Annotated in this window: 43 protein-coding genes and 1 tRNA gene; 22 read left to right on the top strand and 22 right to left on the bottom strand. The window is 63.9% G+C overall.

Annotated elements, in window-relative coordinates:
* The coding region (locus tag VFZ66_24715) for a DEAD/DEAH box helicase (protein HEX6292412.1) at positions 1-1,188 on the bottom strand (1,188 nt) is incomplete at its 3' end.
* A gap of 128 nt (positions 1,189-1,316) precedes the next feature.
* Complete coding sequence (locus VFZ66_24710; GenBank protein HEX6292411.1) at positions 1,317-1,688, bottom strand: zinc-ribbon domain containing protein; 372 nt, start codon at positions 1,686-1,688, stop codon at positions 1,317-1,319.
* A gap of 460 nt (positions 1,689-2,148) precedes the next feature.
* Here VFZ66_24710 and VFZ66_24705 point away from each other — a divergent pair, with 460 nt between their 5' ends.
* Positions 2,149-2,577 (top strand): response regulator, encoded by a 429-nt coding sequence (locus VFZ66_24705; protein ID HEX6292410.1) that lies wholly within the window; start codon positions 2,149-2,151, stop codon positions 2,575-2,577.
* A gap of 141 nt (positions 2,578-2,718) precedes the next feature.
* On the opposite strand, the gene gnd is transcribed toward VFZ66_24705, so the two are convergent.
* Positions 2,719-3,621 (bottom strand): decarboxylating 6-phosphogluconate dehydrogenase, encoded by a 903-nt coding sequence (gene gnd, locus VFZ66_24700; protein HEX6292409.1) that lies wholly within the window; start codon positions 3,619-3,621, stop codon positions 2,719-2,721.
* Between the two features lie 143 nt (positions 3,622-3,764).
* Positions 3,765-5,156, bottom strand: a complete 1,392-nt coding sequence (locus VFZ66_24695) for a mercuric reductase (GenBank protein HEX6292408.1) — start codon at positions 5,154-5,156, stop codon at positions 3,765-3,767.
* 315 nt (positions 5,157-5,471) lie between these two features.
* Between VFZ66_24695 and VFZ66_24690 the strand changes: the two genes are divergently transcribed.
* Positions 5,472-6,233 (top strand): class I SAM-dependent methyltransferase, encoded by a 762-nt coding sequence (locus VFZ66_24690; protein ID HEX6292407.1) that lies wholly within the window; start codon positions 5,472-5,474, stop codon positions 6,231-6,233.
* A gap of 33 nt (positions 6,234-6,266) precedes the next feature.
* Here VFZ66_24690 and VFZ66_24685 read toward each other — a convergent pair whose 3' ends face one another.
* From VFZ66_24685 to VFZ66_24655, 7 genes are all read right to left on the bottom strand, one after another.
* Positions 6,267-7,082 (bottom strand): methyltransferase domain-containing protein, encoded by an 816-nt coding sequence (locus VFZ66_24685; GenBank protein HEX6292406.1) that lies wholly within the window; start codon positions 7,080-7,082, stop codon positions 6,267-6,269.
* 503 nt (positions 7,083-7,585) lie between these two features.
* Positions 7,586-8,422 carry a PIG-L family deacetylase gene (locus VFZ66_24680; GenBank protein HEX6292405.1) on the bottom strand — a complete coding sequence of 279 codons (837 nt, stop codon included), beginning with the start codon at positions 8,420-8,422 and terminating at the stop codon, positions 7,586-7,588.
* Between the two features lie 52 nt (positions 8,423-8,474).
* Complete coding sequence (locus VFZ66_24675; protein ID HEX6292404.1) at positions 8,475-9,383, bottom strand: SDR family oxidoreductase; 909 nt, start codon at positions 9,381-9,383, stop codon at positions 8,475-8,477.
* Between the two features lie 174 nt (positions 9,384-9,557).
* Positions 9,558-10,220: a TetR/AcrR family transcriptional regulator gene (locus tag VFZ66_24670; GenBank protein HEX6292403.1), complete on the bottom strand. Its 663-nt coding sequence runs from the start codon at positions 10,218-10,220 to the stop codon at positions 9,558-9,560.
* Between the two features lie 15 nt (positions 10,221-10,235).
* Positions 10,236-10,379, bottom strand: a complete 144-nt coding sequence (locus VFZ66_24665; GenBank protein HEX6292402.1) for a hypothetical protein — start codon at positions 10,377-10,379, stop codon at positions 10,236-10,238.
* A 24-nt stretch (positions 10,380-10,403) separates the two neighbouring features.
* Entirely contained in the window at positions 10,404-10,772 is a 369-nt protein-coding gene (locus VFZ66_24660; GenBank protein ID HEX6292401.1) for a hypothetical protein, read from the bottom strand.
* Complete coding sequence (locus VFZ66_24655; GenBank protein HEX6292400.1) at positions 10,765-10,899, bottom strand: hypothetical protein; 135 nt, start codon at positions 10,897-10,899, stop codon at positions 10,765-10,767. The genes VFZ66_24660 and VFZ66_24655 overlap by 8 nt, the downstream gene beginning before the upstream one ends.
* Positions 10,900-11,356: 457 nt before the next feature.
* Here VFZ66_24655 and VFZ66_24650 point away from each other — a divergent pair, with 457 nt between their 5' ends.
* Positions 11,357-12,418: a YbaY family lipoprotein gene (locus tag VFZ66_24650; GenBank protein HEX6292399.1), complete on the top strand. Its 1,062-nt coding sequence runs from the start codon at positions 11,357-11,359 to the stop codon at positions 12,416-12,418.
* Between the two features lie 89 nt (positions 12,419-12,507).
* Here the strand turns inward: VFZ66_24650 and VFZ66_24645 are convergent, their stop codons facing one another.
* Both VFZ66_24645 and VFZ66_24640 read right to left on the bottom strand, forming a co-directional pair.
* A complete protein-coding gene (locus VFZ66_24645) occupies positions 12,508-14,376 on the bottom strand; it encodes a glycoside hydrolase family 3 N-terminal domain-containing protein (protein ID HEX6292398.1) in 1,869 nt (622 codons plus the stop codon).
* A gap of 128 nt (positions 14,377-14,504) precedes the next feature.
* On the bottom strand, positions 14,505-15,305 hold the full coding sequence (locus tag VFZ66_24640) for a DUF2071 domain-containing protein (GenBank protein HEX6292397.1): 801 nt from the start codon (positions 15,303-15,305) through the stop codon (positions 14,505-14,507).
* 375 nt (positions 15,306-15,680) lie between these two features.
* Here VFZ66_24640 and VFZ66_24635 point away from each other — a divergent pair, with 375 nt between their 5' ends.
* Positions 15,681-17,507 carry a GAF domain-containing sensor histidine kinase gene (locus tag VFZ66_24635; GenBank protein ID HEX6292396.1) on the top strand — a complete coding sequence of 609 codons (1,827 nt, stop codon included), beginning with the start codon at positions 15,681-15,683 and terminating at the stop codon, positions 17,505-17,507.
* On the opposite strand, the gene VFZ66_24630 is transcribed toward VFZ66_24635, so the two are convergent.
* Positions 17,474-17,881 (bottom strand): hypothetical protein, encoded by a 408-nt coding sequence (locus VFZ66_24630; protein ID HEX6292395.1) that lies wholly within the window; start codon positions 17,879-17,881, stop codon positions 17,474-17,476. The genes VFZ66_24635 and VFZ66_24630 overlap by 34 nt on opposite strands.
* A gap of 158 nt (positions 17,882-18,039) precedes the next feature.
* Between VFZ66_24630 and VFZ66_24625 the strand changes: the two genes are divergently transcribed.
* The 9 genes from VFZ66_24625 to VFZ66_24585 all read left to right on the top strand — a co-directional run bounded on the left by VFZ66_24625 (position 18,040) and on the right by VFZ66_24585 (position 29,714).
* Positions 18,040-20,034 (top strand): hypothetical protein, encoded by a 1,995-nt coding sequence (locus tag VFZ66_24625; protein ID HEX6292394.1) that lies wholly within the window; start codon positions 18,040-18,042, stop codon positions 20,032-20,034.
* Positions 20,035-20,146: 112 nt separating this feature from the next.
* Positions 20,147-21,319, top strand: coding sequence for a glycosyltransferase (locus tag VFZ66_24620; protein HEX6292393.1), 1,173 nt, complete (start codon positions 20,147-20,149; stop codon positions 21,317-21,319).
* 52 nt (positions 21,320-21,371) lie between these two features.
* Positions 21,372-21,896, top strand: coding sequence for an acyl-CoA thioesterase (locus VFZ66_24615; protein HEX6292392.1), 525 nt, complete (start codon positions 21,372-21,374; stop codon positions 21,894-21,896).
* 277 nt (positions 21,897-22,173) lie between these two features.
* Positions 22,174-23,091, top strand: a complete 918-nt coding sequence (locus tag VFZ66_24610; protein HEX6292391.1) for a delta(1)-pyrroline-2-carboxylate reductase family protein — start codon at positions 22,174-22,176, stop codon at positions 23,089-23,091.
* Between the two features lie 223 nt (positions 23,092-23,314).
* Positions 23,315-24,007, top strand: coding sequence for a response regulator transcription factor (locus VFZ66_24605; protein HEX6292390.1), 693 nt, complete (start codon positions 23,315-23,317; stop codon positions 24,005-24,007).
* Positions 24,008-24,531: 524 nt separating this feature from the next.
* Entirely contained in the window at positions 24,532-26,169 is a 1,638-nt protein-coding gene (locus VFZ66_24600; GenBank protein ID HEX6292389.1) for an alpha/beta fold hydrolase, read from the top strand.
* Positions 26,170-26,299: 130 nt separating this feature from the next.
* On the top strand, positions 26,300-26,929 hold the full coding sequence (locus tag VFZ66_24595; GenBank protein ID HEX6292388.1) for a class I SAM-dependent methyltransferase: 630 nt from the start codon (positions 26,300-26,302) through the stop codon (positions 26,927-26,929).
* A 16-nt stretch (positions 26,930-26,945) separates the two neighbouring features.
* Positions 26,946-27,974 (top strand): zinc-binding dehydrogenase, encoded by a 1,029-nt coding sequence (locus tag VFZ66_24590; protein ID HEX6292387.1) that lies wholly within the window; start codon positions 26,946-26,948, stop codon positions 27,972-27,974.
* A 357-nt stretch (positions 27,975-28,331) separates the two neighbouring features.
* Complete coding sequence (locus VFZ66_24585) at positions 28,332-29,714, top strand: hypothetical protein (protein ID HEX6292386.1); 1,383 nt, start codon at positions 28,332-28,334, stop codon at positions 29,712-29,714.
* Positions 29,715-29,846: 132 nt separating this feature from the next.
* Here VFZ66_24585 and VFZ66_24580 read toward each other — a convergent pair whose 3' ends face one another.
* Entirely contained in the window at positions 29,847-31,328 is a 1,482-nt protein-coding gene (locus tag VFZ66_24580) for a hemolysin family protein (GenBank protein HEX6292385.1), read from the bottom strand.
* Positions 31,329-31,630: 302 nt separating this feature from the next.
* Here VFZ66_24580 and VFZ66_24575 point away from each other — a divergent pair, with 302 nt between their 5' ends.
* The 3 genes from VFZ66_24575 (at position 31,631) to ruvX (ending at position 35,005) form a co-directional block, all read left to right on the top strand.
* A complete protein-coding gene (locus VFZ66_24575) occupies positions 31,631-32,041 on the top strand; it encodes a hypothetical protein (GenBank protein HEX6292384.1) in 411 nt (136 codons plus the stop codon).
* A gap of 304 nt (positions 32,042-32,345) precedes the next feature.
* Positions 32,346-34,529, top strand: coding sequence for a baseplate J/gp47 family protein (locus tag VFZ66_24570; protein ID HEX6292383.1), 2,184 nt, complete (start codon positions 32,346-32,348; stop codon positions 34,527-34,529).
* Complete coding sequence (gene ruvX / locus VFZ66_24565) at positions 34,529-35,005, top strand: Holliday junction resolvase RuvX (GenBank protein ID HEX6292382.1); 477 nt, start codon at positions 34,529-34,531, stop codon at positions 35,003-35,005. Before VFZ66_24570 ends, ruvX begins: the two co-directional genes overlap by 1 nt.
* An 85-nt stretch (positions 35,006-35,090) precedes the next feature.
* Here ruvX and VFZ66_24560 read toward each other — a convergent pair whose 3' ends face one another.
* Positions 35,091-35,759: an AIM24 family protein gene (locus VFZ66_24560; protein ID HEX6292381.1), complete on the bottom strand. Its 669-nt coding sequence runs from the start codon at positions 35,757-35,759 to the stop codon at positions 35,091-35,093.
* Positions 35,760-35,885: 126 nt separating this feature from the next.
* Positions 35,886-37,502: a 3-dehydroquinate synthase gene (gene aroB, locus VFZ66_24555; protein HEX6292380.1), complete on the bottom strand. Its 1,617-nt coding sequence runs from the start codon at positions 37,500-37,502 to the stop codon at positions 35,886-35,888.
* Between the two features lie 67 nt (positions 37,503-37,569).
* Here aroB and VFZ66_24550 point away from each other — a divergent pair.
* Together VFZ66_24550 and VFZ66_24545 are read left to right on the top strand one after the other, a co-directional pair.
* Positions 37,570-37,644: transfer RNA gene (locus tag VFZ66_24550), tRNA-Met, on the top strand.
* A 105-nt stretch (positions 37,645-37,749) separates the two neighbouring features.
* The gene (locus VFZ66_24545) at positions 37,750-38,472 is read left to right on the top strand and encodes a nucleotidyltransferase family protein (GenBank protein ID HEX6292379.1); all 723 of its coding nucleotides are present in this window, start codon (positions 37,750-37,752) and stop codon (positions 38,470-38,472) included.
* A 130-nt stretch (positions 38,473-38,602) separates the two neighbouring features.
* Here the strand turns inward: VFZ66_24545 and VFZ66_24540 are convergent, their stop codons facing one another.
* On the bottom strand, positions 38,603-39,742 hold the full coding sequence (locus VFZ66_24540) for an alpha/beta hydrolase-fold protein (protein HEX6292378.1): 1,140 nt from the start codon (positions 39,740-39,742) through the stop codon (positions 38,603-38,605).
* 223 nt (positions 39,743-39,965) lie between these two features.
* Between VFZ66_24540 and VFZ66_24535 the strand changes: the two genes are divergently transcribed.
* The 3 genes from VFZ66_24535 to VFZ66_24525 all read left to right on the top strand — a co-directional run bounded on the left by VFZ66_24535 (position 39,966) and on the right by VFZ66_24525 (position 41,080).
* Positions 39,966-40,163, top strand: a complete 198-nt coding sequence (locus tag VFZ66_24535; GenBank protein HEX6292377.1) for a hypothetical protein — start codon at positions 39,966-39,968, stop codon at positions 40,161-40,163.
* Between the two features lie 37 nt (positions 40,164-40,200).
* On the top strand, positions 40,201-40,524 hold the full coding sequence (locus tag VFZ66_24530; protein ID HEX6292376.1) for a hypothetical protein: 324 nt from the start codon (positions 40,201-40,203) through the stop codon (positions 40,522-40,524).
* Positions 40,525-40,645: 121 nt separating this feature from the next.
* Positions 40,646-41,080 (top strand): nuclear transport factor 2 family protein, encoded by a 435-nt coding sequence (locus tag VFZ66_24525; protein HEX6292375.1) that lies wholly within the window; start codon positions 40,646-40,648, stop codon positions 41,078-41,080.
* A gap of 133 nt (positions 41,081-41,213) precedes the next feature.
* Here the strand turns inward: VFZ66_24525 and hemL are convergent, their stop codons facing one another.
* The 4 genes from hemL to VFZ66_24505 all read right to left on the bottom strand — a co-directional run bounded on the left by hemL (position 41,214) and on the right by VFZ66_24505 (position 49,746).
* Positions 41,214-42,500 carry a glutamate-1-semialdehyde 2,1-aminomutase gene (gene hemL, locus VFZ66_24520; protein ID HEX6292374.1) on the bottom strand — a complete coding sequence of 429 codons (1,287 nt, stop codon included), beginning with the start codon at positions 42,498-42,500 and terminating at the stop codon, positions 41,214-41,216.
* A 198-nt stretch (positions 42,501-42,698) separates the two neighbouring features.
* The gene (locus tag VFZ66_24515) at positions 42,699-47,267 is read right to left on the bottom strand and encodes an amino acid adenylation domain-containing protein (GenBank protein HEX6292373.1); all 4,569 of its coding nucleotides are present in this window, start codon (positions 47,265-47,267) and stop codon (positions 42,699-42,701) included.
* A 67-nt stretch (positions 47,268-47,334) separates the two neighbouring features.
* Entirely contained in the window at positions 47,335-48,162 is an 828-nt protein-coding gene (locus tag VFZ66_24510; protein HEX6292372.1) for a phytanoyl-CoA dioxygenase family protein, read from the bottom strand.
* Between the two features lie 927 nt (positions 48,163-49,089).
* Positions 49,090-49,746, bottom strand: a complete 657-nt coding sequence (locus tag VFZ66_24505) for a JAB domain-containing protein (GenBank protein ID HEX6292371.1) — start codon at positions 49,744-49,746, stop codon at positions 49,090-49,092.
* Between the two features lie 917 nt (positions 49,747-50,663).
* Here VFZ66_24505 and VFZ66_24500 point away from each other — a divergent pair.
* Positions 50,664-50,994, top strand: a 331-nt coding sequence (locus VFZ66_24500; protein ID HEX6292370.1) for a hypothetical protein, incomplete at its 3' end; no start/stop codon positions are given.

The following is a 50,994-nucleotide window of genomic DNA, read 5'->3' as shown; positions in this document are numbered from 1 at the left end:
GCTCCGCTGCGGCTGCTGGCGCGGCGACCGCGCCGCGCTCTGGTCGAGCACCGGCGCGGGCACGCTGTAGTCAAAGTCCGGCAGCGTGCGTCGCTCGATCGGCGCTTTGAGCGCGCGCTCGATCTCGCGGCAGGTCACGGCGTCTTCGCTGGTCATCAGCGTGAGCGCGTCGCCCTCGCGCTCGGCGCGGCCCGTGCGACCGATGCGGTGGATGTAGGTGTCAGCCGTATCGGGCATGTCGTAGTTGATCACGTGCGAGATCGTGGCGATGTCGAGGCCGCGCGCCGCGATGTCGGTAGCGACGAGAATCTGCGCCTTGCCGCTGCGGAAGCTATCGAGCGCGAACTGCCGCTGGTTCTGCGACTTGTTCGAGTGGAGCACCGCTGTGGCGTAGCCCGCCCGCTGAATCTGCTCGGCCAGCCGATTGGCGCGATGCTTGGTGCGAGTGAAGATCAGCACCGAGTTCGTGTCGGTTTCGCGCAGCAGGTGCAGCAGCAGCACAGTCTTTAGATGCTGCGGCACAGGATACAGGGCATGCGCCACCGTTTTGGTCGGCGTGTTAATCCCCGCGTCCACGCGCGCGGGATTGCGCAATGCCTGGGCCGTGAGCTGGTTCAGCTCAGGCGCGAACGTCGCCGAGAAGAGCATCGTCTGGCGCTCGCGCGGCAGGTGGCTCAAGATCCGCCTGACGGCAGGCAGAAAGCCCATGTCCAGCAGCCGGTCTGCCTCATCCAGCACCAGCATCTCGACGCCCTGCAACGCTGCCGCCCCACGATCGATATGATCGAGCAGGCGACCGGGACAGGCGACGATGATCTCAACGCCCGTACGCAGCGCCCGATCCTGGGGATTCATGCCGACGCCGCCGTAGACCGTGGCCGACCGGATCTTGGTGCCCTGGCTGAAGAGGCGGATCGTGGTATAGATCTGCTCCGCCAGCTCGCGGGTTGGCGTCACAATCAGCGCGCGGGTCCGGCCCAGCTTGCGCGGATCGTCCAGCAGGCGCTGCAAGATCGGCAGCACAAACGCGGCAGTCTTGCCGGTGCCCGTCTGCGCCGTGCCGATCAGGTCCCGACCGGCAAGGCCGACGGGAATAGCGCGCGCCTGGATCGGCGTAGGCGTGACAAAGCCTGCGCTCTGAATAGCGTGCTGGAGGCGTGGATGGAGTGTAAAATCTGAAAAGGTCATATCTTCCTTATGCGCCCCAGCCGATAGTCTTGAGCATATCGAAGCGTCCGGCGCGGCTGGTGCGATACAGACAGCAAAGCTTGCCGAATTCGGCAAGCTTTGCTATTCGCCGGAAGCAGATTATTAATTTACCAGCGGTCGTTCCGCTGATTCGAGCGCTGGCTCTGGAAACAATCCGAGCAGTACACGGGCTTGTCGCCGCGCGGCACGAACGGCACTTGCGCGTCGCGTCCGCAGGATGAGCACGTTGTCGTGTGCATCTCGCGCTGCTCGCGGCCACCACCATAGCTGTCGCGGCTGCTGTAGCCACCGCCATAGCTGTCACGGCTGTTGTAGCCGCCACCGCCGTTGCGGCTCTGCTTGTGCGTCTGGCGGCAGTTTGCGCACCGGGTTGGCTCGTTGTCGAAGCCCTTCTGCGCGTAAAACTCCTGCTCGCCGGTCGTAAAGGTGAATCCCATGCCACAGTCGCGGCAGGTCAACGTCTTGTCTGCAAAGCTCATTGCTTGCTACTCCAAAACTAAAGATACTCAAATTGTCTCAGGGATTGGAGTCAACGAGCGCGGGAGAAGGATCACAGATACGATCGATCCGAGGCAACGTGAGGAGCCAAACCATTTCAACAACTCGCGCATTATACCAGATGCAGCGGCTGGGCGCAAATGAGGACTCGTTATTGTTTCTATAGCCCCGCTGTAAAAGAGAACCAGGCTCACGTGCGAGGTCTAGGCCACACATGGTACTTCGATACCGATCGCATCAATGTCTGATTGAAGTGTGTGTGGTAGCCTGTTATAACAGCGCTTACCGGTATAATTGCTGACACACGCGCGCGCACGATGGAACTGGTAAGAACGTGGTAGCGTCGAGCGTGGCGAGCCACAGCGTGCCAGTCGGCCTCGTTGGCTCGACGATGTACCTTCCGGCTGCGCTCCAGGCGGGCGATGTACAAGGAAGATAGGTATGACGGCGCGAATTCTTGTGATCGAGGATAGTCCTCCGCTCCTGGCGTTATATCAGGCGCTTTTTCAAGACGAAGGCTACGAGGTTATTCTTCAGTCTACCCCTCGGTTCGACCCACTCACGATTGCCCGCATTGCCCCTGATCTGATCGTTCTCGATCTGCTCTTCGACGGCCATCTGATCGGCTGGGACGCGCTGCAAGCGCTGCGGCTGCAACCCGTCACGGCGACGATCCCGATCGTGATCTGTAGCGCCGCGCTCCGGCACGTCGATGTGCTGCAATCGGCGTTTGCGATGCTGGATGTGCATGTGCTGACCAAGCCGTTCGATCTCGAAACGCTGCTGAAGCTGGTCGATCATCTGCTCACCCAGCATGGAACGCACCCCGATCGGCTGGTTCCTGCGCCGCCCCTCGACGATCAGGAGTAGGATCTTGCCGCCCGAAGCGAACCGCTGCCGGTCGTCTCTCCCGCGACTGGAGCCACTCGCTTCCTAATTGGGCCAGCGCATCGCTGCTCGCCTCAACGCTGATGTGCGACAGCGCCGCGCTGCATGTGCGTCTCGTCGCCGCTACGTCTCGCGCTTAACGTCGTGTCCGCCAAACTGGTGGCGCAGCCCCGCGACGACCTTCGCCGCGAACGACTCGTCCTGCCGTGACGCGAAGCGCTGCATCAGCGCCAGGGTGATCACCGGCGCGGGCACCGCCTGCTCGATCGCCGCCTGGACCGTCCAGCGCCCCTCGCCCGAATCCGCGACCCAGCCTTTGATCGAGGCGAGGTCGGGCTCGTCGGCAAACATCCGCTCGGCCAGCTCCAGCAGCCAGGAGCGAATCACGCTGCCGTGGTTCCACAGCGCCGCGATCTGGTGCAGATCAAGGCCCAGCTCGCTTTTTGCCTGTAAGATCTCGAAGCCTTCGGCGTAGGCCTGCATCAGGCCGTACTCGATGCCGTTGTGGACCATCTTGGTGAAATGCCCAGCGCCGCTCGGCCCGACGTGTGCGTAGCCGCCCTCAGGCGCGAGCGTGCGCATGATTGGCTCGACGTGCGCGACGGCTGCGCGGGGGCCGCCGACCATCAGGCAGTAGCCCTCGCGCAGACCCCAGATACCGCCGCTCGTTCCCGCGTCGATGTAGGCGATGCCGTGCTGCTCAAGCTGCGCCGCGCGGGCCTGGGTTTCTTTGTACAGCGAGTTGCCGCCGTCGATCAGGATGTCGCCCGGTTGCAGCAGCGGTTGCAGCGCCGCGATCGTCGCGTCCACGGGAGCGCCCGCCGGAACCATCATCCAGATCACGCGCGGGCTGCCGAGCTGTCGCACCAGCTCCTCAAGCGAGGCCACGCCAACTGCTCCGGCGGCGACCGCCGCCTGCACCGCCTCAGGGTTGCGATCGTAGGCGACCACGCGATGCCCACCCCGCAGCAACCGCTCGGTCATATTTCCGCCCATCTTGCCCAAACCGATCATCGCTAGTTCCACACATGTCCTCCATCTATGCGCCTGCGCTCGAATGATTGCGATGGTAGTACAGCATTTGTTATTCCCTGCGCGATCGGCGGGGCGGCGTGCTCCGGGGCGTGTCGCAATACGCCCCGGACGGTGTCAATCAATCGACAAGCGGCCTACTCGTCCATTGACATAAACAAATTGTTGAGCGACTCGGCCAGGGTTGGATGAGCAAAGATGGCGTCGCGCAGCATGGTGTACGGAAGTCGGCCCATCATCGCGATCTGCGCCTGAGCCATCACCTCGCCGCCATCGACGCCCAGGATCGTAACGCCAAGGATCTGATCGGTTTCGGCGTCGACGATCGCCTTCATAAAGCCGCGAGTCTCGTCGACCTCAAGCGCGCGGGCGACGTGGCTCATCGGCATTTTGGCGACGCGGATCGTGCGGCCCTGCTTGCGGGCCTCGTCTTCACTCAGCCCAACGCGGCCCAGTTGAGGATCGATGAAGACGGTGTAGGGCACGTATCGCCCGTTGGTCGTGGCCTTGCCGCCCTCGATCAGGTTGGTGCGAATGATGCGGAAGTCGTCGTATGAGATGTGTGTGAAGGCCGGGCCACCTTTGACATCGCCCAGCGCGTAGATCCCCGGCACGTTCGTCTCCAGCCGCTCATCGACCTGGATCAGGCCGTGCTGGTCGGCGGCAATGCCCGCCGCTTGCAGGTTGAGCCGCTCCGTGTTCGGCGTGCGGCCCGTGGCGACCAGCAAGTGCGATCCTGCCAGCGCGCGCTCGCCGTCGGGCGTGCGGACCATCAGCCGAATCTGTTCGTCGGCCTGCTCCACGCGCAGGGCCTCGGTGTCGAGGAATACCTCAATGCCGTCTTCGCGCAGAATGTCGGCGACCGCCTCGGCCACGTCGTCGTCTTCGCGCGCGAGCAGCTTCGGCCCGCGCTGCACGATCGTGACGCGGCTGCCGAAGCGCCGGAACATCTGGCCGAACTCCAGGCCGATGTAGCCGCCGCCCAGCACCAGCAGATGATCGGGCACCGCGTCCAGCTCCATGATCGATGTCGAGTCGAGCGTCGGCACCTGCTCCAGCCCCGGCAGCGATGGCTGCGCCGGACGCGCGCCGGTGTTGATAAACACCAGATCGGCGGTCAGCGCGCGCTCCTCGCCATCCGCCAGCCGCACCGTGATCGCTTTGGGAGCGGTGAAGCTGGCCTCGCCCGCCAGCAGATCCACGCCGTCGGTGCTCTCGATGCGGCGCTGGCTGCCCGATCGGAAGCTTTCGACGATGTCGCGCTTGCGCTGCCTGACCCTCCTCAGATCGATTGCCACCGGGCCGGTCTGGACGCCATAGTCGGCGGCGCGACGGGCCAGGTAGGCCACGCGCGCGCTCGCGACCATCGTCTTGGTTGGCGTGCAGCCCTCGTTGATGCAGGTGCCGCCCACATGCTCGCGCTCGATCAGCGCGGTCTTCCTGCCTGAACGCGCCAGCGCGGTCGAGAGCGGCCCGCCCGCCTGTCCAGCCCCGATCACGATCGCGTCGTAGTGTTGCGCTGATGGCATAGCCGTTCGCCTCCTCTGCTTCGAGCAATAGCCTGCCCGACGATCCTTGACACGATTCCTCTGTTAATCATAAACTCAAACAACGGAACAAGGGAACAAGAGAACAACGGAACAAGGGGAGAGACAAACAAAGAACAAAGGGGAGGAACCAAGAAATGGGTCGAGATTCTTCCCCACTCCTCTGCCGCAGGCCGCGAACGCGGAGGCCCGCCTCAGCGTGGGGCACGGGTGGCCGGGTGCCCTTTGGGCGGCGATTGGATGAGGGCCACAACGCGAACCTTTGAACTTGAAACTTTGAACTTGGAACTCGAAACGATGAGCGACTCGACCAAGCGTTTCTCCAGCCGGGTGGAGGACTACATCAAATATCGTCCGACGTATCCTGAGGCGGTGATCGACCTGCTCAAGGCGGAGTGTCGCCTGACCAGCAGCTCGATCGTCGCGGATATTGGCTCCGGCACCGGCATTCTGGCCGAGCTATTTCTGAAGCACGGCAATCGCGTCTTTGGCGTCGAGCCCAATGCCGAGATGCGCGCGGCGGGCGAGCGTCTGCTCCAGGGCTATCCGCGCTTCACCAGCGTAGCTGCCACCGCCGAGGCAACGACGCTCGCCGATCGCAGCGTGGACTTTGTCGCGGCGGGCCAGGCGTTCCACTGGTTCGATCGCGACCGCTTCCGCGCCGAGTGCCAGCGCATGCTGCGGCCCGACGGCTGGATCGTGCTGATCTGGAACGATCGTCGGACCGACAGCACGCCGTTTCTTCAGTCGTACGAGCGCCTGCTGTTGACGTATGGCACCGATTATACGACGGTCGATCACAAGCGGATCGATCACGATGTGCTCGCCGCGTTCTTCGCCGCAGGTCGCTTCCAGCAGGCGCGCTTCGAGAACACGCAGGTCTTCGACTTCGCGGGCGTGCAGGGGCGGCTGCTCTCGTCCTCCTACACACCCGACGCCGATCATCCCAGCTACCAGCCGATGCTGGCCGAGCTGCGCGTGATCTTCGAGGCGCATCAGGTCAATCGCCAGGTCGCGTTCGAGTACGATACGCTAGTCTACTACGGCCAGCTCTCCTGAGTGTTTGGCGCGACCTGACGCTCTCGCACAGGGTTAGACGGTGGTGTCCGGCTTGTGCCCATACACGACGAAGCCAAGCAGGCCGACGAAGAAATGCCCGGCCTGCTCGGCCTGCTCCAGCGAGCTCCACCAGTCGGCAAGCTCCGCCGCGTCGAGCTGGCCGGTCTGCACCGCCTGCTCCAGCGTGCCGCCGAAGACCATCTTGTAGCCGGCAAAGTTGGAAGTCAGCAGTTGCGGAATGACCGTGACCTCCTGCAAGCCGCGCTCCTTGAAGAGGCGCTGCGCCTGCCGCCCGATCGAGCTGCTTGCCACGGAGTCGCTGATGATCCGCACGATCCGGCGCGTCAGCTCCCGATTCGGCGCGTCGATCATCGTTCCGTCATAGTCGAACTCGAAGATGACGATCTGGCCGCCTGGCCGCAGCACGCGCATCATCTCGTCCAGCGCACGCTCTGGCTGGTCCAGATACATCAGCGTTCGCTCGGTGCGGACGACATCAAAGCTCTGATCGGGAAGCTCCAGCCGCGCCGCATCGCCGACCTGAAACGCGACCGGCAGGCTGCGCTCTACCGCCCGGCGCTGCGCCTCGCGAATGAAGACCTCGTTTTTGTCGACGCCGACGACCTGGCCGGACGAGCCGACGGCCTCCGCGAGCTGCATCGCGACGGTCCCAATCCCGCAGCCAACATCGAGGATGCGCTGCCCAGGCGCGGTCGGAGTCAGGTCGAGCATCCGCTGACGGTACCCACGGACGGACTCGGTGGCGTCCGCGACATCCAGGAAGCGGAAGAGAAAATCGACATCGGTGGTCTGGTCGACGGTGCGGAATCCCTGATGAATATCTTGCATGGTATCCTCTGTAAACAGCCCGTACTGTCCAGTCGGCGCTGGTGCTGAATCGACGAGATGTATGGTGCTCCTGTAGGCAGCGCTGCGCATCAGCCTTTTAACGTACCGCTGCTTCCGCAAAATGGCTCAAACGAAGGATCGACGCAGGGTGATTGCTGAGGGGCGTGCTGAAGAAGATCGAAGGTCGAGCGGGCGCTGCTCGATAAACAGGCCGAACGATGAATGTACGAGCTGATGAGGCGGTTTGCGGGCGGATGACTATCGATAGGGAGTAGTTTGTCGGATGCAATATTTTACGCTTTTGCTATGGTAGCGCAAAACATTGCTTGTTACAGATGATCTTCTTCATCTGGTGCTACATCAGGCACCTTGGCGATTGCGGCACGAAACTTTATCGGAGGGCAGGCCACCACAACCAAGACACCGGACTCATGGGCATCGATCACGCCAACAGCACAAAGGGCACGCCAGAGCGTGCCCCGATCGATCGTCGATCGCCGTCCTCACAGACCGGCGAACAGATCCGGCAGCGTGAGATCGTCCGAGGGCGGCGGCCAGGCCAGCGCGAAATGCTCAAGGCTGAGAAGCTGCTGCACGATCTGCTCCGGCATCTGTCGAAAGAAATTCTCAGGGCCGAACTGCGTCCGATGCGCGTGCAGCGCGTCCCACTTCGCCGCCACTGTCTCCGACACGTCGAGCACCGCGTGGATCTGATCGTCGGGCCAGCCCATGCCGCTCTCCTCGAAGCGATCGAACTGGCTGGTGTCGATCCCAGCCGCCGCAAGCTGCTGGCGCATGACGCGAAACGCCCCGCGTGGAATCACGGTGTAAAACAGCCGCGCGGGCTGCCACGCCGGTCCAGGGTAGCGCGCGGTATCTGCGGCGATATGAAACGCCGCGACGGTATGCTGGTGGATCGCGATATGATCGGGATGTCCGTAGCCGCCGCGCGGATCGAAGGTGATCACCACCTGCGGCTGGACCTGCCGCATAATCTGGACCACCTGCTCGACGACGGTTTCGGCGGGCACGTTGACAAAGGCGCGCGGATCGTTGTTGTCAGCCGTCCCGGCCATGCCCGAGTCGCGATGATCCAGAAAGCGCACGTCGTCGATGCCAAGCGCCAGAGCCGCGCTGCGCAGCTCCATCTCACGCACCGCGCCGAGCGTTTCGGGGTTGGCAAGCGCCGGATCGGAGATCTCGCCGACCTCGCCGCGCGTGGCACAGACCAGCGTCACGCGGGCGCCCTGGCGGGCGTAATAGGCCAGCGTGCCGCCCGAGCCAAAGGCTTCGTCGTCGGGGTGGGCGAAGATTGCGAGTAATGATCGTTGCTGGGTCATGCTATGCACTCCTGGTGCCGATCAAGGCGCATGCCTGGGAAACATTCGCGCCCTACACATGCGCTGCGCTGGTGGCCGTGGCGGTGCTGGACGATTCGACGCCCGCCAGATCTTCGCTGATCTGCCACAGCCGCGCGGCGGCAGCGGTGTCGTACGAGGCGGGCGACGAGCGCACGGCCTTGCATTTGACGTAGTAGTTGCCGGTGATGCCCTCCATCTTGGGCGACGAGGCCAGGTAGATCGAGGTCTGCGCACCCTGGACGGGCGTTAGACCGAAGCGCAGCGCCAGCTTGAAGAATGCCGCTCCCCACCCCGGCTGATTGCGCGCGAAGTTGGAGGCGACAGCGCCCGGATGCAGCGCGTTGGATGTGATGCCGCGACCGCGCATCCGACGCGCCAGCTCGTAGGTAAACAGCAGATTGGCAAGCTTCGACTGAGCGTAGGCGCGCATGCCGCTGAAGCGCTTGCGGCCCTGAAGATCGTCGAAGTTCATCTTGCCCAGCATGTGCGCCGCCGACGAGACGTTGACGATCCGGGCCGATCCGCTGCGATGCGCGCCGGTCTTGAGCGCATCGAGCAGCAGATGTGTCAGCAGAAACGGTGCCAGATGATTGATGCCAAAGCTCTGCTCGAAGCCGTCGGCGGTTTCCTTGTAGGTGTTGAAGAACCCGCCCGCGTTATTGACCAGCACGTCCAGGCGATCGTAGCGCTGCATGAACGCCGCCGCCAGCGCGCGCACCTCGTCCAGCGCGGCGAAATCGGCCCGGAGGCCGTCGATCTGCCGGTTGCCGCTCTGCGCCTGGATCTCATCGATCGTCGCCTCAATCTTGGCGGGATTGCGCCCCACGACGATCACCTGTGCGCCCATCTGAGCCAGCGCTCGCGCCGTTTCCTTCCCGATTCCGTCGGTCGCGCCTGTCACCATTACCAGCTTGCCCTGCATCATGGTCGATGTTGTCATCGGTAGCATTCCAATCATAAGGTGTTGTAGCGATTAACTACATCGTACCCTAAATTGCGTTGCGCGTCCGGTGACAAGAGTCATCAAAAGAGGGCGGGGAGCAGGGAATAAGGCAACAAGCGAACAAGGGAACAAGGAAATCAAGCCTTTGTTCTTTTGTTCTTTTGTTCAGTTCTAGGGCGTGCGAAACAGCGCGTGGTAGATCACCTGCACCAGCGCCTCCTGCTGCCGGTCGATCTCCGCCTCCGACGCCTCTTTCGGCCCCGGCAGCGTATGCCAGACCTGATCGAGCAAAAGCGTGATCGCCCAGCAGGTCGGCTCGATGTCCAGATCGGGCCAGGTCAATCCCTGCGCGACGATCTTGTGCGCCGCGACGATCATCTGCTGGCAGACCAGCCGATTCATCTGCTCGTTATATCCGGCGATCTCAGGATCGCGCGGCAGCAGCTCGGACCAGGCCCGGCGCAGGCCGTAGAAGAGCTGATCGCGCTGAAGTGCGCGGCGGACGGTTTCGCGAATCGCCTGAAGCGGATGCGTCGAGAAGTCGATCTCGGTGATGCGCAGCGCCAGAAAATCCTCGACCGACGCGGCATACAGCGTCAGAAAGACCTGGCGCTTATTGCGGAAGTAGCTGTAGAAGGTGCCAATGCTCACGCCGGCGGCGTCGGCGATGTCGTCCGCAGTGGTCGCATCGTAGCCGCGCTCCTCGAACAGGCGCGCGGCAGCCGCCAGAAGCGCGTCGCGTTTTTGGCGGCTGCGAGTCTGCTGAGGCACTCGTGGCAGATCGAGAGCGGCAAGAATATCGGGAAATACAGTCTCGTCGCGTTGCTCTTCCACGGTACCTCCTTTGGCTTATCGTGTTGCCGGAATATGACGCCGCACGCGGGCGCTGGCCCAGGCCCGCCAGCCGATATATCCCAGAATTGCCCAGACGGGCACCAGGCCGATCAGCCAGCCGAGCCACAGCGGCATCGTCGGCGGCGGTCCTGCCAGCACCGGCACATCCTCATAGCTTGAGCCTTACGGCCCATTAACTTGAACGCTCAGCAGCCACTGTCCGGTTACGGGCAGGTCGACCCTGCCGCTCACGCCGCTGGGACGGTCGGGATCGGGCTCCAGGGTAGCCCTGACCGGCACCGCGTCGACGGTTGCTCCCGGCACTGCCGTGACCTGATAGCTGATCGCGTCGGCTGCTGTTTCCTGCGGCGCAATGCTGAACACGAGCGCCTCACCGCCGCGCGGCGCGTTGTAATAGTTGATGGTTAGCGGATATTGCCCGCTGCGCACGTCGATCGTCCGCAGCGGCTGCTCCTCGTGGGCCGAGGCACGGCCTACCAGCACCACGCCAAGTAGTGTACCGCAAATGATCCAGAAGTGAAAGCTACGCATCGCTGCCTCCTGGCGACGATACGGCCAGCGCGCGGCTGACCACAAGCGCCATGCCGACGCCCAGCAGCGCCGCGCCGATCGCGAGCGGCAATGAGGTGTTGCTGTTGGCCGATGGGCCGGATAACATTGAGGTGGCGCGATCCTGCGGCTGGAACGCCGAGCTGTTCATTCGAGGCGTTCGCGGCCATGCTCGACGGCTATCTTGCCCCGGAGCGCGGCTGAGGATGGCATGCGCTGAGCTTGCGACGCTCTGCATGCACGTTTTGTGTCACGGTTCTATCACGCTTCTTCTCGCTATCTGCTACAGTTCCATCACACCCAATGCATTGAGGGCTGCCCGGCCCATTGATACGATCGCTGGTAGTCTTCCACCAGCTCAGGAGGAGATCATGAACCATCGCTTCTTGTGTATGCTCATCCTGGCGGGCGCTCTGGTCGGCTGTGAAAGTCCACCAGGCGCGGCCTCGACCGTGGCACGGCTCCCCGCTACTCAAACACCTACTCGCTCATCGACCGCCACCTCAACCATCGTGTCTACTCCAGCCAGCGTCGACACACCAACAGCAGCGCCAGGTGCTACACGTGTGCCAACAGTTGCGCCGCCCGGCCATACCGCTACGACGACGGCGGCACCACAGCCAACGCCCGCATCGCAGGTCAGAGCCAGCGGCAAGGTCAGCGGCTCAATGACCTATCCGATGGACCGAAAACTTCCGCCCGGCGCGACCCTCACGATTCGGTTCTCGACGGTTATCTCAGATTTTGGACACGAGCGTGTCATCGAGGAGCAAGCGATCACCTCCATTCCGCCTTCTCCGGTCGGCTTTGAGCTCGCGTACGATCCCGCGACGATCGGCCCGGACGGAATCTATACCATTCGAGCGCTGATGCATGCTCCCGGCAGGCTGGCATGGCGCAGCGAGACTCACGACGTGATCACGCAGGGCGCTCCCAGCACGGTCGAGATGGCGCTGAAGGCTCCCGATGCGATTGGCACGGTGACAGGCACGCTCACCTATCCCGGCGACAGCCCGCTCCCGCCCGATGCCGCTCTCACGATGCGGCTGATCGGCGCGGCTCAAGTAGCAAATCTGGATCGAGAGGTGGAGCTGAGTCGTTTTGAGCTGCGCCCGGTTCCAGCAGAGCCGATTCCCTTCTTGGTCGAATATGACCCGGCGGCGGTACGGGCGGACGAAACCTACACGCTCTATGCCGAGATCCGCGCGGGCGGCAGGCTGCTCTTCTTTACCACCGAGCTGCATCCGGTGATCACACAGGGCGCTCCCGCTAGTGTTGAGGTTACGCTTGAGCGGCCTGAGACGATCCCGGCGGTGACGGGCGTTGTCACCTATCCCGGCGACCCGAAACTCCCGCCCGACGCCATGCTTGCGGTGCAGCTTTATGATCTACGGTACCTCCTCGGAGATGGAGAGCCGATCCTGGTTGCGGAGCAGACGATCGCGCCGATTGGTCTCGCGCCGATTCCCTTCACGATCGAGTGCGATCCCGCAACCATCAGCCCAAGCGGCGAGTATGTAATCCAGGCCGAGATTCGTGCCGACGATCGGACGATCTTCAGCAGCCAAGGGACCTATCCGGTCATCATGAGCGATCATCCTTCGGAAGTCGAGATCGTCCTGAAGTAGGGAGCATCCTAAAGTTATTGATGGCCTCTGAATCAACAGGACGGGAAGCGCTCCCGTCCTGTTTGTGTGATCGCAGTGTGTAGAAGGCGCTACGGATAGGTCAGCCCAAAGCCGTACGGGAAGAGCGGATCGTAGGGCGTGTCGCCGGTGTTGATCGGGATCTGCGTTTCGGCGCGAGGCCAGGAGTGCGGCAGCTTGCCCGTGGGCTTGTAATCGCCAAAGAGCACATCGGCAACGCCCTGACCCTCGGTGCCGGGCAGCCACGCGGCGATCAGACCGCGCCAGTCGGGCAGCTCATTGGTGACGATCATCGGCCTGCCGGAGACGAGCACAACGACCATCGGCACGCCTGTGCGCTTGACCGTCGTGAGCGTATTCTTGTCTTCCTGGTCGAGGCCCAGATACGACGGCTTATCGCCCTGGCCCTCGGCGTAGGGCTTCTCGCCGATCACCACAACCGCGACATCATGGCCCGCCGCGCCGCGCCCGCTCTTGCTGTAGGTGACAGTCGTGCCGGGCGCGACCGTATTGCGGATGCCTTGCAGGATCGTGGTGCCGGGCGTGATCGCGCCGCTGCTGCCCTGCCAGGAGATCGTCCAGCCGCCGCTCTGGTTGCCGATGTCGTCGGCGTTCTTGCCCGCGACGAAGATCCGGGCGTTCTTGGCAAGCGGCAAAATATTGTTGGTGTTCTTCAAAAGCACCAGTGATTGCCGGACGGCGTCGCGGGCGATGGCGCGGTGAGCCGCCGAGCCGATCGTCGCGGTGTAGGCGCGGTCGGTGTAGGGCCGCTCGAAGAGGCCAAGCTCGAATTTCTTGGTCAGAATCCGGCGAACCGCGTCGTCGATGCGCGCCTGCGGAATGCTGCCGGCGTTGATCTCGTTGCGCAGCGTGCTGGTGAAGAGCGTATAGTTGTGCGGCACCATCACCATATCGATCCCGGCGTTGATCGCGGTCCGCACATCGCTGGGATAGTCGCCCGGCAACTGATCGATCCCGGCCCAGTCGGAGACGACAAAGCCGCTGAAGCCAAGCTCGCCCTTGAGCACGTCGGTGATCAGGTACCGGTGGCCGTGCAGCTTTTGCCCGTTCCAACTGCTGTAGGAGATCATCACCGAGCCGACGCCCTTCTGGATCGCGTCGACGTAGGGCACAACATGCAGGCGACGTAGCTCGGCTTCGCTGATCTGGGTATTGCCCTGATCATCGCCGCCGGTCGTGCCGCCATCGCCAACCCAATGCTTGGCGGTCGCGAGGATCGACGCCGGGCCGCTCAGGCTAGTCCCCTGAAGCCCCGTTACGATCGTCGTCATGGCGCTGGCGATCTCAGGATCTTCGCCATAGCTCTCGTAGGTGCGGCCCCAGCGCTCGTTGCGCGCCACACACAGACACGGCGCGAAGGTCCAGTCGATGCCGGTGCCCGCCACCTCCTCGGCGGTCGCCCGCCCGATCTGCTGGATCAGCGCGGGATTGCGGGTTGCGCCCAGGCCGATATTGTGCGGGAAGATCGTCGCGCCATAGACGTTGTTATGCCCGTGGACCGCGTCGATGCCGTAGATGATCGGAATGCCCAGCCGGGTCGAGAGCGCGATGCCCTGGTAGCGATCGTACATGTCGGCCCAGGCGGTGGGCGTGTTGGGCGTGGGCGCTGAGCCGCCGCCGCTGAGGATCGAGCCAAGGTAGTACGTCGCAATATCCGCCTCGGTCGCCAGCGAGCCGCGATCGACCTGCGTCATCTGGCCGATCTTTTCGTCGAGCGTCATGCGCGTCAGCAGATCGGCCACCCGATCGGGGATCGGCGCGCTCGGATCTTTGTAGATCGGCGTGACGCTCTGGGCTGTCACTGCTGGCAGACGTGGTTGCAGGAGCATGCCCATCGTGAGCAGCAGCGCGGCGAGGCTGAGCATGGTCTTTCGGCGGGGGGTAGGGCCGCTTCGTTGACGATCCTGTTTCGGGGACATCGGCGCCTCCTTTGGCTTGACGCGCGCCACCTGTGCGGCGCGCTGGCACGTCGAAGCGATGATATACAACGATCGTCGGATTGGTCAATTTCATCTTAACAATCAGCCAGTAGCGCGGCTGGCTCAGGTTACAGGCGCACTTTCCTGGGCGGCAGGTAGATGCTAAACTCGGTTTCCTGCTGAAGCAAGACACTGTGCGGATACACCTGGTCGGCGAGGCTGACCAGACCCAGGCGATCCAGCAGCGGAAAGCGGGCATGCCTGCATCTGCCACGGGTTGGAGCCAGCCGATCGTGCCAGATCGAGTAGCTGCCGAGCGCGCCGTCGCGCCGGTAAAAAAATCCACGCAGTGGATGCGTCAGCAGGACCATACCGCGCTCCAGGTCGTCGAAGCCGTCCAGCGTGGTGATGCGCTCTCCCGTATCTTCAACCTCAAGATCCGCCGGTGCCCAGGCGCTCTCGGTCTGCATGCGGTACGCGGCGTACGCGCCCCTGCTGGCATCGAAGCGACAGTCGAAGCGGATGCGGCCCCGGTGCCAGGGAAGCTTCCACAGGTAGCGCGGGATCAGCACGCTCGCCGAATCGAGCGCCGTGCCGAAAAACCAGACAGCGCGCTCGCCCGTCAGACGATCCCGAACGTAGGCGCGGTAGTTGGTCTGCCCGAAGCAGAAGCGCAGGAGCGGCAGGCCAACAAAATGAAAATCCTCGTCCTGAAACGGCACAACCGAGACGAGCGCCCGCTCGCGTCCATCGGCGAGCCGGATGCAATCAGGCTCGAAGCGCGGATGAAGCTGTCGCGCTAGCGCCTGCGGCTCGACGGTGTAGGTCAGGATCGCAAAGTGTCTGAGCCTGGTGACAACATCCAGCGGCCCGTGCGTGGGGCGTGCCAGCAGGTCAGGCGTGAAGCGAAGCTGGTCGTTGGTGTTCATATGCGGCGTGTCCAAATCATGCAATACCACGGAAGCATGGTGTGGCCCCGGCAGGTCGTGGCGGTGCCGGACCTGCGATAGGCTGGGATTGTACCATGAACGAAGCACCAAGAACCGAGTGCCATGCCGGGGTACCCTTTGGGTCTGGCACCCGGCGCACCAAGAACAAAGGGACCAGCGAACAAGCGAACAAGGACAAGAGCCAAGAACTCAAAACGTGGAACTCGAATCCCTGACGATCACCGTGAGCCGTGATGTGCTACAATGCAATGCGATGCCATTGTATACCATCTTAACGGGTGCATCCGCCGCATGTTGCCCGCTGCTCCCCCAACGTGAGGTCGCCGACCTGCTTTCTGCCGTGAGAACATCGGGATGGATGAACTACCAGAGCTACCTCCCCCCATCGACACCACCGCACAGGACATCGTCCGCAACGCGGCCAGACTGGCCGCCCTCCGCCGGACAGCGCTGCTGGACAGCCCTGCCGAGGCTGCCTTCGATCGCCTGACGCGCCTGGCGACAAGGATACTCGACGCGCCCACAGCGCTCGTCTCGCTCGTCGATGAGAATCGCCAGTTTTTCAAAAGCTGCATCGGCCTGCCGGAGCCGTGGGCCTCACGGCGCGAAACACCCTTATCGCACTCGTTCTGCCAGCACACGATCGCCACGGCGGAGCCGCTGGTGATCGGCGATGCGCGCATGCATCCGCTGGTCAGCACCAATCTTGCGATCCCCGACCTGAATGTTGTGGCCTACGCGGGCATTCCGCTGGTGACAGCCGACGGCCAGGCGCTCGGCTCCTTCTGTGTGATCGACTCGCAGCCGCGCGACTGGACCACAGACGAGGTCGAGATCTTGAACGAGCTGGCGGCGTCGGTCGTCGCCGAGATCGAGCTGCGGAGCGCGACGCGGGAAGCGCAGCATCAGGCGGAGATTCAGCACTTCCTGGCGCAGGTCAGCCGCGTGCTGGTCGACTCGTTCGACGCCGAGACGAGCTTGCAGAGCGTCGCGCGGCTGGCGGTGCCGCTGCTGGCCGATGGCTGTGTGATCGATATTATCGAGGAGGACGGCAGCCGTCGCCGGGTGGCGGCGACCGCTCTGGACGCGCCGACAGAGGCGCTGATCGCCGAGCTGCTTCAGTACTCGTCCTTGCACGACATGCCCCGCCCGCTGGCCGAGGCCACCCGCACAGGACAGGCGCGGCTGATCCCAGCAGCGGCCGACGATCGATCGACGGGCGCGACGCAGCACAGCGAGTACCTGCGCGTCGCCCACGCGCTCAACCTCCAATCCGGCTGGGTCATCCCGATGGTCGCGCGCGAGCATACCGTCGGCGTGATTACCCTGATCTCAACCCATGCTGACTACCCCTACGCGGGCTATGACCTGATCGTCGCGCAGGATCTTGCGCAGCGTGCGGCGCTGGCCGTGGACAACGCCCGGCTGTATCAGGTGGCGCGGCAGGCGATCCAGGCCCGCGACGAGATGCTGGCGATGGTTTCGCATGACTTTAGAACGCCGCTCGGCGTGGTCAAGGGCTTTACCCATCTGCTCCAGCGGCGCGTTCAGGCTTCGACGATGCCGGACAAAGAGACGCTCGGCGATATGTTCACCAAGATCGATAGCGCGATCCAGCGGATGGTCTATCTGCTCGACGAGCTGGTAGAGGTGACACATCTTCAGGCGGGCCAGAAGCTCGCGCTCCCTCACGAGCCGACCGATCTGGTGCGGCTGGTGCGGCGCGCGGCGGATGAGCAGCAGGAGAGCGCGCGCCGCCATCGCCTGCACGTCCAGTCCGAGCTGCCGGAGCTGATCGGCCTCTACGATGTCGTGCGCGTGGAGCGAGCCTTGATCAATCTGCTGACCAACGCGATCAAATATAGTCCGGCTGGCGGCGAGATCCATATCACGGTAGCAGCCGAGAGCGACACATCCGGCACATGGGCCACGATCCGCGTGCAGGATCAGGGCATCGGCATTCCCGCCGCCGATCTGCCGCGTATTTTCCAGCGCTTCTACCGCGCCGGGAACGTCGGCAGCATCAGGGGCACCGGCATCGGCCTGGCGACCGTCGAGTGGATCGTGACGCAGCACGGCGGGACGGTTACGCTCGAAAGCACCGAGGGCGTCGGCACGACCGTCGTGCTGCGATTGCCGCACATGCCCTACGACGGCGACGATCTCACCTGGGATAGATAGGTCGTCGCGCCTGAGCGGAGGTCTGAAAGCAGGCGCTCAGGCCGCGATCTCGGCGCGAGGCGGACGAGGTAGAGCGGTATGTTGATGGCCGTCGCCTGAAGCTTAGCCTTTGCGTGCCGTGGCGCGCCGATGGGCAGTAGGAGATCGCGCATCACGACCTCTCCTACCCGCAGATCGTCGATATGGCCGAGGCGGGGCCGTGTTTCGGGCTGCCGCAAGAATGCGGCACAGGCGGCGCTGCTCACGATCAGCAGCACTGCCGGGCTATCATGCAGAGGTAGGCCGATCGTTCGCGCAGGCGCGTGGACGACATCACCGCGTCGATCACCGGGATGCTCCTTCGCTTGGGGAGGTGGAATCCCAGCATACTCCACCACAATCCGCCGGACTATCCGGTCGAGAGCGCATCTGCGGCTCGGTCGAGCATACGCATTTCCTGCTGCGCCCTAAGGCCGCTGCCCGATTCACACGAGTTCTATACTGATAGATAAGGCCACCTGTCATCGACGCATCCAAGAATGAGGTGATCCACATGCCCGATTGGTCCTATCTGCCGCTCTTTCGTCCAGCGCTCTTTCGGCTGCCGCCGGAGCGCGCGCGCGATCTCACGCTGGGCGCGATCGGCTGGCTGGCATCACGATCGATCGGGCCGTGGATCATCGAGTTGGCCGGGCATATGCGCTCGGCGGATGCGCTGAAGCGCCGCGCGTGGTGCCTCACCTTCGCCAGTCCTGTCGGCATTGGCGCGGGACTCGACCCGCAGGCGATGGCAAGTCATGCCCTGGCGCGCTTCGGTGTGGGCTTTGTCGAGGTCGGGCCGGTTACGCTAGCGCCGGTTGCCGCGACGGCTCCGATCGTGCGCGACGTAGCGCATCAGGCGCTACGCTATCCCGATCTGCCGGTCAACGATGGAGTACGGGCGCTGACCGCGCAGCTTGCCAGGATTACCCCGCTTCCCGTGCCGCTCGGTGTGCGCCTCGCGCACCGGCCCGCAGCCGATCCTGAGTCGGCAGCGCGCGAACAATCGGCCATGATGCGGGATCTCGCTCCATACACCAGCTTTTTTACCCTCGACTGTGCCGGAGGATGCGACGCTGGCTGGACCGCCGGGGAGTGGGCGTTGTATCTGCGCCTGATAGCACAGGCGGCGCGCACGATCGCTCCAGCCCAGGCGGTGCTGCTCTGCCTGAGGCCCGACGTACATGTCGCGCGCGTCGATCACCTGCTGGATACGGCGATCCCGCTCGGCATCAGCGGATTGGTGATCGGCGGCGGTGTGCGCGACTCGCGCCACACGCGGCTGATCGGCAGACCGGCAGCGCGGGCCAGCCTTGAGCTTGTGCGGCAGATCCATGCGCGCTGGGGCGAGCGCATCACGATTATTGGCTCAGGCGGCGTGCATGAGCCGGGCGATGCGCTGGCGCTGCTGGCGGCTGGCGCATCGCTGGTGCAGCTTTGTAGCGGCCTGATCTACGCCGGGCCTGGGCTGCCCAAGCGGATCAACGAGGCGCTCCTGGCGCGTGAGAAAGCCAATCAGCCGGAACGTCAGCCCGTTCGCCGTTGGGGATGGAGGCCGTGGCTGGCGATTCTGCTTCTGGGCTATGGCATGATCTTCGGCGGCGGCCTGGCCTGGCTGATCGCGGCGACGCGCGTGGTGCTGCCCTATGACGAGGCGTTTGTCCAACTATCGCGGCGAGAGCTGGCCGCGCTCAACCCGCGCCTGCTGCCCTTCATGGCCCACGATCGCATCACGTTGGCCGGAACGATGATCTCGATCGGCGTGCTCTACGCCCAGCTGGCGCTTCACGCGCTGCGCTACGGCGTCCATTGGGCGCAGCGCGCGGTCAGGGCGTCGGCATCGGTCGGCTTCGCCAGCTTCTTCCTTTTTCTGGGCTTTGGCTACTTCGATCCGCTCCATGCGTTCGTTAGCCTGCTGCTGCTACCGCTCTTTCTGCTTGGTATGCGCCAGCCTGCCAGCGCTACTCCCATAATCCCGCAGCCGGATCTCGCCAACGATGTCACCTGGCGCTCCGCGCTCTGGGGCCAGTTGCTGTTCGTCGGTCTGGGGATCGGCCTAGTGCTGGCCGGGAGCGCAATCGCGGTGATCGGCGTGACGAGCGTCTTCGTGCCCGAAGATCTTGCCTTCCTCCAGACAACGCGGGCTGAGCTGCACGCAATCAACCCGCGTCTGGTGGCGCTCGTCGCGCATGACCGGGCGGGCTTTGGCGGCGCGCTCGTCTCCAATGGTCTGGCCGTGCTGCTCACGGCGCTGTGGGGCATCCGGCGCGGTGCCTGCTGGGTCTGGTGGACGCTTTGCCTGGCTGGCCTGCCCGGATTTATCGGCGCGCTCGGTGTTCATCTCACCGTTGGCTACACCGATCTCTGGCATGTCAGCCCGGCGCTGGCGGCGCTCGGCGTCTATCTGCTGGGCCTTGCGCTGCTCTACCCCTATCTCGCGGGAAATCGTGCGGCTCGGAGCTGCGACCACCTGCGTGACGGCGTATGTCCTGTTCCTGATCATCGATGAAGCATGGTCGTTGACGGCAAGCAAATTGCTTATGGCTAGTCCCGCATTTGCGCGCATGCTGATCGGCTCGATCTGGCTGCCCTCGCGCCGTAACACAAGAAAGAGACATCCTATGTCCGACCAACCATTGACGCTGCTCTGCCTGTCACACCTGAAGTGGGACCATGTGTGGCAGCGGCCCCAGCAGTTGACGACGCGCTTTGCGCAGTATTGCCGCGTGATCTATGTCGATCCGCCGGAGATTATGTCCGGGTACGAGCATCCGCAGCTACGGGCGCAGCCGGGCGCAGCCGGTGTGCGGGTGCTCCAGCCGATCTTTCCGATGGCGCTGATCGACACGCCCGGCCACAGCTATCAAGAGCTGTGGGTTGCGTTGCTGCCAGCCGTGCTCGATCTGGCCGGGCCAAACACGATCCTGTGGGTCTTCTCGCCGCTGGCCGACTATCTGGTCGCCGCTGCGCAGCCCTCGATTAAGCTTGCCGTCTACGACTGTATGGACGATCTCGCCAGCTTCAAGGGCGGTACGCCTGAGATGCGGCTGCACGAATCGCGGCTGCTGAGTCTGGTCGATCTCGTTTTCACCGGCGGACGCTCGATGTACGAGGCGCGCAAGACGTGTCATGCGCATGTTCACTGCTTCCCCAGCGGCGTCGATGTGCAGCATTACCGCGCGGCCCAGGAGCAGGCTACGGCTGACGTGCCCGCGCTGTCCGCCATACCGCAGCCCCGCCTCGGCTACTTCGGCGTGCTCGACGAGCGCATCGACTGGTCGCTGATCGCAAGCATCGCCGAGCGACGACCGATGTGGCACTGGCTGTTGATCGGCCCCACGGCGAAAGTCGACCCGGCTGAGCTGCCGGTCGCGCCGAATCTGCACTACCTGGGCCAGCAAGCCTACGCCGACCTGCCCCGCTACCTGAAAAGCTTTGATCTGGCGACGATGCCGTTTGCGCTCAACGAGGCCACTCGGTTTATCAGCCCAACCAAGACCCTCGAATACCTGGCCGGTGGCAAGGATGTGATCAGCACCTCGGTGCCCGATGTCGTCGCTACCTACCAGGGGATCGTCACGGTGGCCGATGGCGTCGACGCCTGGATCGCCGCGATCGAGCGGCTGCTGGCCGCGTCGCCCGCCGAGCGCCAGGAGCGACAGCAGCGCGCAGAGCCGCTGCTTGAGCAGGCCACCTGGGATGGCATCGCAGCTAGGATGTGGGCGCTGATGATCGAGCGGCTGGAAGCGACCGAGCGGACGCGGTTGAAATCCATTGCTCTTGGCAGCGGCTAGCGCTCGGCTTCGTGTACAATCATCCTGTTACCGATTAGCAGGACGAAGAAGTATGGAAGCTGCTCATCCTCACCGCGACATCACGCTGCGCTTTCTGGCCGAGCCGACCGAGGTCAACTTTGGCGGCAAAGTTCATGGCGGCACCGTGATGAAGTGGATCGACCACGCGGGCTATACCTGCGCCGTCGGCTGGAGCGGGCGCTACTGCGTCACGGTCTACGTCGGCGGCATTCGCTTTTACCAGCCGATCCACATCGGCGATCTGGTTGAGGTCCATGCCAGGCTGATCTACACCGGCACCACCAGCATGCACATTGCGGTGGACGTGAGCGCGGGAGCGCCCACCGATCGCGAGATGCGTAAAACGACGCACTGCATCATTATTTTTGTCGCCGTGGACCAGGACGGCAAGCCGGTAGCCGTGCCAGCCTGGCAGCCCCAATCGGATGCCGATCGCGTTCTGCACGACTACGCCCAGAAGCTCATGGCGCTGCGCGAAGGCATCGAGGAGCAGATGCGCCAGTATCGCGAACAGCCCGCTGAGCGGGGGACGCAAGAACCAAGGACCACGAGCTAAGAACCGGGTGCCATGCGGGTGTATGGTTTACCATCATCATACCCCCGGAGCGTCCGCACATCGTGTCCGTGCATGCGCTAGGGAGTCGCATTCCAGCAGCGCGGGAGAGGACACGATGCCAGGAACCAGGATCGGTGCCGATGTGGCGTAAATCATACATGCGGGTGCCAGACCGGGCCAAGCAACAAGCGAGCCAGGATCAAGAGAACAAAGAACAAACAAAAAACAACGGAGAGCTTGGAACTTGGAACTTGGAACTTTGAGCAGAGAGGCAATCATGCATACGCTCGACGAGGCGGAGACACAAGCGCTGCTGCCGTATCCTGCGCTGGCTCACGCAATCCGCGAGATCTTGCTCGCCCGGCAGACCCAGCCGATCACTGCGCCGCCGCGCATGGCTGTGCCGCTGGCCGCCGATGGAACGCTGCTGCTGATGCCAGCTGCAACCGCGACTCTCGCGATCACCAAGCTGGTCACGGTCCATCCGCACAACGCAGCGCGGCAGTTGCCGAGCGTGCAGGCGGATATTCTGGTGCTGGAGGCGGCTACCGGACGAAGGCTCTACATGTTGCCGGGTGAGATCGTGACGGCTCGCCGCACCGCCGCGCTCTCGCTGCTGGCGGCGCAGACCCTGGCACCGCGTCCCGACGGGCCGCTGCTGATCGTCGGCGCGGGAACGCAGGGCCGGGCACATCTCGAAGCCTTCGCCGAGGGCCTGGGCGTGCGGCAGATCTCCATCGCGTCGCGGACCTTTGCCCATGCCGAGCGTCTTGCCGACGCTGCGCAGCAGCGTGGGTTGAGCGCGCACGCCGTGACCGATCCGCTGGTTGCGCTGAAGGAGGCCACGCTGATCGTCACCGCTACTACCAGCGCCCGCCCGGTGCTGCCTGCCCAGGTCCGGCCCGATGCGCTGATCTGCGCGGTCGGAGCCTATGTGCCGAGTATGGCCGAGCTGCCCCCGGCGCTGGTGCAGCAGGCGCGCGTATATGTCGACACGCTCGAAGGCGCGCAGGCCGAGGCTGGCGATCTGATCCAGGCTCATGTCGATTGGAGCCAGGTCACGCCCCTGGAGCAGGCGCTCACGCAGCCGCGCCCGCCCGCAGGCCCGATCATCTTCAAGAGCGTAGGACATGCCCTGTGGGATCTGGCCGCCGCATCCCTGGTGCATGCGCGCAATTCCAAGCCTGCCGGGTGACGATTGCCGAGCCGAATTGCTTGCAGCGCTTCGGGCTGCCATGCTCTCGACGCGGCTGCGGCGATTCCCCGACGCCGCGCCTGCCGGTCGCTGGCCTGCGATGGTACCCAGGCAGGCCCCGGTCTGCCAACCGCGATGATAGAGGACCGGAGGTGCAGCCCTGTCATTGAGCTTTGGATGGGGTTTGGTATACTTTTACGTGCATAAAGGAGCACACATAGCGATGGGACAAGAGATCTTAGTCGTAGATGATGACCCGAAAACAGTAGATTTAATCAGGCTCTACTTAGAACAGGCAGGCTACGGCGTGCTGGTAGCGTACGATGGCAAACAGGCGCTGGATCTGGTGCGGCAAAAGCATCTCGATCTCGTGGTGCTGGACGTGATGCTGCCGATGGTCGAGGGGCTGGAGGTGTGTCGCATGCTGCGCACGCAATCGAAAATCCCGATCATCATGCTCACGGCCAAAACGACGGAATCGGATAAGCTGCTGGGCCTTGAGCTGGGCGCTGATGACTATATCACCAAGCCATTCAGCCCCCGCGAGGTCGTCGCCAGAGTGCGAGCGGTGCTGCGACGGTCCAACGACGAGCAGGATCTGCAAGAGATGCGCTTCGGCGATCTGGTGCTGGACGTGGCGAGCCATGAGGTTCGGGTGCGCGGCGTTCCCCAGCATCTCACGCCCAAAGAGTTTAAGCTGCTCGAAACGTTAGCCAAGGAGCCTGGCCGAGCGTTCTCGCGGACAGAGCTGTTGGAGCGGGTGTTTGGCTTCGACTACGAGGGGCTTGAGCGGACGGTGGATGTGCATGTCATGAACGTGCGCAAAAAAATCGAGCCTGATCCGGCGCGTCCTACCTATATTTTGACGGTGTATGGCATGGGCTATAAGTTCGCCGAGGGTGAAGCTAGCGCATAGCCTGCGGTCTTGTCCACGCGATGACGCATACCCCAGCAGGCGGCGAGACGATCGTCACTGCCTGTCTTGTAGCCTCTGCTGAGCCAACCGAGTCGATCCTGTTCAAGCGCCACAGCGGCGCTTGAATGTTCTCCCCGCCCGATCCTCCATCGGTCAGACCTGAGGCCAGCTTGAGCCGCTATGCCGCATAGGTGCCACACGTGTCCTGCAACATCGGCGCACGCGACACGTGCCTGTGCAGGCAGGGCATTGGGTGATTCAAAAAATCGAGCGGGATCACTATCGCTACCGTACGTGGCCGAATTAATACCGATCTGGGTTGATTGACGGGCGTATTCTGTACTAGAATGGTCGCGACAAACACCCCGCGTCCTGCATATCAGGGCAGATGCTTCCATCACCAATCTTGCTGCGCATGCTGCTTTGACCGCCCAATCCCCAAGGCCCACCGTCGCGGCACACGACGGTACAGCCATGAGGCTCCAGTAGATGTGTGCCCGGAGCCAACCACACGGGAGGATCGTATGCGGCATCTAATCTCGCCAGTAAGATCTCGCCCACACCTTTCGCGCCTCGGTACGCTGCTGATGATCGGCGTTCTGCTCGTGGTGCTGTTCCCGGCAGCGCCGACCACCCGGGCAGTTGTTCCGTTTGTGCCCGAACCCTGTCCAATTCCAGCCATCCCAGGCGTACAGGTCGATTGCGGCTACCTGACCGTGCCCGAGTCGCGTAGCCAGTTTACCGGCAAGACCATTCGGCTGGCGGTGGCGATCGTGCGCTCGCCCAATCCCAACAAAGCGCCCGATCCCTTCCTCTTTCTCCAGGGCGGTCCCGGCGGCGCAACCGTGGTGCTTGCCCCGATTCTGGCGGAGCTGTACGCCCCCATCCTGGCGCAGCGCGACCTGATCCTGATGGATCAGCGCGGCACCGGCTTCTCGCAGCCGCATCTCAGCTGCGATCTTGGCCTGCAGCAGATCGGCAGGCAGGCGCTCCCGACGAAGCTCAAGCGGGCACATCTGCCTGACTTCATTCAGTTTCAGGTCGATCAGCTAGTCAGTTGCGGCCAGGAGCTGCGCGCCGCCGGCAACGATCTTTCGGCCTACAACTCGGCTGAGAACGCGGCGGACTTCGAGGATCTGCGGCTGGCGCTTGGCTACGGGCCGTGGAATGTGCTCGGCGGCTCCTACGGCACGCGGCTGGCGCTCTCGATGCTCCAGTTCCGCCAGGAGACGCTGCGCAGCGTCGTGCTCGACTCGACCTACCCGCCGCAGGCCAACTTCCACTACGAGGTCTTCGGCTCGTACAACCGCACGCTGAACGTGCTCGCTGACGAGTGCGCCGCAGATGCCGCCTGCAACAGGGCCTATCCCAACCTGCTGCAAACATTCGACCAGCTCTACGATCGCCTGAACGCGAGCGCCGCGCAGGTGCCGATTATCGATCCGAATACGCAGCAGATCGTGACCTATCTGCCGGTCAGCGGTGTGACGTTCTCGACGATCGTGTTCCAGCTCTTCTACTCTACCGGGGCGATCCCGATTATGCCGCTGCTCATCGGCGAGACTTCCAAAGGCAACTACATTCCGCTTGGCATTATCCTGGGCGCGCTGCTGACCGCGCAAGAGGAGCAGCCCGGCGGCGCGCAGGCGCTGGGTATGCTCATGGCTGTGCAGTGCAACGAGGACGCGCCGTTCGCGTCACGCGGCGATTTCGTATCCGCGCGCCATCGCTACCGCCGCGCGAGCGCCCTGGCGTTCCAGGTCTTCTTCAACGAAGGCATGCTGGATGTGTGCGAAGGTATCGGCCTGAACGATCCCGATCCGGCACTGAATCGCGCTATCACCAGCGATCGTCCGATCATGATCATCAGCGGTATCAACGATCCGATCACGTCGCCGGAGTACGCCGAAACGACGGCCTCGACGCTGCCGAACAGCTTTATCGTCTTCTATCCGCGCGGCGGGCATGTGCCGAGCATCGGCAGCCCGTGCCTGACGGGCGCGATTGCGGCGTTTATGACCTCGCCGGGCGAGCGCCCCGATACCTCGTGCGTTGCGCGCGAAGCGCCGCTGCCGTTCGTCACGCCGCCCGCAGCGACCGGCAAGAAGTTGACCCGCGCGGTCAACAAGCTCTCGCGCACGCTTCCGATGCACGTCAGGTAGGCGTCGGCGACGATCGATGGGAAGCGCCCCAGGTCATGAAGTGGCAGGGCCTGGGGTGTTTCATCGCGGCGGCGCTCCGCAGAGTCGCATGATTGGCTGGAAATGGCGCGGATCGCATACAATAGCCGCCATGAGCACGTTGAATCGACACGAGCAGGATACGCCAGACTCCCGCTTCGCGCCGCATCCGCACCGGCAGTTCTGGGATACTCGCTACCGCGATTCGTTCTATCCGCGCTGGCCGTCGGCGCTGCTTGAGCGCTGGCTGACGCGCCTGACTCCCGGCTACGCGCTCGATGTCGCGTGTGGCGCTGGCCGTCATACGCTGCTGCTGGCGCAGTACGGCTGGCGGGCGCTCGGCGTCGATATTTCTCCGGTCGCGCTCCACCTTGCCCGCGCCGAGGCCCGCATGCGCGCGCTGACGGTCGATCTGCTGGCGGCCAATCTTGAGGACTATCCGCTGCCGCCCGCGCACTTCGATCTGGTCTGCGTCTTTCGCTTTCTGGAGCGCGCGCTGTGTCCCAGGCTGGCGACAAGCCTCAAGCCGGGCGGCGTGCTGATCTACGAAACCTTTACGATCGAGCAGCGCAGCTACGAGGGCGGGCCGCGCACCGACGATCGGCTGTTGCAGCCCGGCGAGCTGCCCCGGCTCTTTCCGGCGCTCGACGTGCTCGAATACCGCGAGGGTGTGACCGAAGAGGATGGCAGGCCGCGTGCGCTGGCTGGCCTGGTGGCACGCCGACCAACCGACTCGCTATAACGATGGAGCTACGATTATGAAAGCTGCGATCTTCCGTGAGCATGGCCCGATCGAAAACCTGGAATACGCCGACGTGCCGACGCCAGCGCCCGGCCCACACGAGGTGCTGGTGCGCGTGCGCGCGTGCGCGCTCAATCATCTCGATCTCTTTGTGCGTGAGGGCATTCCCGGCATCAACCTGGAGTTTCCGCACATCGGCAGCTCGGACATCGCTGGTGAGATCGAGGCGCTCGGCGTGGCGGTGGAGGGCTGGCGCGAAGGCGAGCATGTGGTGATCAATCCCTCGCTCTCATGCGGCACGTGCGAGTTTTGCATCATGGGCGAGGAGAGCCTGTGCGGGCGCTACCGGATCATCGGCGAGCATCTGCGGGGCGGCGCGGCTGAGTATATCGTCGTGCCCAGCGCCAACCTGTTCCGCATCCCCGACGATTATCCCTTCGAGCAGGCCGCCGCCGCGCCGCTGGTCTATATGACCGCCTGGCGTGCATTGATCAGCCAGGGCCAGCTACGTGCGGGGCAATCGATCCTGATCCTGGGCGCGGGCGGCGGCGTCGCGACGGCGGCGATCCAGATCGCGAAGCTCGCGGGCGCGTACGTGTATGCCGCGTCGCGCGACGAGACGAAGCGCCAGCAGGCGCTCAAGCTCGGCGCGGATGAGGTGCTGGATACCAACGCCGATTTTTCTAAGGAGCTTTGGAAGCGCACCAGTAAGCGCGGCGTCGACGTGGTGCTCGAAAATGTCGGCGCGGCAACCTGGGAGCGCGCGCTGCGCTCGGTGGTTAAAGGCGGGCGTGTGGTGGTCTATGGCGCGACGAGTGGGCCGCAGGTGCAGATCGATCTACGCCAGCTTTTCTGGAAGCAGTACGCGATCATCGGCTCGACCATGGCGAACAGCCGCGAGTTCAACACCGTGATGCGGCTGGTCTTCTGGGAGCGGCGGCTTCAGCCGGTTGTGGATCGTGTCCTGCCCTTGTCGCAGATGCGCGAGGCGCAGCGGGCGCTCGAAAGCGGCGAGCAGTTCGGTAAGATCGTGCTGAGGCCGTAGCGTCTTTTTTTAATGATCTTCGGTATTCGTAGGGACGACATGCCGGATCGTCCCTACAGTAGTTTCTATCGCATCTGGTTTGATTCCTTCATCTCCTGTAAAGATTTTGTCACCTTCGGCACTCCACCCCGTGCATAAAATGGTACACTCTCTTCGGGTTAGCGCTTTCATTGATGTTCTAGCCTCGCTCGCCATTTATACACACGGTGGAAACGATCAGCGTCGATCAGGAAACGATTCTTACCTGCGCCAACATTCACCCGTCTCTGACATCGTTTATAAGCAAGGCGTCATCTCGGCGTGCTTGTCTTTCTGATCCGCGCTGATACGATGATTCTGCACTGAAAGGAATACACGATGCGCCGCCTTCTGGTTTGTTTGCTGCTGATCGTTCTGCTCACGTCGCTCGCGTCCTCGCCTGCGGTGCGCGCTGAAGATCCGCCTGCTCAGCCGCTCGGCAACATGATGGGCATGGTCGTTCGCGATCCGCACTACGAGTGGAACACCAATCCAAACTATCCGAACGATGTTAACCGCGCGTTCTACGACGCGATGGGCCTGAAGCTGGCCGAGGCCGGTGTCAAATGGGCGCGGATCGAAATCTTCGCCGCAGATTCCGGCCCGAACGCCGGGCGCGTCGACGTGGAGAAGTATCGCTACTTTATCAACGAGGTCGCGCCGCGCCACGGCATCAAAGTCTTGGCACTGCTGGCAACGCCACTGGTGCGGCAACGCCCCGAAGGTAGTCCGATCCGCTTTCCGGGCGACGAGTATCCTTCTGGGGAGTATATCCCGCCGGAGCGGATCGAAGATCCGCTGACCATCGACGCGGGGCCAGCCTACCGCTACGTTAATCCGTACATGCACATCTGGCTCGACAACGCCTTCCAGGTCGCTAAGGCCTTTCCGTATAACAAAACCACCGGCGCGGGCATCGCCGCGTACGAGGTGCTCAACGAAGAAAATCGCTACCTCAACGGCGGCGGTAAAGGGATGAGTCCGGTGTCGGTGGCGACGCTGCTCACGAAGTTCCACCGCGTCTTCAAGCAGCTTGGCGGTCCTGACGGCTCCCTTGGCCCGTGGCGCAACGATGTCAAAATCATCCTCGGCGGCCTGCACCCCGACCGCTGCGATGATTGCGGGACCGGCGGCATGAACGATCGCCAGTACCTCGATGCGCTGTACAAGACCTCGGCGTTCCAGGGTAATCGCAACACCTACGGCAGCTATCCGCTGGACGGCGTGGGTTATCACCCGTATCCGATGGAGATGCGCAGCGGCCTGGTGCCAGAGCCGACCGGCTCGCTGGATCTGTTCCGTGTTCCCACGCGGATGGACGCGATGCGCGCGATTATGGTGCAGAACGGCGATACCGCCAACAAGTTCTGGATTACTGAGGTAGGCGATCGTGGCGCGCCGATCACCGTCGATCCGGAGGGCGATAACGAGCAGCGTCAGGCCCAGTTCATGCGCACGATCTACTGGTTCCTGTGGCGTGACCGCGCCTTTGTCGAGAATGTCTTCTGGTTCAAGTACGAGGATTTTGCCGTTCCGTCCAATCAAGCGGCAGTTGGCCCCGAAAACTGGGGCGTGGTGCGGCTGAAGCCCGGAACCACGACTGAGTACGACAATAGCGGCGCGATCGACCGGGTCAAGCTCTCGTTTGCGACGTACAAAGACATGGCGTTCAATGGCCTGCGCGAGTACCAGACCTATCTGCCGCTGTCGCAGAAGGAATAGCGCTGAGGCTGATCGTCGGGATGTGAGCGTAGGAGTGGAGGCGATGTGTAGGGGCGTATACGATACGCCCTTACGCACGTATCTGCAACCATTCTCCAAACACCATCAATCCGCTCCGACCAAAGGAGATGATCACATGCGACGATCCTGTCCCGTATCATTTCCGTCAGCGCTGCGAGGCGATTCTGGCGGCTGCGTACGGGCATCGGACGCGCCTGGATCGTCGGGGTGTGCGGCGGAGTGCGGCGGGGTGGGCCCTGGGAGCACCGCGCGGAGCGCCAGCGCAGCCTCGTTCTGCTCGCGCTCGACCTGCGGCCCCTGGCTGCGGATCAGCACCTTATCGATCCGCACGCCGTCCATATCCACGACCTCGAAGTACCAATCGCCGAGCGTCACCGTCTCGCCGGTCGTCGGAATATGCTCGAAGAGCGACAGCAGCAGCCCCGCAATGGTGTCGAAGGGCGGCAGCTCTGCCAGGTCCTCGCGCGGCGGCAGCCCCAGGCGGTGCTCGGCGTCGGCGTACGAGAGCAGCCCATCGACCAGGAAGGAGCCGTCGGCGCGGCGCACAACCATCGTATCGGCCTCGTCGTACTCGTCGGCAATATCGCCCATCAGCTCTTCCAGCACATCTTCCAAGGTGATCAAGCCCTCGATCTGCCCGTACTCGTCGATCACCAGCGCCAGGTGATGGCGCGTCTGCTTGAACTGCTGAAGCACCGCCGAGATGCGCTGGTGCTCCAGCACAAAGACGGGCGGGCGGATCAGCTCGGCAAGCTGCGGTGGCGGATCGGCATGGCCCTGCGTGGCGCGCAGGATATCCTTGGCGTAGAGCACCCCCTCGATTGTGTCGGGCGTGCCACGGTAGACCGGAATGCGCGAGTACTCCGACTCGATCACCCGCGCGACGATCTGATCGAACGGCAGCTCATAGGGCACGGCGAAGATCTCCGTGCGCGGCGTCATGATCGAGCGGGCGGTCGCGTCGGTAAAATCAAAGACGCGCTCGATCAGATCGCGCTCTGCCGCCTCCAGCGTACCGCCTTCTGTGCCCTCGCGGACCAGCGACAGGACATCTTCTTCGGTAACGTGCTCGGCCTCCTGCTGGTGACGGCCAAGCAGCCGCAGCACAGCCTCGGTGGAGATCGTGAGAAACCAGACCACCGGCGCGGCGATTCGTGAGATCAGGCGCATCGTCGGCGCGACCGCCGTGGCGATGTGCTCGGCCTGCTGGAGCGCGATGCGCTTCGGCACCAGCTCGCCCAGGATCAGCGAGAGATAGGTCAGCAGCAGCACCACCAGCGTCAGCGCGATCGGATGAGCGTACGCTCCGGCGAAAGGTTCAAGCGCCTCAGACAGCGGATCGGATAGGACATCGCCGCCGAATGCCGCCGCGAACGTTCCGATCAGCGTGATGCCAACCTGCACCGTCGCCAGAAAGCGGTTCGGCTCGTGCGCCAGATCGAGCGCCGTCTGCGCGCCCGTGCTGCCCTCCTCCGCGCGCTGCTGGAGCCGCCCGCGCCGCGCAGAAACCACGGCGATCTCAGAGGCGGCAAAAAAGCCATTGGCGATCATCAGCAGTACGATCAGCCCGAACTCCAGCCACACGATATCCATCAATACCTTCCTCCCACACCCGCCATGCCGACAGCATAGCGCTGCGCAACACGGTTGCCGCTATGTTCCTGTGGCAGGGCTGCGCCGTCCGTGGTGCCTCATGCTACAATGATAGCAGAGACGCACGGCACGTGCGCCTTTTACGTGCTGGCACGTCGGCAGGCCGGGGAATGAGAGCACAAAGGAACAAAGGCTTAAACCCTGTTCCTTGTTCCCATGCTCCCCGACCCCTGATCCCTCGCTTTGGGAGCGAGCGCCTGACGGAGAACCACAACAACCTTTATGAAAGGATGAGACAACGCATGGATGGACTTTACAGCGTGATCGTAACGATTCACAACATCTTTGGTGGCCTGACGCTGCTGCTGACGCTTGTCGCCGCCGTGATGCTCTTTGTCACCGCCCGCACCACGGCGCAGGGATCGGCGCTGGTGCTGCGCGCCGATCTGATCAGCGCATCGATTCAGGCAACGCTGGGTATCTTGCTGATCATTCTGGGCCTCATCATGGGCAATGGAGCTTATATCGGCGGTCTGTGGCTGCATTATATTTTCGGTATCGCAGCGGTTGGCGTCGTCTCGGCGATGGCCGCGCGGGCGCGGCGCGCTCCCGACAGCGAGGCGCGGCGCTATGGCGGTATTCTGCTGGGCGTGCTGCTGCTGGTGCTCGTCACCTTTATGATCGGCCAGTTCAAGTACAATCCATTGGTCTAGTCGCTGCCCATAGCCGATCGGCAGCGCCCTCTATCCTGGTATGCGATGGATAGAGGGCGTTTGCCTGCGAGCTGCCAGGCAGGGATAATATATGCTCTGGTACAAGAAGCATCGGGCGAGCTTACCTATAGCGTGAAACGATCGATGATTGATTTGCTAAATACCGAGGTTACGCTATCATACAACCACCGACAAAAGGTAGCCGAGATGACCCCTAGCCTGACACGAGAGGCGATCAGCATGGATGTCCCAGCGCTCATATGTATATTTTTCCTCCGTTTAGCTTCGCACAGCGAGGAACGCCGTGAGCAATAAACCGTCGAACGATCGCGGTGGACGCCGCCCCAGCGCGCGGATTGAGCCGTCACTGCCGCTGAGCCAGGTTGGCCGCGAGGAAGAGCCGCTGCTGATCCCGATTCCGCCACAGAGCAGCATCGAGGAGATTTGTAACCTCGTGCGCGGCGCGGGCGCGGCGCGGGTGGAGCTGCTGGTGCCGGATGGCACGCGCGCGCTCCAAAGCATCGCCGGAAACGAGATGCTCCGCGAGGCGGCGAAGGCATCGGGCGTGCGCGTGACGCTCTTCACGGCGGACGAGAAGACGACCGACGCGGCGCGCTTTGCCAAGCTGGACGTCGTCAGCGTCGGCGGCACGGTGGCCGCGCCGCGTCCGGGCGATACGCCTCGCCGCCCGACCGCCCAGCGTCCTGCGATCCAGCCGCCAACACCGCCGCTCACGCCGCGCCCGCCGACGCAGCCAGCCTCCGGCACGGCGCAGCCGACACGACAGGCCGCTCCGTCAACGCCGCTGGCAGCCTCGGATGCTGATTTTCTCTCACAGCTTGAGGCGATCGACCATGCGGCAGACGCGGAAGCGCCGCGCGTCCAGCGCTCCGAGCAGGGCGCGCTCTTGTACGATGTGCCGGGCGACATCGGCGTGCCCAGCCCCGCGCAGAACGACGCCGAGTGGCAGGCCGCCTTCGGCGAACTCGATACCGCCATGTCGCGCGCGCCGGAGGAAGAAGATCTACCGCCGCTGCCGCCGCGCCGCCGTCCACGGCGGGCCAGCGCGGATGATGTTGTGCGCGAGCGCGCTCCGCGTCCTTCGCTGCTGGGAGCGCTGCTTGGCGTGCTGCCGCAGCGCAGCCGGCGCGTCGCCGACGAGGCTGCCCCGCCAGATGACGAAGGCTTCCGCATGGCGCGTCCAGAGCGCACTGCCGAAGAAGTTGCCGCGCGGCGACGACAGTCGCGCACCTTGCTGCTAGGGCCGCTGCTGGCGCTGCTGCTGATCACTGGTCTGGTGCTGATCGTGCTCAGCTCGCAGGGATCGCTGAACTTCGGCGGATTCTGGAACAGCCTTGGCCTGGGCACGCCGCCGACGATCACGGTCGAGCCGCCGCTGAGCAGCACCGAGGCGGTCACGTTTACCGATCAGCTCGTGCCGCTCGTCGGCGAGCCGATCAATGACCCGGCCTCGATCAACGTGCAGGGCGTGGTCCTGACGGTGCCCGTCACGGTGACGGTGCAGGGAACGGCTGCCGGGAGAGCGGTAACGCCGATCGGCTTTGCTAAAGGCGGCGTCACGCTCCGTAACCAGACCTCGCAGCCGGTGACAATCCCGGCGGGCACGATCGTCGCGGCGGGCGGGCAAGAGTTCGTCTTCGACAACAATGTGACGGTGCCGGGCAGCCGCGATACCGGCGAGGCGCTGGTCTATGGCTTTGCCGATGGGACGCTCACGGCGCGGCTGCCCGGATCGCAGGGCAATATTCCGCCGGGCACGATCGTCGCGATACCGGGCTATACCAGCAGGCAGTTCACCGTCTCTCAGCCTGCGCCGTTTACCGGCGGCTCCGACGAAGAGGTGACGATTGTCTCGCCCGACGATGTAAGCCCGCTGCTGCCTCAGGCGCTGACCGATCTGTACGCCAGAGGCGTCACCGGGCTACAGGCGCAGGTGCAGGAGCGGCCCAATCTCTCGATCTCCGCCGGACAGATCACGCCGACCCAGGAGCTACTGAGGTCGCTGCCGCCTGAGGAATACTCCTCGGTCTTCCCGCCGATCGGCCAGGTGACGCAGGACGGCGCGTTCACGCTGCAAGTCTTCAGGACCTTCGAGGCGCTGGCAAATCCGAGCGACAGGCCGATCGACGCAGAGCTGCGACGGGCGATCCTCAACCTGATCCGCCAGCAGCGGCCCGATCTGGGGAGCGCCGAGATTTCGATCAACGGCTGGCGGCGCGGCGATCAAGGCTTGATCGTGGAGGCGGTCGCGGTGCCGCGCGGCGGCTACCAGGAGTTGCCGGAGTCCCTCCGCGAGGAGATCGCCCAGGCGATCCGGGGCAAGGCCCGCGATGAGGCCGAGACGTATCTGCGGCAGCTCGAAGAAGAGGGCCAGATCAGGGCCTTTGGCCTGCCCCAGGACTGGCAGACGGTGCCCGACAATGTGACGGTGACGGTCGACACGACGGCCTCCGGTGCGAGTCAGTGATGGTCGGCGGACGGATCATTGCCCTGGATGTGGGCGAGAAACGGATCGGCGTCGCGGCCTGCGATCCGAGCGGCATCGTGGTGCGGCCTGTGGGCGTGGTGCAGGCCGACCCGCGCGAGCGCGCGCTGGCGGAGATTCAGCGCATCGTCCACGACGAGGAAGCGGTGCTGGTGGTCGTCGGGCTGCCGCTGACGCTGCGCGGCGAGCACGGGCCGCAGGCGCAGCGCGTGGCCGATTTTGTGGAGAAGCTCAAGGCCGTCGTGACGGTGCCGCTGGTGATGCGTGACGAGCGCTTTACCAGCGTCGAGGCGCAGCGGATCATCGACGAGCGCGGCGGCAAGCGCAAGAAGCGCCGCCGGGGTGAGGTCGACGAGATTGCGGCGACGCTGATTTTGCAGGATTACTTGCAGGAGCTACAGATGCAGCGGCCCGCGCGGCCCCTGGATGAGGGCGATCTGCCGCATTGGGATGACTAGATCATGCGATGGCTCGTAGGGCCGTTGACAAGACGCTCAGGGCACGTCGATGACGTGCCCTGCGATCATAATCCTCCAGACATGTTTATCTCGCGCCTGGTGCCATCGTCATGCCTGTCATCAGGCGATAACGCCAGTACGGGATCGGCGCGATGAGGACCGTGCCGGTGCCCTCAAAGGTACTCACTAAACCTTCCCCTGATGACATCGAGCCGAACAGGGATTTCGCGGCACGCTCGATCCGGTATTTCAGGTTGCCGGTGCGGGCAATAACGAAGGTGCCATCCACAACCAGCTTATCGTTGATCAGGCGAAGTTCCTGCACATCGCCCTGCGCGATGACCACGACTTGCCCACGACCCCGAACCTTGGTCTGAAAATTGACCAATCCTTGCCCGCTGAGCAAGCTGGTGAGGGCACTGTCCCGATGCACATCGACGTCGACATCGCCATCGGAGGCCCAGTATGCCCCGCGCTCAAGAATCCAATCCTTGCCTTGCAGGTCGAACGCATGAAAATTGGCGAAAGATGGCTCCAGATAGACTTCGCCAGTGCCGGTGTAGGTCGGTCGAAAGATCGACTCGCCCGTTGCCATAGCCTTAAACAAGCCAGATGCCCCCGGACCGCGCGACTCCATGACGAGATCGCCGCGCATGTAGGACAAGGCTCCGGCTTCACTGCGGATAGTTTCATTCTGCAACGTCGCTTTCACCATCCGCACGCCTTCTTGTTCAAGGACGTCGAACTGTGCCATAGCTTGCCCATCTCCTTGACGAACCACACAGAATATTTCTCTGATACGTGGATCTCGTCTCCTGTGTTACACGAGCATGGAGCGGGGCCAGGCAAGCACCGCCGAACTCTATTTTTGGATGACCCTTCAATCCGTCGTCTCGCGCAGGCCGTCGAGCACCTCGGCGACCAGCTCGATCGGCACGTCGTCGCGTACAACTGTCGCGCCGATCCTGGTGGGCAGCACCCAGCGCACGCGGCTAGATCGCACCTTCTTGTCGCTGCCGAGCCGCTGGAGCACACATCCTGGATCGATCGTCGTTGGCAGGCGTGTGGGCAGGCCGAACGCCTCCAGCACGATACGCTGCTCGTCGAGCGCCGCCGGATCGAAGATTCCGAGCCGCGCGGCGATCGTCCCGGCGGCCATCATGCCGACCGCGATGGCCTCGCCGTGCCGCAGCGTGTAGCCGCTCTCCGCCTCGACCGCGTGGCCGATCGTATGGCCGTAGTTGAGCGTGATCCGACCGCCGTGCTCGCGCTCGTCGCCGCTGACGACGCGCACTTTATGCGCCGCCGCACGCTGGATCAGCGCGCCCGTGATCGGCTCCTCCAGGTCGAGCACGGCCTGGGCGTGCTGCTTGAGTTGTGAAAAGAGCTGCGGATCGCCGATGATGCCATGCTTGATCGCCTCGGCCCAGCCCGCCGCGCGCTCGGCGGTCGGCAGCGTCGGCAGCACGCTCGTATCGGCCAGCACCAGACGCGGCTGGTGGAACGCGCCGATCAGGTTCTTGCCCACCGCGTGATCGACGCCGGTTTTGCCGCCGATCGCGCTGTCGACCATCGCCAGCACCGTCGTCGGCAGTTGCACCACCGCAATGCCGCGCAGCACCGTCGCGGCGACAAAACCGGCCAGATCCCCGACCACGCCGCCGCCCAGCGCCAGCAGCACATCGCCGCGCTCGACGCTCTGCGCCAGCAGCCAGTCGTACACCTGACGCACGGTATCGAGCGTTTTATACTGCTCGCCCGCCGGAATCGCATGCACCCCGACCACATGATTGCGGCTGCGCAGCAGCTCGCACACGCGCCCACCATGCAGCGGAAAAACGGTCGTATCGCTGACGAGCCAGACCCGCCCGCGCAGCCCCAGACGTTCGAGCCAGCCGGGCAGCTCGGCGAGGAGATGATGACCCGCTCGCACGCTATACGTGCCGCCCGGCGTCGTCACCTGAAGGCCGTCGCTCTGCTCTGCCGCGCTTCTCAGGCTGCGGCCATGCAGAATCTCGTCCACCACCTGCGCGGGCGTTAGCCCGACGGTAACGATCGTCCAGTCCGCAATCGCGGCGTAGAGCGGCGCGCGACGCTCCGCCATCTGCGCCAGCCGCGTCGCAGGGCCATCGGCCAGCAGTGGCCGATCGGTGGTGCCGTCGAGCCGCGAGACAAGCGTTGCCGTGGGCGCGTGCAGCCAGACGGTGAAGGTGGTATTCCGCAGCCGCTCGCGATTCGCCGGATCTTCGACGATGCCGCCGCCGGTCGCGATCACCACGTGCTGCTGCTTAAGCGCCTCCATTAGCGCCTGCGACTCAAGATGCCGGAAGGCTGCCTCGCCCGTCTGCGCGATGATCTGCGCGATGGGCTGCTGCGCCCGCGCTTCGACCAGATGATCGGTGTCGATATAGCGCCAACCTAAGGACTCTGCCAGCAGACGGCCTACCGTGGTTTTGCCGCTGCCGCTGAGGCCGACCAGTGCGATTTTATGCTGCATAATGCTCTCGAAATGTTGTTGATTGGTTGCGAGACGTAGCGCTTTATGGTAGGATTGCTTGCACCGAGGGCCGCTAGCTCAACGGTAGAGCACTCGGCTCATACCCGATGGGTTCCGGGTTCGAATCCTGGGCGGCCCACCACTTGCTGACGATACGCCAGATATTTCTGGCGTATCGTTGTTTCGAGCGCTGCTTTGGCGCGAGCTACGTCAGATTCGCCAGTAGTCTAACACACACGAGGTGCTGATGAAAGCAATGGTGCTTGCGGCAGGTGCCGGAACCCGGTTGCAACCGCTGACCGACTCGATCCCCAAGCCGCTGCTGCCGATTCGCGGCGAGCCGCTGCTGGCGCATACGCTGCGCTGGCTCAAGCGCTACGACATTACCGATGTTGCGCTCAACCTGCACTATCTGCCTGAGGTGATTCAGGATCAGCTTGGCGACGGATCACAGCTTGGCATGAATCTGATCTACTCGTTCGAGCCGGAGCTGCTCGGCACGGCGGGCGCGGTCAAAAAGCTCGCCGCGCTCTTCGACGAGCCGTTTGTGGTGGTTTATGGCGATCTGCTGCTGGATGTCAACCTGCGGGCGCTGCTCGATTACCACCAGTCGCGGCGCGCGCTGGTGACGATCGGCCTCAAGCACACCGACGATCCGCCCTCACAGGGCATGATCGCCTGCGACTCGTCGGGGCGCGTGGTGCGCTTCGTCGAGAAACCGGCGGAGTGGTCCGACGCGCAGATGACCTCCAACGCCGGGGTGTATATCGTCGAGCCGGAGGCGCTTCAGCACGTCCCCGCCGATCGACCGTCCGACTGGGGCCACGACCTTTTTCCGCTGCTGCTCGCGGCGGGCCTGCCGATCTACGCGCAACTGCTCGACGGCGCGGTGATCGACATCGGTACGCTGGCGGCCTACGAGCAGGTGAAAGATACCGGGCTGCCTGGCCGGGAGCGGCTCGCCGATTGATCCTGCCGGGGCGTGATTCGGGGTGCCTTCGTGGGGACGACCCGCCGGGTTGCGCCATGACACGGCATCGCCATGCCCCTACGGTTCGAGCCACGGTGCTCCAGCCTACGGGATGGATCGCGCTGAGCGCTTACGCCCTGGCTCCGAGCGCGATCTCTTGCAGCGCTGGCATCGTCGCAGCCGATAGCTCCGGCTGTACCACTGGCCTGGGCGTCGCTCCATGCAGCAAGAAGTGGAGCGCGCCGCGCAGCCTGCCGCCCCACGCCGTTTCGCAGTGGCCCGCGTTGTGCTCCTCGACATACTGCAACTCCTGGCCGGGCCGGTAGCCCTTCCGCCGCAGCAGCGCGCACATCCGCCGCGCGTTCGCGACCGTCTCCCTGCCCTCGCGCGTGCCCACGTCCAGATACAGCCTGCCCGGCACGAACGCCGCCTGCCTCACCGCCGCGAAGAGCGCGCGGTCGGCGAACCACAGCGCGGGACTCATCACGCCCGCGAAGCCAAAGGTCGCGCTCTGAGCGAAGAAGCCGTAGAGGCTGATCAGGCCGCCCATCGACGAGCCGAAGATGCCGGTGTGCTCCCGGTCGCGCACCGTGCGGAAGGTGTCGTCGATCAGCGGCTTCAGGGTGTGGACAATGAATTCGAGATAGGCCGCGCCCTGCCCGCCGCCGCTCAGCCGATCGACGAAGGGGCTGTACTCGTCGCAGCGCCGCTCTTGCATGTTGGGAATGCCAACCACAATCGTCTCAAGGCCGCTCGCGCTGGCCGCTTCGAGCGTCTCGTCGACGGCCCACTCACAGCTAAAGCTGGTCGCGTCGTCGAAGAGATTCTGCCCGTCGTGCATGTACAGCACCGGATAGGCCCGATCACCCCGTTCGTACGATGGCGGCAGATAGACCAGAATATCGCGCTGGTTGCCAAGCTGCGGGCTCCAGACCTCCGGCAGCACCTTGAGCGTGCCCGTGACGGTATGGTATGGCGCGTCGGTATAATCCTGGTAGTCGCGCCAGGTGGGCTTGGTGCCCTCGCGCCGCCAGATGACGCGCCGGGTGTGCCGGTGGCGAATCTCACGCGCGACCTGCTTGATCTCCTCCGAAGTCCAGCCGCATCTGCCCCACGGCCCGCGCGCTGCAACCTGCCGGTCGCAGCCGGACGCGAAATCGGCTGCGAGCACCATCTCGATAAACTCGCCCGGCTGGATCTGCTGCCCTTCCAGAAAACACTTATGACCTGATGTATTCATCAGCAGGATACGTTGACCTGCACGTGACATCGTAAAGCTCCTTGAATGCCGGGCGCGCATTAAGCAATGCGCGTGCCATAAGCCGAAGGCAGTAGCGCTGGCGGCCTCCCGTTTGCTATGGCACGACTCTCAGCATACGGGCCTTGCGGCACGCATGGTGCTGAACATCTGAGGGAGCACGTGAGGAGAAGGAGCAGACGATGGCAGGCAAACCGCGCGCGTGCTAGCGTCTGTTAGCAGGAGGGAATGTGCGATGGTCATGACATACGACGAGGCGAATCGCCTCAAGGAGCAGATCGAGCGCGAGCATCCCGAAGTGACGTGTGAGGTGCAGCAGTACGAGCACGCCTGGCAGGTGCTGGTGCGGAATCCGCGCACCAACGAGCAATTCGGCATCGTCAGCCCGACCGACTGGCAGGATCGCTTGAACACGATGGAGGGCATCCGGTGAGACGGGCGTGCATGGCATATGATCGATGGAGCATACGATGAGCGTGAGACTTGAACAAGGTGGCCTGTACATTCTGCCGGATGCGCTGGCGGGAGCGTCCTATCTGATTCTGCAAGCCCAGCAGACAACGGGCGGCTGGCAGTTGGTCGAGTGCCACGCGACGCCCTTCGGCTCGGATCGATTCAAGGCGCGCGCTGTCGCCTCGGATGAGCAGGTGATCCGCTTCGATGTCGATGCGTCGGGGGCGCTGGCGCAGCGCGGCGGCGACGAGACGCAGCCCAGGCGCTTTACGCTGGCGAATCTGAGCCTGATCGGCTATCTGCGCGACGGGCAGTTTATCCCAACCGAAGAAGGGCTGTAGCGCGTGTTCAGGAAGGGGAATTTTTGGGGGACTCCCCCACACCCCCGGCCTGGCGGCGCGCGATCCCACTCCCGGCACAACGCTTGCTCACGTTCTCGCGACGTACGCAGAGGAGCGATGTATGGAGCGGCAACAGATCGAGCAGTTGGCCCAGGAGTTTATCGATGCGCTGCACGCGCTGGAGCAGGGCGATGTCCAGCAGGTCGATCGGCTGGTGACGCTGTTCGGCGACGACGCGCGCCTGACCAACGCGGCGCTGAAGCTGGCCGGAGAAGAGCGGATCGGGCAGGACGGCGCGCGGCAGTTCTGGACCGAGTATCGCCGCACGTTTGGCGAGGCGCACTCCGAGTTCTATCAGGTGACGGCCAACGCCGAGGCCGCCGGGCTGTTCTGGACGACCAAAGGCACGGGCAATGATGGACAACCGATGGAGTACGACGGCGTAAGCCTGCTGGTCTTCGACGAGCGCGGCAAGATCACCATGTTCCGAGGGTACTACGATACGCGCCAGTTGAGCCGTGAGGTCGGCGTGAGTCGGCAGCCGGGCAAGGGCTAGATCCGGGCGGCGCGAGGCGAGGCGTAGCAACGTGATCATGATCGGCAAATCGTGACGCGGGGCGTGCTTGTCGTGTCGGGGCGACGTTCATGGTCGCCCCGACCTATTTGCCCTCTCGAATACTGGATGCGGTTTAGCGCATACCCGGCATGATTGCCTGAGCCGCCTCAAGCGTCCGATCGATCAGCGCGTCGTCGTGGAGCGTGGAGAGGAAACCGGCCTCGAACTGCGACGGCGCGAAGTACACGCCCCGATCCAGCATCGCGTGGAAGAAGCGGGCGTAGCGCTGCGTATCGCACGCGCGCTTGGCCTCGGCGTAGCTGCGCACAGGCTCCGAGGCGAAGAAAAAGCCCAGCATCGAGCCGACCGCGCCGACCTGAAGCACAATATCGCTCTCGGCGGCGGCGGCGCGCAGCCCGTGTACAAGCCGCAATCCGGCCCGCTCCATCTGCTGGTACATCTCAGGCGTGAGCCGCCGCAGCGTGGCGATGCCCGCCGCCATTGCGAGCGGATTGCCGGAGAGCGTGCCCGCCTGGTACATCGGGCCGAGCGGCGCGACCTGCTCCATGATCGCCCGCTGCCCGCCGTAGGCCGCGCAGGGCAGCCCGCCGCCGACGACTTTGCCCAAACAGGTCAGATCGGGCTGGATGCCGAAGCGCTCCTGCGCGCCGCCCCGCGCCACGCGAAAGCCGGTCATCACCTCGTCGAAGATCAGCAGTGCGCCGTGCTGCCGGGCCAGATCGCGCAGACCTTGCAAGAAGCCCGGCTGCGGCTCGATCAGGCCCATGTTGCCTGCGACCGGCTCCACGATGATCGCCGCGATCTGCTCGCCGACCCGCGCGAACGCCTGCCGCACCGCGGCGAGGTCGTTGTACTCGACGGTGATCGTGTCCGCCGTCTGGCCGCTGGTCACGCCCGCGCTGGCGGGCAGCCCCAGCGTCGCAACGCCCGATCCGGCCTCGGTCAGCAGGAAGTCGGCGTGGCCGTGGTAGCCGCCCGCGAACTTCAGGATCTTGGCGCGTCCGGTGTAGGCGCGCGCCAGCCGCAGCGCGCTCATGGTGGCCTCGGTGCCGGAGTTGACGAAGCGCACCATCTCGATGCTCGGCACGATCTCGCAGACCAGCTGCGCCAGCTCAGTCTCTAGCTCTGTGGGCGCGCCATAGCTGGTGCCCTTCACCGCCTGCGACGTGATCGCCGCGATCACGGCGGGCTGCGCGTGGCCCAGGATCATCGGCCCCCACGAGAGCACATAGTCGATATAGCACTGCCCGTCGATGTCGAAGATGTACGGTCCCTGCGCGCGCTCGATGAAGCGCGGCGTGCCGCCGACGGACTTAAACGCGCGTACGGGGCTGTTGACGCCGCCGGGAATATACTGCTGCGCTGCGGCAAATGCCGCCTCGGATCGGGTGGTATCCATTGATCTCCCCTCGCATGACTATCTGGTACCACTGTGCGATGGGCACAGGCACGCATGATAGCACCAGGCGTCCATGCGGGGCAATCCGGTTGGCAGGCCGTTACCGCAAAACCCCTCTCCTATCGCAATGGGAGAGGGGTGGTCGGGTGCCCTTTGGGCGGCGATTAGGGTGACGGCCAATCTCACCTACAGATTCGATCACACCTCCGGCAGCGACGCGACCGCCTCGCTCTCCACGGCACCGCCAGCGACAAAGCTTCGCCCTGCCGTGGCAAAGACGCGCAGCGCGCTGGTAAAATCGCTGACGACCTTCTGGATCGTCTCACGGCGATGCACGTTTTGGCTGTAGTGGAAGACCATCATCAGCCGTCCCTGCACCACCTGCCCATGGATGAAGAGCACGGTAAATCGGTTGCCGTTCGGGCTGAGCAGCGGCCCGGTCGGCTCCTGGGCCATATGGCGAAAGATCGCGGAGTTCGCCACGACCTGATCGAACTGGCCGAAGTAGTTGAGCATGACCTCGGCCTGTGGCAGCGCTTGCAGCCGCTCTCTGATCGCGGCATCCTCCGACATATAGCGCAGCATGCCGTAGCCCACGCCGCGCCGGGGAATCTGCCGCATCTGATCCCGCACCAGCGGCAGGGCGTCGAGCGGCGTTGCAGCCGCGCGCAGATCGAGCAGCACCGGCGAGATCGACGGGCACCAGCCGACGGTGCGAGTCATATCCACGTCGTCGAAAAGATCCTCGCGTCCGTGGCCTTCCAGGTCGATCAGCACATGCGGCGAGCCGGTCCAGGTCTTGATCGCGTAGCTCAGCGCGGCCATCAGCACATCGTTGATCCGCGACTGGTACGCCTTGGGTACGTCCTGAAGCAGCGCTTGCGTCTCCTCGACGCTCAAGATCATCTGGAGCAGGCGGGTAGAGGCGGTCGAATTCTCGCCGTCGGGAACGTCGCGCGGCAGAGGCGTGAAGGGCACATCGCCGATCGAAAGCCAGTGCGCGAGCTCCTGCCTGAGCGTCTCGGATTGCGCGTGCTCGCTGAGTCGCTCGGCCCAGCGCTGATACGAGGTCGTCTTGGGCGGCAGCGCGATCGGCTGTCCCGCGCTGAGCTGGCGATAGGCGGTCTGCATATCTTCCAGCAGCACGCGCCAGGAGAAGGCATCGACGATCAGATGATGCATGACCATGTAGAGCCGTCCGGGCCGATCCGCGCCGAAGTTGAAGAAGACGGCGCGAAACAGCGGTGGCTCTGCCAGATTCATGCTGAATTGCAGCCGCGTCGCGGCCTGCTCGACCGCCGCAAGCTGCTCGGCGGGCGCTGCATCCGACAGATCGATCACCGAGAACGGCACCGGCGCGCCCGGCTCGGCGCTGACCTGCTGCCACCTGCCGTCTTCGTAGAAGTAGCGCATGCGCAGCGCGTCGTGATGCACGACGAGATGCTGGATGATCCGGTCGAGCAGATCCGGGTCGACGTCCGGCTGTGTTTCGAGCAGCACGTCCATGTTCCAGTGATGAACATCGGCGCGAACCTTGTGGAAGAACCAGTGCTGGATGGGCGTGAGCGGCACCGGGCCGGTGACAAGCGCCTGTGACGCCGCGACGCCAGATGTGGTACCGGCGACGGTCGCAAGCTCGGCGATCGTGGCATGGTCGAAGACCTGCTTCACCGTCAGGTGAATCCCGGCCTGCGCCGCTCGTGAGACGACCTGAAGCGTGATGATCGAGTCGCCGCCCAGCTCAAAAAAGTTGTCGTGTACGCCCACCTGCTGCACGCCGATCGCCTGCATCCAGATCTCGGCCAGCTTCCGCTCAAGCTCGGTTCGCGGCGCGACATACGTATCGCGCAGCTCAGGCCGCGCGCTGTCGGGCGCTGGCAGCGCTTTGCGATCGACCTTGCCGTTGGTGTTCAGCGGCAGCGCGTCCAGCTTGACAAAGACCGACGGTACCATGTAGTCGGGCAGGCGCTGCTTCAGAAACAGCCGCAGATCGCTGGTGGTCGGGCCGGGTGTTTCCATGGGGACGACATATGCCACCAGCCGATGATGGCCCGTCGTATCGGCGCGCGCGACGACCACACACTCGCGGATCGCGGGATTGCGGCCCAGGACCACCTCGACTTCGCCCGGCTCGACGCGGAAGCCGCGAATCTTGACCTGATGGTCGGCGCGGCCCAGGAACTCGATGTTGCCGTCGGGCAGGTAGCGCGCCAGATCGCCCGTGCGGTAGAGCCGCCCGCCCGGAGTCGCGCCGAACGGATCGGGCACGAATCGCTCGGCGGTCAGGTCGGGCCGTCCGATGTAGCCGCGCGCAAGCTGCGCGCCGCCAAGATAGACCTCGCCGGGCACGCCGATCGGCACCGGGTGCATCTGCGGATCGACCAGATAAACCTGCGTGTTGGCGATCGGCCTGCCGATCGGCGGGCGCTTCGGCCAATCGGCGGTCGCGCGGGGCAGATCGTAGGCTGTCACCACATGCGTCTCCGAGGGGCCGTACTCGTTGTGCAGGGCACACTCCGGCAGCCGCTCGAACATCTCGACGAGCGCGGGCGTGAGCTGCAACTGCTCGGAGCCCGCGATCACATGGCGCAGACGGCAGGCGGCTGCATCGACCGAGCGAAAGCCCTCGGCGACCTGCTGAAGCGCGACCGCCGGAATGAACAGCCGCTCAATCGCCTGCGCGCAGAGCACCTGGCTCAGGCCGACGACATCGCGGCGCACATCCTCGGAGATGCCGACGACAGTGCCGCTGAGCGCCCATGTGCTGAAAAGATCCTGAAACGATACGTCGAAGCTCAGCGAGGCGAACTGAAGCGTCCGCGCGCCGGGCTGGAGATCGGTGTGCCGTAGCTGCCAGTCGAGCAGATTGAGCAGCGCCCGGTGGGTCATCCCGATGCCTTTGGGCGTGCCGGTCGAGCCCGATGTGTAGGTGATGTACGCGATCTGATCGGGATGCGTCGCCAAGTCAGGGTCGCTCGACGGAGCGGCGGCGATCTGTGCCCCGTCCCGATCGAGACACAGCCGCAGGGTCGGCTGCTCCGGCAGCGTGTCGAGCCAGCGCTGCTGCGTCAGCAGCACGCCAACCTCAGCGTTGGCGATCATGAACGCGAGCCGCTCCTGGGGATAGTTGGGATCGAGAGGCACGTAGGTACCGCCCGCTTTGAGCACGCCCAGCACGGCGATAAGCTGCTCGACGCAGCGCTCCATGCAGATCCCGACGCGGCTTTCGGGCCGCAGCCCCAGCCCCAGCAGATGCCACGCCAGCCGATTCGCCTGCCGGTTCAGCTCGTCGTACGTCAGGCGCGCATCCTCGAAGATCAGCGCCAGCGCGCCGGGGATGCGCCGCGCCTGCGCCTCGAAGATCCCATGGATCGACGTTGGCTCGATCGCGGGCGCGGCCTGAGTCTGGTTCCAGCCGACGAGAATCTGCCGCCGCTCGGCCTCGGTCAGCAGGTGGACATCCATGAGACGCTGCGCGGGCTGGTGGGCGATCTGCTCCAGCAGCGTCGCGAGATGCCCAAGCATCCGGTCGATCGTCGCGGGATCGAAGCGATGGCGGGCGTAGCCGATGCGTAGCTCAAGCTGCGCTCCCGGCTGCGCCTTGATCGTCAGCGGGTAGCTCGTCGGCTCGATCATCTGCGTCTCGCGCAGCGTCAGCGCATGGCCCGACTCCTCGGCAAAGGCGCTGGTCAGCGGAAAGTTCTCGAAGACGAAGATGCTGTCGAAGAGCGACGTGCCCCCAGGAACAGCGCTCCATTTCTGGACCTGCGCCAGGGGGCTGTACTCGTACTGTTGCAGCTCGAACTGCTGCGCCTGGATCGACCTGAGCCATTCGAGCAGCGGCAGCTCAGGAGCGAGCCGCACCCGCAGCGGCAGCGTGTTGATGAACAGGCCGATCATTGACTCGACGCCGGGCAGATCCGCGGGACGACCGGAGACGGTCACGCCGAAGACGAGATCCTGCTCGCGGCTGTACCGGCTCAGCACCAGCGACCACGCGCCTGCGACGAGCGTGCTGAGCGTGAGATGCTCCTGCCGCACCAGCTCTTGCAGCGCCTGGGTGGTTGCCGACGATAGATGGAGCGTCTGCTGGTCGTAGCCCTCAGGCTGCTCCGTCGCACGATCGACCTGGAGCGGCGTCGGCGCGGTAAAGCCTGCCAGCGTTCTGCGCCAGTACTGCTCGGCCTGCGCCAGGTCTTGCTGCCGCAGCCAGGTGATATAGTCGCGGTAGGGCCGCCGCCGCTTCAAGCGGGGCTGCTGATGGCGAGCAAACGCCGCGTAGCAGGTGGCGACCTCCTGCTCCAACAGCGGGATCGACCAGCCATCCAGCAGCAGATGATGGTAGCAGCCCACGCAGCGATAGCGATCGTCCGTGAGCTGCATCACCGCCACGCGCATCAAGGGTGCCTGCTCCAGAGCAAAGCCCCGGCTGCGCTCGGCTTGCAGATAGGCTGCCAGGCGCGCTGCCTGCTCGGCCTCCGGCATCCCGCGCCAGTCGTGATACGCGAAGGGCAGCGCGGCCTGACGCTGGACCACCTGCAACGGCTCGTCCAGATCTTCCCAGAAGAAGGCCGTGCGCAGGATCGCGTGCCGATCGACGACGTACTGCCACGCGCGCTGGAAGACCGCCGGATCGAGCGTGCCGGAGAGTAGCCAGTTGAACTGCTCGAAGTACGCGCCCGACTCAGGCTCGTACAGGCTGTGGAATAATAGCCCCTGCTGGATCGGTGAGAGTTTATAGATGTCTTCGACGTGTTCCGGGCTCATCAAAAAAGCTCCCTGTGGCTTCTGGTAGAACCGGCGTCAGCCGGGTGCAGATCGTCCGTGAGGCGATTTAGCGCTGTGCCATCGGCAGCGCATCGACGAGCGGCACAAGCGGGCGAAAATCACGGCTTGCCAGGAAGTCCGGGCGCGGACGCTCAACCGGCAGCAGCGCGTTTGCCACGCTGTTGTACGACACGATCACGATCGTGCGGTCGAACGGCGACATGTTCTGCGACGATCCGTGCGCGATGTTCGAGTCGAAGAACAGCACCGAGCCGCGCGGCCCCTTGGGTGCGACGATGCCGTGCCGCGATGCCAGCTTGGCGACGGTGGCTTTGTCGAGCGAGTGCTTGATCTTGGTGGTGAGGTTCGCCATCCAGGCGGGCGCGCCCGCTTCGAGCAGCTCCGCCTCGTCGCGTATAAAATCCTCGACATCGGCATCTTTGTGCGAGCCTGGGATCAGCAGCAGCGGGCCGTTGAACTCGTTGACCTCATCCAGAAACACGACGACGTTGAGCGCTTGCACGCCGGGCATGCCATCCTCATGATGCCAGGTATCGTAATCGCGGTGCCACTCCCACATCTCGCCGCCAAAGGCCGCTTTGACGTTGATCTTGAACTGGTGAATATACACATCGCCGCCGAGGATCTCCATCGTCGGCTCCAAGATGCGCGGGTCGCGCGCCAGCCGATCGAAGACCGCGCTGGTGCTGTGCGAGCCGTACACGGAGCGCACCGCGGAGCCGTCCTGCTCCAGCACCCGCCGGGGAGACTCTTCGGCATACAGCACCGGCAGCTCCGCCTCCATCGCCGCGACTTCCGCGCCTGAGTAGAACTCAGGCAAAAAGAGATAGCCATTGTCCTGGTAGAACTGGATGTGTTCGCGCGTGATGTACATTACAGTGACCTCCTTAAAAAATAGACCGAACGTGACACCTGTATGTGGAGACGAGAGCGTGATTGCAACATGTGGGACGCCGATGCTCGTGCCCGCTGGCGACAGGGCGCTGCCGCAGCCCGGTGTGACACATCGCCGCTACCTATCTCAATGCTGTTCGACGGGATGTATCTGGATATAACCTCATGCTGACGTACGGATGCGGACAGCTCGGCGCTCGCGAATAGTGGGAGTTGATGTGCTTCGGGAACCTCACGGGGCTGGTAGCGCATGCGTTCAGCATGGGCAGTGTCGGCTGATAGGCGGGCTTGCACTTTCCACGATGGACCGATAGTGTGCGGCTGAGAGGTGGGCTTGCACCTTCCAGGATGGACCGATGGTATGGTGGCCGATAGGCAGATTTCCGCGATCTCTCTGAAGAAGGAGACAGTGGCAAGATCTGGTTATGTTAGGATTCGTCGGGACCTTGAGCGATCTCCGGCGCGAGAATCCACGCGAATCTGTGGTAAAGATGGCCGATGAAGCTGCTTCTCGGCAGTGTCCGGCTTGAGCAACGCCCGCACGGCTGACGCTGCTCTTGATTCCACAGGATGACAACCTACGGTATGACGAGCTTCGTATCAGTGGGTGTCATCCCTCGAACCCGGTACCGCATGATCTGTTACCGTATGTTTACATTTTGTATGACGGTGCGTGTTCTGTCAAGAGTCGTAAACACCTTCCGCATATGGGCCGGAGGCCCTCTCCCCGCGCCGGGGTGCCATGCCCGGAGGGCACCCGGCCTGGCACCCGCCCTCTCCCACTGCGGCAGGAGCGGGGGAGTGACGCGGAACAACACAACCCCGCTCCTGCATCGCGAAGGCGGAGGCCCGCCTGAGCGCGGGGGCTGAGCGCAGCGAAGCGGGGTGAGGGCCTCTGCTCCCCGCCTCACTTGTCGCGCGGAGCCTGGCCCACCGGGTACCATGTCCAGTCGAGCATGACCTTCGCCGTTTTGCCCGCCGGTATGGCCTGTTTGAAGACGAGGCTCTGCTGGCGCAGGCTGACCCACGTGCCGCGCCCGATGATCAGATGATCGAGCACCTGGATGCCCAGCATGTCGCCCACGAGGATCATCTGCTCGGTGAAGATGAGATCCTCCTCCGAGGGTTCGGGATCGCCCGAAGGGTGGTTGTGCGCCAGGATCACCGAGGCGCTGTTGTGGCGAAACGCCTCGCGCAGGAGCTCGATCGGGCGGGTGACGATCGCGTTGACCGTGCTCTGATAGACGGCGTGGATCGTCTGGATCTGGCCTTTGGTGTTCAGGCAGATCACGCGAATCTGCTCCTGCGCCAGCAGCCCCATCTCCACCAGCAGCAGCGCGGCGACATCATCGGGCGTGGCGATCTGCTCGGCGGGCGCGGGGTGCAGCAGCGCGGACAGCACGTTGAGCATGGCGCGCACGTCGGCGGGCGGGTGATCGGTGCGCAGCGCGGCTTCGAGCGCCCGGCTCTGGCAGGCGACGAGGTGCCGAAGCTGGTGGATGTTGATGTAGGGCACGAGCGCCTCGCGCAGCAGCTCGGCGTCGGAGCGTTTGCGGCGCGGCATCACAGCACCTCGGAGCGAGAACGCAGCACAGGAAACAAAGCACAGCAGGCGAGGCGGGCGGGATGGTCTGCGGGCGCGGGGAAACAAGCCGCGCATGGTACAATCGTCAGTACGGCCATGAAAGTTCGGCCTTTCCTGGTCTGAGGTTCGTCCCTGGTGGGGAAACGCACCGGGGGCGAACTGCTTATTCGATTATGCGCGATTATATACCGTCGAACGCTTGTTTGTCTAGCGTCAAAGATCCGCAAAACAAGGCACATTCGGCGGCCTCGGCAGCGAGATTCCCTGCCGGGATGCGGCTGAATCGCAGGCGGAAAATAAGCGAATTTTTGGGAAGGCCCTCGCTCCGCTCAGCACCCCTCTCCCATTGCCATAGGAGAGGGGCTGTGTTGCCCCGCGTCACTCCCCCTCTCCTATGCCGTTAGGCGATGGGAGAGGGGGCCGGGGGGTGAGGGCCTGCATACACCATCATCACGCCCCACCACCCCAATCGATCGAACATCCGCCGTTCTACCATGCGGGCACACGGCTGCGCATGTCATGCGCACGGCTGATGATGCTATGCGCACGGCTGCCCATATCATACACACACATGATTATGCTTCGCACAGGCATGTGAATCCTTCGCACAGGCATGTGAATCCTTCGTACATGTGTGTGAATCGTATGTACACGGCTGCGCACCCGGCGCGACACTGATCAATCTCTCTCCGATCGGTGGTGCCATTCCCAAATGGCACCCGGCAAACAACGCCCCCGATGTGAAGCCTATAGCGCTATGACCCTATGGTTTGCTCATAGAGAGTCTATCGGGCCATAAACGATCGAAGTGCATCTCTTTACAATTCTCTTCACCCCCTAATGCAATCGTCCGGCACAGCACCGCCAATCACATCCAACGTTGCAAAGGGATCGTCGTGCCTGCGTCGAAGCTTTCCCGCCCGCTTGCCAGCTACTACGATAAGCTGCGTTCGTACGATCACCAGAGCGTTTCCAACGAAGGCGCAACCCGCGCCGCATTCCATGCGCTGCTGGAAGATATTGGTCGGCAGTATAATTTCACCGTGCTCGGCGAGCAGCCGATTCGCCTGCCCAACAGGCGCACGATCCGCGTGGACGGCGAGATCAAAGATCAGTTCAAGATCCGGCGCGGCGTGTGGGAGGCGAAAGATACTGCTGACGATCTCGACATTGAGATCCGCAAGAAGATTGCGGCGGGCTATCCTACCAATAACACGATCTTCGAGA

The sequence above is a fragment of the Herpetosiphonaceae bacterium genome (assembly GCA_036374795.1).
Taxonomy (GTDB): Bacteria; Chloroflexota; Chloroflexia; order Chloroflexales; family Kallotenuaceae; genus LB3-1.
This window is presented reverse-complemented; position numbering and strand designations above follow the sequence as displayed.

Bases quoted from the DNA above. Each gene is read 5' to 3' on its own strand.
- ruvX (HEX6292382.1), top strand. From the start codon at position 34,529: ATGGTCGGCGGACGGATCATTGCCCTGGATGTGGGCGAGAAACGGATC.
- VFZ66_24535 (HEX6292377.1), top strand. From the start codon at position 39,966: ATGGTCATGACATACGACGAGGCGAATCGCCTCAAGGAGCAGATCGAG.
- VFZ66_24540 (HEX6292378.1), bottom strand. From the start codon at position 39,742: ATGTCACGTGCAGGTCAACGTATCCTGCTGATGAATACATCAGGTCAT.
- VFZ66_24505 (HEX6292371.1), bottom strand. From the start codon at position 49,746: ATGCCGCGCCGCAAACGCTCCGACGCCGAGCTGCTGCGCGAGGCGCTC.
- VFZ66_24645 (HEX6292398.1), bottom strand. From the start codon at position 14,376: ATGTCCCCGAAACAGGATCGTCAACGAAGCGGCCCTACCCCCCGCCGA.
- VFZ66_24515 (HEX6292373.1), bottom strand. From the start codon at position 47,267: ATGAGCCCGGAACACGTCGAAGACATCTATAAACTCTCACCGATCCAG.
- VFZ66_24580 (HEX6292385.1), bottom strand. From the start codon at position 31,328: ATGGATATCGTGTGGCTGGAGTTCGGGCTGATCGTACTGCTGATGATC.
- VFZ66_24695 (HEX6292408.1), bottom strand. From the start codon at position 5,156: ATGCCATCAGCGCAACACTACGACGCGATCGTGATCGGGGCTGGACAG.
- VFZ66_24530 (HEX6292376.1), top strand. From the start codon at position 40,201: ATGAGCGTGAGACTTGAACAAGGTGGCCTGTACATTCTGCCGGATGCG.
- VFZ66_24705 (HEX6292410.1), top strand. From the start codon at position 2,149: ATGACGGCGCGAATTCTTGTGATCGAGGATAGTCCTCCGCTCCTGGCG.
- aroB (HEX6292380.1), bottom strand. From the start codon at position 37,502: ATGCAGCATAAAATCGCACTGGTCGGCCTCAGCGGCAGCGGCAAAACC.
- VFZ66_24660 (HEX6292401.1), bottom strand. From the start codon at position 10,772: ATGCGTAGCTTTCACTTCTGGATCATTTGCGGTACACTACTTGGCGTG.
- VFZ66_24635 (HEX6292396.1), top strand. From the start codon at position 15,681: ATGGATGAACTACCAGAGCTACCTCCCCCCATCGACACCACCGCACAG.
- VFZ66_24560 (HEX6292381.1), bottom strand. From the start codon at position 35,759: ATGGCACAGTTCGACGTCCTTGAACAAGAAGGCGTGCGGATGGTGAAA.
- VFZ66_24545 (HEX6292379.1), top strand. From the start codon at position 37,750: ATGAAAGCAATGGTGCTTGCGGCAGGTGCCGGAACCCGGTTGCAACCG.
- VFZ66_24680 (HEX6292405.1), bottom strand. From the start codon at position 8,422: ATGACCCAGCAACGATCATTACTCGCAATCTTCGCCCACCCCGACGAC.
- hemL (HEX6292374.1), bottom strand. From the start codon at position 42,500: ATGGATACCACCCGATCCGAGGCGGCATTTGCCGCAGCGCAGCAGTAT.
- VFZ66_24525 (HEX6292375.1), top strand. From the start codon at position 40,646: ATGGAGCGGCAACAGATCGAGCAGTTGGCCCAGGAGTTTATCGATGCG.
- VFZ66_24590 (HEX6292387.1), top strand. From the start codon at position 26,946: ATGAAAGCTGCGATCTTCCGTGAGCATGGCCCGATCGAAAACCTGGAA.
- VFZ66_24615 (HEX6292392.1), top strand. From the start codon at position 21,372: ATGGAAGCTGCTCATCCTCACCGCGACATCACGCTGCGCTTTCTGGCC.
- VFZ66_24610 (HEX6292391.1), top strand. From the start codon at position 22,174: ATGCATACGCTCGACGAGGCGGAGACACAAGCGCTGCTGCCGTATCCT.
- VFZ66_24690 (HEX6292407.1), top strand. From the start codon at position 5,472: ATGAGCGACTCGACCAAGCGTTTCTCCAGCCGGGTGGAGGACTACATC.
- VFZ66_24675 (HEX6292404.1), bottom strand. From the start codon at position 9,383: ATGACAACATCGACCATGATGCAGGGCAAGCTGGTAATGGTGACAGGC.
- VFZ66_24640 (HEX6292397.1), bottom strand. From the start codon at position 15,305: ATGAACACCAACGACCAGCTTCGCTTCACGCCTGACCTGCTGGCACGC.
- VFZ66_24625 (HEX6292394.1), top strand. From the start codon at position 18,040: ATGCCCGATTGGTCCTATCTGCCGCTCTTTCGTCCAGCGCTCTTTCGG.
- VFZ66_24600 (HEX6292389.1), top strand. From the start codon at position 24,532: ATGCGGCATCTAATCTCGCCAGTAAGATCTCGCCCACACCTTTCGCGC.
- VFZ66_24510 (HEX6292372.1), bottom strand. From the start codon at position 48,162: ATGTACATCACGCGCGAACACATCCAGTTCTACCAGGACAATGGCTAT.
- VFZ66_24655 (HEX6292400.1), bottom strand. From the start codon at position 10,899: ATGTTATCCGGCCCATCGGCCAACAGCAACACCTCATTGCCGCTCGCG.
- VFZ66_24605 (HEX6292390.1), top strand. From the start codon at position 23,315: ATGGGACAAGAGATCTTAGTCGTAGATGATGACCCGAAAACAGTAGAT.
- VFZ66_24595 (HEX6292388.1), top strand. From the start codon at position 26,300: ATGAGCACGTTGAATCGACACGAGCAGGATACGCCAGACTCCCGCTTC.
- VFZ66_24575 (HEX6292384.1), top strand. From the start codon at position 31,631: ATGGATGGACTTTACAGCGTGATCGTAACGATTCACAACATCTTTGGT.
- VFZ66_24710 (HEX6292411.1), bottom strand. From the start codon at position 1,688: ATGAGCTTTGCAGACAAGACGTTGACCTGCCGCGACTGTGGCATGGGA.
- VFZ66_24585 (HEX6292386.1), top strand. From the start codon at position 28,332: ATGCGCCGCCTTCTGGTTTGTTTGCTGCTGATCGTTCTGCTCACGTCG.
- VFZ66_24620 (HEX6292393.1), top strand. From the start codon at position 20,147: ATGTCCGACCAACCATTGACGCTGCTCTGCCTGTCACACCTGAAGTGG.
- VFZ66_24685 (HEX6292406.1), bottom strand. From the start codon at position 7,082: ATGCAAGATATTCATCAGGGATTCCGCACCGTCGACCAGACCACCGAT.